Annotated in this window: 41 protein-coding genes (2 of these 41 only partly in view); 30 read left to right on the forward strand and 11 right to left on the reverse strand. The window is 51.7% G+C overall.

The features are described 5' to 3' along the window. A protein-coding gene (locus tag AC50Y3_RS07195; RefSeq protein WP_494818091.1) for an immune inhibitor A domain-containing protein crosses the window boundary here: on the forward strand, positions 1-983 show its 3' portion. 1,378 nt of this gene lie to the left of the window's left edge; the window shows 983 of its 2,361 coding nt (coding positions 1,379-2,361); its start codon lies beyond the left edge, outside the window; its stop codon occupies positions 981-983. Positions 984-1,050: 67 nt separating this feature from the next. Here AC50Y3_RS07195 and AC50Y3_RS07200 read toward each other — a convergent pair whose 3' ends face one another. From AC50Y3_RS07200 to AC50Y3_RS07215, 4 genes are all read right to left on the reverse strand, one after another. After that, positions 1,051-2,025 carry a stalk domain-containing protein gene (locus AC50Y3_RS07200; RefSeq protein WP_494818092.1) on the reverse strand — a complete coding sequence of 325 codons (975 nt, stop codon included), beginning with the start codon at positions 2,023-2,025 and terminating at the stop codon, positions 1,051-1,053. A gap of 90 nt (positions 2,026-2,115) precedes the next feature. After that, entirely contained in the window at positions 2,116-2,994 is an 879-nt protein-coding gene (gene rsiV, locus AC50Y3_RS07205) for an anti-sigma-V factor RsiV (RefSeq protein ID WP_494818093.1), read from the reverse strand. Continuing rightward, positions 2,987-3,502, reverse strand: a complete 516-nt coding sequence (sigV, locus tag AC50Y3_RS07210; protein WP_494818094.1) for an RNA polymerase sigma factor SigV — start codon at positions 3,500-3,502, stop codon at positions 2,987-2,989. Before sigV ends, rsiV begins: the two co-directional genes overlap by 8 nt. Before the next feature lie 143 nt (positions 3,503-3,645). After that, complete coding sequence (locus AC50Y3_RS07215; RefSeq protein WP_494818095.1) at positions 3,646-5,952, reverse strand: helix-turn-helix domain-containing protein; 2,307 nt, start codon at positions 5,950-5,952, stop codon at positions 3,646-3,648. Between the two features lie 114 nt (positions 5,953-6,066). Here AC50Y3_RS07215 and AC50Y3_RS07220 point away from each other — a divergent pair, with 114 nt between their 5' ends. The 8 genes from AC50Y3_RS07220 (at position 6,067) to AC50Y3_RS07255 (ending at position 15,801) form a co-directional block, all read left to right on the forward strand. Next, complete coding sequence (locus tag AC50Y3_RS07220; RefSeq protein ID WP_494818096.1) at positions 6,067-7,581, forward strand: type 2 periplasmic-binding domain-containing protein; 1,515 nt, start codon at positions 6,067-6,069, stop codon at positions 7,579-7,581. A gap of 192 nt (positions 7,582-7,773) precedes the next feature. After that, entirely contained in the window at positions 7,774-9,351 is a 1,578-nt protein-coding gene (locus AC50Y3_RS07225) for an extracellular solute-binding protein (protein WP_494818097.1), read from the forward strand. Positions 9,352-9,448: 97 nt separating this feature from the next. Further along, positions 9,449-10,402 (forward strand): ABC transporter permease, encoded by a 954-nt coding sequence (locus AC50Y3_RS07230; RefSeq protein ID WP_494818098.1) that lies wholly within the window; start codon positions 9,449-9,451, stop codon positions 10,400-10,402. A gap of 21 nt (positions 10,403-10,423) precedes the next feature. Beyond that, on the forward strand, positions 10,424-11,299 hold the full coding sequence (locus AC50Y3_RS07235; RefSeq protein ID WP_494818099.1) for a carbohydrate ABC transporter permease: 876 nt from the start codon (positions 10,424-10,426) through the stop codon (positions 11,297-11,299). Between the two features lie 42 nt (positions 11,300-11,341). After that, the gene (locus AC50Y3_RS07240) at positions 11,342-12,448 is read left to right on the forward strand and encodes a glycoside hydrolase family 88/105 protein (protein WP_494818100.1); all 1,107 of its coding nucleotides are present in this window, start codon (positions 11,342-11,344) and stop codon (positions 12,446-12,448) included. A gap of 17 nt (positions 12,449-12,465) precedes the next feature. Continuing rightward, entirely contained in the window at positions 12,466-13,932 is a 1,467-nt protein-coding gene (locus AC50Y3_RS07245) for a glycoside hydrolase family 28 protein (protein ID WP_494818101.1), read from the forward strand. 174 nt (positions 13,933-14,106) lie between these two features. Further along, on the forward strand, positions 14,107-15,258 hold the full coding sequence (locus tag AC50Y3_RS07250) for a cation:proton antiporter (RefSeq protein WP_494818102.1): 1,152 nt from the start codon (positions 14,107-14,109) through the stop codon (positions 15,256-15,258). Positions 15,259-15,297: 39 nt separating this feature from the next. Then, complete coding sequence (locus AC50Y3_RS07255) at positions 15,298-15,801, forward strand: DUF421 domain-containing protein (RefSeq protein ID WP_494818103.1); 504 nt, start codon at positions 15,298-15,300, stop codon at positions 15,799-15,801. A gap of 105 nt (positions 15,802-15,906) precedes the next feature. Here the strand turns inward: AC50Y3_RS07255 and AC50Y3_RS07260 are convergent, their stop codons facing one another. Together AC50Y3_RS07260 and AC50Y3_RS07265 are read right to left on the reverse strand one after the other, a co-directional pair. Then, a complete protein-coding gene (locus tag AC50Y3_RS07260) occupies positions 15,907-17,268 on the reverse strand; it encodes a spore germination protein (RefSeq protein ID WP_494818104.1) in 1,362 nt (453 codons plus the stop codon). Positions 17,269-17,411: 143 nt separating this feature from the next. After that, the gene (locus AC50Y3_RS07265; protein WP_494818105.1) at positions 17,412-18,551 is read right to left on the reverse strand and encodes an NAD(P)-binding domain-containing protein; all 1,140 of its coding nucleotides are present in this window, start codon (positions 18,549-18,551) and stop codon (positions 17,412-17,414) included. A gap of 186 nt (positions 18,552-18,737) precedes the next feature. Here AC50Y3_RS07265 and nfsA point away from each other — a divergent pair, with 186 nt between their 5' ends. Next, a complete protein-coding gene (nfsA, locus tag AC50Y3_RS07270) occupies positions 18,738-19,487 on the forward strand; it encodes an oxygen-insensitive NADPH nitroreductase (protein ID WP_494818106.1) in 750 nt (249 codons plus the stop codon). Positions 19,488-19,546: 59 nt separating this feature from the next. Here the strand turns inward: nfsA and AC50Y3_RS07275 are convergent, their stop codons facing one another. Beyond that, positions 19,547-20,761, reverse strand: a complete 1,215-nt coding sequence (locus tag AC50Y3_RS07275) for an LLM class flavin-dependent oxidoreductase (protein ID WP_494818107.1) — start codon at positions 20,759-20,761, stop codon at positions 19,547-19,549. A gap of 37 nt (positions 20,762-20,798) precedes the next feature. Next, positions 20,799-22,154, reverse strand: coding sequence for an LLM class flavin-dependent oxidoreductase (locus AC50Y3_RS07280; protein WP_494818108.1), 1,356 nt, complete (start codon positions 22,152-22,154; stop codon positions 20,799-20,801). A gap of 390 nt (positions 22,155-22,544) precedes the next feature. On the opposite strand from AC50Y3_RS07280, the gene AC50Y3_RS07285 reads away from it, so the two are divergent. From AC50Y3_RS07285 to AC50Y3_RS07340, 12 genes are all read left to right on the forward strand, one after another. Beyond that, the gene (locus tag AC50Y3_RS07285) at positions 22,545-23,654 is read left to right on the forward strand and encodes an ABC transporter ATP-binding protein (protein WP_494818109.1); all 1,110 of its coding nucleotides are present in this window, start codon (positions 22,545-22,547) and stop codon (positions 23,652-23,654) included. Between the two features lie 24 nt (positions 23,655-23,678). Next, on the forward strand, positions 23,679-26,651 hold the full coding sequence (locus AC50Y3_RS07290) for an extracellular solute-binding protein (RefSeq protein WP_494818110.1): 2,973 nt from the start codon (positions 23,679-23,681) through the stop codon (positions 26,649-26,651). A gap of 115 nt (positions 26,652-26,766) precedes the next feature. Next, the gene (locus AC50Y3_RS07295) at positions 26,767-27,609 is read left to right on the forward strand and encodes a carbohydrate ABC transporter permease (RefSeq protein ID WP_494818605.1); all 843 of its coding nucleotides are present in this window, start codon (positions 26,767-26,769) and stop codon (positions 27,607-27,609) included. A gap of 2 nt (positions 27,610-27,611) precedes the next feature. Then, entirely contained in the window at positions 27,612-28,460 is an 849-nt protein-coding gene (locus AC50Y3_RS07300) for a carbohydrate ABC transporter permease (protein ID WP_494818111.1), read from the forward strand. A 17-nt stretch (positions 28,461-28,477) separates the two neighbouring features. Further along, entirely contained in the window at positions 28,478-30,652 is a 2,175-nt protein-coding gene (locus AC50Y3_RS07305) for a YIP1 family protein (protein ID WP_494818112.1), read from the forward strand. Next, a complete protein-coding gene (locus AC50Y3_RS07310; RefSeq protein WP_494818113.1) occupies positions 30,649-32,925 on the forward strand; it encodes a DUF5696 domain-containing protein in 2,277 nt (758 codons plus the stop codon). Before AC50Y3_RS07305 ends, AC50Y3_RS07310 begins: the two co-directional genes overlap by 4 nt. Continuing rightward, entirely contained in the window at positions 32,925-33,797 is an 873-nt protein-coding gene (locus AC50Y3_RS07315) for a carbohydrate ABC transporter permease (protein WP_494818606.1), read from the forward strand. Before AC50Y3_RS07310 ends, AC50Y3_RS07315 begins: the two co-directional genes overlap by 1 nt. A gap of 18 nt (positions 33,798-33,815) precedes the next feature. Beyond that, a complete protein-coding gene (locus tag AC50Y3_RS07320; RefSeq protein ID WP_494818114.1) occupies positions 33,816-34,781 on the forward strand; it encodes a carbohydrate ABC transporter permease in 966 nt (321 codons plus the stop codon). A gap of 152 nt (positions 34,782-34,933) precedes the next feature. Then, the gene (locus AC50Y3_RS07325; protein ID WP_494818115.1) at positions 34,934-36,346 is read left to right on the forward strand and encodes an ABC transporter substrate-binding protein; all 1,413 of its coding nucleotides are present in this window, start codon (positions 34,934-34,936) and stop codon (positions 36,344-36,346) included. An 81-nt stretch (positions 36,347-36,427) separates the two neighbouring features. Then, a complete protein-coding gene (locus tag AC50Y3_RS07330) occupies positions 36,428-38,185 on the forward strand; it encodes an ABC transporter ATP-binding protein (RefSeq protein ID WP_494818116.1) in 1,758 nt (585 codons plus the stop codon). After that, the gene (locus AC50Y3_RS07335) at positions 38,166-39,986 is read left to right on the forward strand and encodes an ABC transporter ATP-binding protein (protein WP_494818117.1); all 1,821 of its coding nucleotides are present in this window, start codon (positions 38,166-38,168) and stop codon (positions 39,984-39,986) included. The genes AC50Y3_RS07330 and AC50Y3_RS07335 overlap by 20 nt, the downstream gene beginning before the upstream one ends. Next, positions 39,983-41,065: an isocitrate/isopropylmalate dehydrogenase family protein gene (locus tag AC50Y3_RS07340; protein ID WP_494818118.1), complete on the forward strand. Its 1,083-nt coding sequence runs from the start codon at positions 39,983-39,985 to the stop codon at positions 41,063-41,065. Before AC50Y3_RS07335 ends, AC50Y3_RS07340 begins: the two co-directional genes overlap by 4 nt. Here AC50Y3_RS07340 and cysK read toward each other — a convergent pair. Together cysK and AC50Y3_RS07350 are read right to left on the reverse strand one after the other, a co-directional pair. Continuing rightward, entirely contained in the window at positions 41,062-42,003 is a 942-nt protein-coding gene (gene cysK, locus AC50Y3_RS07345; RefSeq protein WP_494818119.1) for a cysteine synthase A, read from the reverse strand. The two genes, AC50Y3_RS07340 and cysK, sit on opposite strands and share 4 nt — an antisense overlap. Positions 42,004-42,028: 25 nt before the next feature. After that, positions 42,029-43,369 carry an LLM class flavin-dependent oxidoreductase gene (locus AC50Y3_RS07350; protein WP_494818120.1) on the reverse strand — a complete coding sequence of 447 codons (1,341 nt, stop codon included), beginning with the start codon at positions 43,367-43,369 and terminating at the stop codon, positions 42,029-42,031. Between the two features lie 375 nt (positions 43,370-43,744). Between AC50Y3_RS07350 and AC50Y3_RS07355 the strand changes: the two genes are divergently transcribed. Then, positions 43,745-44,770, forward strand: a complete 1,026-nt coding sequence (locus tag AC50Y3_RS07355; RefSeq protein ID WP_494818121.1) for an aldo/keto reductase — start codon at positions 43,745-43,747, stop codon at positions 44,768-44,770. 30 nt (positions 44,771-44,800) lie between these two features. After that, entirely contained in the window at positions 44,801-44,992 is a 192-nt protein-coding gene (locus tag AC50Y3_RS07360) for a YezD family protein (protein ID WP_494818122.1), read from the forward strand. Between the two features lie 477 nt (positions 44,993-45,469). Here the strand turns inward: AC50Y3_RS07360 and AC50Y3_RS07365 are convergent, their stop codons facing one another. Continuing rightward, a complete protein-coding gene (locus AC50Y3_RS07365) occupies positions 45,470-46,024 on the reverse strand; it encodes a TetR/AcrR family transcriptional regulator (RefSeq protein WP_494818123.1) in 555 nt (184 codons plus the stop codon). A gap of 105 nt (positions 46,025-46,129) precedes the next feature. Here AC50Y3_RS07365 and AC50Y3_RS07370 point away from each other — a divergent pair, with 105 nt between their 5' ends. From AC50Y3_RS07370 to AC50Y3_RS07395, 6 genes are all read left to right on the forward strand, one after another. Continuing rightward, on the forward strand, positions 46,130-47,119 hold the full coding sequence (locus tag AC50Y3_RS07370; protein WP_494818124.1) for an SDR family NAD(P)-dependent oxidoreductase: 990 nt from the start codon (positions 46,130-46,132) through the stop codon (positions 47,117-47,119). A gap of 267 nt (positions 47,120-47,386) precedes the next feature. Then, positions 47,387-49,069 carry an RICIN domain-containing protein gene (locus tag AC50Y3_RS07375; RefSeq protein ID WP_494818125.1) on the forward strand — a complete coding sequence of 561 codons (1,683 nt, stop codon included), beginning with the start codon at positions 47,387-47,389 and terminating at the stop codon, positions 49,067-49,069. A gap of 256 nt (positions 49,070-49,325) precedes the next feature. Beyond that, entirely contained in the window at positions 49,326-54,401 is a 5,076-nt protein-coding gene (locus tag AC50Y3_RS07380; RefSeq protein ID WP_494818126.1) for an S-layer homology domain-containing protein, read from the forward strand. A 91-nt stretch (positions 54,402-54,492) separates the two neighbouring features. Beyond that, positions 54,493-55,593, forward strand: a complete 1,101-nt coding sequence (locus tag AC50Y3_RS07385; RefSeq protein WP_494818127.1) for a peptidylprolyl isomerase — start codon at positions 54,493-54,495, stop codon at positions 55,591-55,593. Positions 55,594-55,713: 120 nt separating this feature from the next. Continuing rightward, a complete protein-coding gene (locus tag AC50Y3_RS07390) occupies positions 55,714-57,495 on the forward strand; it encodes a sensor histidine kinase (protein ID WP_494818128.1) in 1,782 nt (593 codons plus the stop codon). Between the two features lies 1 nt (position 57,496). Continuing rightward, a protein-coding gene (locus AC50Y3_RS07395) for a response regulator transcription factor (RefSeq protein ID WP_494818129.1) crosses the window boundary here: on the forward strand, positions 57,497-57,671 show its 5' end (the start). Its footprint extends 1,451 nt past the window's final position; only the first 175 of its 1,626 coding nucleotides appear in the window; its start codon is at positions 57,497-57,499; its stop codon lies off the right edge, out of view.

A 57,671-nucleotide genomic window follows, 5' to 3' on the forward strand; every position in this document is an offset into this window, starting at 1 on the left:
AAAATCACGTGAACGTTCCATCAAGCGGAACCTATGAATATTATAGTGGTTCAGGAAATGATATGGAACATTCGATGACGGCGACGGTTAACCTGGCAAACGCAGCGCATCCGGCTTTAACGTTCCAAGCTTGGTACGACATTGAAGAAGACTGGGATTATGCATCTGTTCAAGTGAAAGAAGAAGGGTCTAACGTTTGGACTTCTGTTCCGGGGAACATTACGAAGGACAGTAACCCGAACAACCAAAATCCTGGTCATGGGATTACGGGTACGTCAAACGGATGGATACCGGCTGCATTTGATTTAAGTGCTTATGCAGGAAAACAAGTGAGCATTAAGTTTAACTATTGGACAGACCCTTATGTCGCTCAACGCGGATTCTACGTGGACGATATCCAACTCACTTCTGACGGCCAAACGATTCTGTCGGATAATGCAGAAGGAAATGCAGCGTTTACGTTCCAAGGATTCGCTAAAGACAAAGGTACTTACTTCTCTACAAATTACTATCTATTAGAATGGAGATCCCATAACGGGGTGGATGCGGCTTTGGGACACATCCGTCGCGGCGCAAGTCTTATGAGTTATGACCCGGGTCTAGTGGTTTGGTATGTGGATGAAACCTTTGACAATAACTGGACGGGAGCACACCCCGGTGACGGTTTCCTAGGTGTTGTCGATGCGGATCAGCGTGCAATGAACTGGAGCGATAAAGCAGTTGCTTCTTCTCGCTACCAAGTCCATGACGCTGCATTTGGATTAAATAAAACAAATGCCATGTTCTTAGATTACAAGAACCTTTTAGGCATTACGATGAAAGACAATTATACTGCTCGCAACCCAATGTTTGATGACCATGCGGACTTCTCAAACCCTGGTCTGATCGATGCGGGACGTAACATTCCAACGTACGGATTAAAGTTCCGCGTGGTGGGTGAAAGTGCGGATGGCACAGTCGGTAAAGTCTTGATTTTCAAATAATGTAGACACAGCAATAAAGAAGGGTGCCGATCCAGTTAGGATAGGCACCCTTCTTGTCATTTGCGCTCTATTTGTTTCGAGTAAACGTTTGACCTGCCATCTCAAGCGTATCGCCGTTTACGGTGAACTCGGCCGTACTTACGGACCTGTCCGAAACGATACGGATATGGGACGAGTCAAGGATCAAGTAGTTGCCTACCGGTTGGCCAGCACGATAGAAGACGCCGTCCGCGGTCAGTTCCATCACGGTTCCTTTGCGTGATTCGGTCCAGGAGCCGACTAGCTTTGAAACGATTTCCGCACTTGCGGATGCTGCAGGAGAGAGGACCAAATCATATCCTCTTGCTGTCAGATGTTCGGCGATTTCCTTGTAGCTGGCGTAATCTGCAGTGCCTGCTCCGAACGGATTCTCCTTTGCGCCTCGCAGGACATATACGTATTCGCCTTTGGTTCCCAATACCGAGTCTTTTCCATCATGGCTATTCGCTGCATTCCATTTTGCTTGATCAACAACCTCTACGGTAGCGATAACCCGTGCTTCAGGGGATGCTGCATCTTGCGGCAAGTAAAGCAAGTCGATCGCGCTTAGAGCATTCGCCGACAATGCTCCGGACTTGATTCCGTCCGCGATCGATTCCGCCGGCCAAACGGTCGGGCGGAGCTTGCCGCCAAACGAGGATGGAATTTGCAAAGAGTAGCCGTATTTGTCCAAAATCAATTGCTCATCCATACGGTACTCGAGAAACTCGCTGTTGTGGGTGAAATATGCCGTCTGTGACGACCCTTCCCAATATACGTCGTAACCGAGCTGTCCGGCTACGCTTCGAACGGGCAAATACGTGCGGTTGTTATAAACAAGCGGCGTCAATGCCGAGCCGTCCTCGTCTTTTAATTCGACCTGGCTGCCGCCGACATTGATGTTTACGGACGGATTTAAGAATGCCTTCACTTGGGTCAATTGCCCGGATGCGTATACGCCAGCCGCGAGCCCTAACGTCATGGTTGCGGTTAACCCTGCAGCGATAACGGTTTTTTTCTTCATGATAATGACCTCCGTAAGCTTATTGTGATCTGCACATAGCTATGACGGGTAACCTCACGAAAAAGTTTGGAACCATTCCCCGATACGGTATTATTTTACGTATTCTTGATTGATCAGAACGTCGGTTAATAGCTCAGTTGGAATGACGAACTCTACGATGCCCATCGATCCGGGGGCGACAGCGTACTTATCGAAGGAAATGACCAGTTTGTTGTCCGCGTTAATATAAAAGTTTTGATCCTTGCCGATGGATCTGAAATTCAAGTCCGACTCTTGCTGGCCATTTCCGGTAACCCAGAAAAACGAGTTTTTGTCTTGTTTCATTCTCGCCAGCATTTGTTCCTTAATGTTTTTGCTGATGAGAGCGATGTACCGCTCGTCTTTAAAGAGACTCGGCAGCGTGATGAGCACATGGTTCACTTTGTCTACGGTATCGTATTTGAACGTGGTGGAAGAAGAACCTACGGTATTTGCGACATAGCGTCCAACGGACAACAGGCGATCCGTATCGGTTTTGACAACATAACCGCTTTCCACGCCAGCTTCACCACCGCCGCTTTGTTTCAAATCCTCCATTTCCGTCATGAATTCATCGTACAGCCGTTTGCTCTCGGCAGCATATTTGTTGTTTAACTGTTGTTCTAATTTCGCGTCACCAAGATCGGCAATGACCGGCACTTGAATATGGGCTTTATAAGTCGGTTCTTCTATCTTGTATTCTCGGATGGTTAGTACTTTAGCAAGGGGGCCGATGACCGGCCATTTCGAAGATGCGTGTGCAAACGATGGACTCGTGTTTAAAGCCGAAATAAACAGTGCCGCAATTGCAGCCGCAGCTGCGATCCATCGAATACGTATCGTCTTCTTACGGACATGCCTGCGAATCACATCATCTACAAGAACATCCAGACCCTCGGGGATAGGAATTTCGCGATATTGTCGCTTCAGTTCGTTCAACTTGTTATCCATTTCCATCCACCTTACTAAAGTTTTCATCGTTCATGAACAAGCGCAGTTTTTTTAGCGCTTCGTACAATCGCGTCTTGATCGTATTGACGTTTTCGTTTAAGACACCGGCGATTTCTTCTATTTTCATGTCTTCGAAATAACGGAGCACGACTACGCTTCGATAAAGGGGAGGGAGCAAACTCAACGCATTTTCCAAATCGAAATCCCGATAGGTATCTTGTGTACTTAATCCGTAGGTTTCGAGCGTCTCCTCGTCGAGCGTGACAGCGTTTTTCTTTTTCCTCAAGAAGTCCAGCGCGGCGTTGATAACAATCCGGTAAAACCAACTTTTCGCCAGGGACGCATCCTTGAGCGACTTAGAGGCGGCTAACGCTTTCTGGATGGCATCTTGAATAATGTCCAGCGCATCATCGGGATTTCTGACGTATGTATAGGCCAATCGATAGGCATTGTCTTTGTGTTGTAAGATGCATTGCAGCACTTCCTTCGAAGAAGGGGAAGCAAACATGACGAATAAACTCTCCTTTGTGCTAAGGGACGTAAGTCTATGACGTTTCAGGCCTGCAAAAAGTTTGCTGCAGAATTATTTACCACTGAATGAAACAATAAGGAGCAGTATGCCGCGGCAACTGCTCCTTATTTAATCAGCTATTATGAAGCGGTATGGCGATCTCGGTATTGGCCGGGCGTAATGCCTTCTAACTTGCGGAATGAACGGATAAAGTTCTGCGGATTGTTGTACCGCAGCTTGGTTGCTATGTCTTTCACGGGTATATCGCTCTCTCTCAGCCACTTTTTGGCCATGCTGAACCGGTAGGTCGCCAAATACTCGCTAAAGGAGCTGTTCGTTTCCTTGCGGAAAACGCTGCTTAAATAATTGGAATTGTAATTAAGCTTCGCAGCGCATTCCTCCAGCGATAGATCGGTGTCGTAATGACGATGAATCAGATCAATGATCTTCTCCGAAATGTTGGAGTATTGAGCGTCCTGCCGGTCTCTGAAAATACGCACCATGGGGAAGATGATGCGCGTCAAGAACCAATCCTCGATTTCCGGCACTGTATTCAATTCGAATAACTCCTCAAATAACGAACTCCGACCGGAGCCAATCTGATTCATGCTAATTCCTGATTCTTGCTTAACGACCAGTAAACTATTCAAGAGGCGTACCAACGGGAAATGATATTCCTGCGGTGACATCTTCACGGAGAAGACGGGAGATAGGAACGCTTGAAGGACTTCCTTCGCTTTCTCTTTCTCGGCTAACTTGATGGCATCGATGAGGTCGTTCTCCAATTGGTTCGGGTAGCTCCTGATAAAGTAATGCTTTCCTGCATTTACGTGCTCATATTGGATAACGATGCCTGCACCCAGTTTTAGCCGGTATTTCAGTGCATCCAAGCCTTCTTGATAGGCGGCAGGAAGGAGCCCGATGTCATGGAATGGAAGACTGATGCCGATGCTGACCGTCAGATGTAGGAAACTTTGAATCTGCTGCTGCAATTGCTCGGTCAACATAAATAGGGCGGTTTTAAAGTCCTCGATTTCTGCAGCCGCGCTGCCGAACAGCGTGACAACCGTGTGATCAATCGTTAACGAAACAAGTCGGTTCTCGGGCGGTATGAGTTCTTCGATCATATTCTGGACGGCAAAGAGCAGCAGCTCGATGTCTTGTTTGCCGTATCTGGTTTCGTCCAGCGAATCGATTTGGAGAGTAACGACAGCCATCGAATGCCATTCTTCAAGCTGTGCACTGAATCCGAACCGCTCCAATTGCTCGGTGAGATCGCCTCGCTTCACATTCCCCTGGAAAGCTTTAGCCAAGAAGAACGTGCGTACCTGCTTGAGATGCTGGTGAAGCTCCCTCTCGAGCTTTGTTTTGGATTGAGCCAATTGCCGAATTTGTTCGCCGATCGCCTGGAATTCGTTCGTCCGATTCTGACGGATATCGAGTTTGCGCACGTCTATTTGCTTAAGAAGCCTTTCGATAGGCGAATACATGCGCCGCGATCCTAGCCATGCAAGCAGCATCGTAATGAGTAACATAATCACGCAAACCGCAACGGTGTACAAACCGATCTTCTTGGATTCTTTCGTCAGGCTCGCGATGGAAGTGATAGACATGTAGATCCAGCCGTTAGTCGGCGATTTGTAATACGTAACGGAAAACGATTGATGATTCATATCCGATAAGAACTGACCGACCTGCTCGTTAAGCTTGCTTTCTTGATCGAATCCGATGGCCGACAAGGGCTTTCCGATTAAATCGCGGTCAGGGTGAACAAGGATGCGGTACTGATCGTCGATAATCAACGTCATATCCGACTGATCCGGAGCATGCTCAAGCAGCGACTGCAAACTGCAGGTTGGAATGTTTGCCATGATAAGTCCATAAGGATTAGGCTCGGTTACAGGCAGCTTCTTAATCAGGCTAACGCTGTACGTGCACATCGCGCTACCGGCGCTTTCCTCGCTGTAAAAGAAGTGGGACGGATTCATGACCCAAGCCGTATCGGATTTGGCTTCGATCAGCCCATCGAGCTGATCATGGAAGGCATATTGATCGAATCGATATAAGCCGGAATTTTTAATCATCCAATTATGGCGCTTGTTAATGAGGACGACATCCTCTAGTTTGGTATCGAAAGACTGCATGTGCAATAGCTCATCCCGCAGATTGCCATAAAGATTGAAATCGCTTACAGTTAAGGAGCTGTTCATTGCATTTTTGAGCACGGCAGAGTTTATGACCTGGTTAAGCGTATGGTTGACAGTCGTAAGAATTTGCTCTACATTGGCATTAATTTGCTCAAGCAGCTGGATTTTTCCTTTGTTGACATCCTTTTGTATTTCATTGGACGAAGTTACATACGAGAAGATGCCGATGAACAAAACAGGCAACGTGCTGAGCAAAAAACAGAAAAAGGTTAATTTGGTCAGAAAACTGAATGAGCGCATCAAGAGCCATCACCTTATCAATGTTATACCACCATTGTAGGCTACTCCTCAGCACTCGGACAATAATCATTAAAGCCTAAAGTAATCATTATTGCAGATTCGGGGGGAATTGATTTGTCGCGTTGTCATTTATCCGGCCTTACTAGCAGAACCATCAAAACGATTATTCTTCTGATAACAGCGCTTACGCTTGCTTCATGCTCCAATCCATTTCATTCGGATTCGATCGAAGCAGCCGATTCCAGACCTGTCATTACCATTATGGTGCCCCTTCATTTTCCGCAGGGACCCGAGGCGTCACTTGTTCAGAAAATAGAAGATATGACCGGAACGAAGCTAGTTATCGATTGGGTTCGCGACGAGATTTATTCCGATAAGATGAATGCTGCCCTAACGATGAATTCGCTGAAGAAAGCGACGTTCGTCAAGTATACCGATTATTACCTGTTAAAAAGCGCGATTCGCTCCGACATGTTTTGGGAAATCGGCCCTTATTTGGATGCGTTTCCGAACTTAAGACGGCTGAATGGCGATATTCTTGATCAGACCGCCGTTGACGGTAAAATATTCGGTTTGTACACGGAGCGCCCGTCCTCACGGCAAGGCGTCATTGTCCGGGAGGATTGGCTCGAAAATGTAAAGCTTGCACCGCCTCGTACGCTTGACCAGCTCTATAACGTATTGAAGCAGTTTACGTATGGGGATCCCGACCGCAACGGCATGAACGATACGATCGGATTAACCGACCGAAACGATCTCGTTTTCGGTGCATTCAAGACGCTCAGCTCTTATTTCGGAACACCAAACAATTGGGTTGCATCCGATCACCGTATGGTGCCCGAATTCGAGACGGCGCCTTATATGGACACGATGAACTTCATGAAGAAGCTGTACGACGAGAAGCTCATGAATCAGGACTTTGCGGTTACGAGCAAAGATATTCAGCGGAATTTGCTTATACATGGAACGGCCGGCGTCTATATCGGGAGCATGACGGATGTACAGCGGCTGTCCAATGAAGCGAAGCAGTTCAACAAAGACGCAAGGTTTACGGTCATCAACCGGATCGAAGGCCCGCAAGGGTACAAGGTGTGGTCCATCCCGAATTTCAACGGGCTGTTCCTGTTCTCGAAGAGCGCGATCAAATCGGAGGATGAACTCAAGCAGGTGCTCACATTCTTCGACCGATCCATGGAAGCCGACGTTGCGAATCTTATGAAGTTCGGCGTTGAGGGCAGGCATTACAAGCTGCAGGGCAAGAAGGTCCAGCTGCCTTCCGCGAGCGAGCAGCTGCGTATCGATGAAGTCGGGCCGATGTATGTGCTCATGACCGCCGATTTGAGCAATCCGAACCTTCTGCAAGTCACACAGGAAGACCCGCTGCTGGCGCTTGCCGAGAAACTCAGCAGCGATAACGAGAAGTTTATCGTCAAGGATCCGACCGTGAATTTGGAATCCGCGACGTTCGATGAGCGGAGCGAGGAGCTGAACCGAATCATCACGGATGCGACGTACCACTATATTTTAGGGCAAATCGATCAAGCGGGATTTGATCAGGAAATCGACAGATGGAAGCGAAGCGGCGGCAACGCAATGATGGAGGAGTTCACGAAGTCTTATTTTGAATAGAAGAGGTATAGAAATCCGCCCCGTGATTGTGAGGCGGATTTTTTGTTGTCATGGAAAGACGCGATAATCATTTCTTCAGAAGATGGCTCAAAGCATCGAAATGTGGTGACGTGATTGTATTCGTAATGAACCGACCGCATGTATGTTTGACGTGCAGCTCCTAATAACAAAGCGATGCGGAGGTCAAGCAAGATGAAGAGAAGGACTTTTGTTCAGATTGGCACGGTTTTGGTACTCAGCGCGATGCTATCGGCATGCGGTGGTAATAACGGTGGGAACGCCGTGAATGAAGCGACTAGCGGCACCGATACGAAAGTAAATGAAGCAGCAGGCACCAACGAACCTGCGACAAGCGAAACAACGGAGCCTGAGAGCGAGGAGCCGACGGAGATTACGATCATGCTTCCGCTAAACGTTGCGCAAACGCCGCCTGACACCATTAAGAACGAAATCGAGAAGCTGACGAGCACGAAGCTGACGTATCAATTTTTTCCGGCTGACACCTATGAAGATAAGCTGAACGCAACCATGGCTACCGGTGCGCTTCCTCAAGTCACGTATTTGAAAAATCAAGCTACCTTTATGCAGATGAAAGGGGCGATTCGCGACGGTCAGTTTTGGGAGATCGGACCCTTGCTTAACGAATTCCCGAATTTGAGCAAGCTGAAGCCTTTGATTCTGAACAATACGAAGGTCGACGGCAAGCTGTTCTCGCTTTATATCGGCAGACCGCTTGCCCGCCAAGGCCTTATTTACCGCAAGGATTGGGCGGATAAGCTTCAATTGAAAACGCCCGAGACCGTCGACGACGTCATTGCGATGGCTAAAGCGTTCACCGAGAAAGACCCGGACGGTGACGGGAAACCGAACACGATCGGACTCGCGGATCGGAACGATCTGATCTACGGCGCTTTCAAGACGGTCGCCTCTTGGTTCGCTACGCCGAATAATTGGGGCGAGAAGGACGGGAAGCTGCAGCCTGAATTCATGTTTCCGCAATATGCGGCGGCCATGGATTTCATGAAAACCATCCGCGATGCCGGTGCCATGAACAAGGACTTCGCGGCAACCAGCAAGACGGACCAAGTCAGCCTATTCACGAGCGGCAAGGCAGGGATGTACATCGGCGCGATGTCGGACGTTGACACGCTGAACAAAGATTTAATCAAGAACGCTCCATCGGCTGTCATCGATACGCTGGCACTGATCAAAGGGCCGAACGGCGAGCTCGCCACATGGGCAATTCCGGGATATAACAACGTGGTCCTGTTCCCGAAATCCGCTATTAAAGACGAGGAAGAATTGAAGAAAGTGCTGGCCTTCTACGACAAATTGATGACGCCTGAAGTCGCCAACATGCTGTTCTGGGGAATCGAAGGCAAGCACTATACCGTCGAAGACGGCAAAGCGAAGGTGACGGAGGATTCGGATCTGATCGAGCGGGAAGTGAAGGGCTTCAAGGACAGTCTCATCGGCGAGTCGGAAACAAACGGCACATACGAGGGCTTTTACGCGCTCCCGGGCAGAATCCATGCGGAACAATTCACGAAGGAAAACGAGAAAATCGCCATCTTGGATCCGGCTGCAGCGCTTGACTCCCAAACCTATACCGAGCAAGGCGTGGAGCTCCAGACCCTGATTACGGATGCGACTTACCAGTATATTTACGGAAAAATCGATAAGGGCGGCTTCGACAAAGCGATCGAGGAATGGAAGAAACGCGGCGGAGACCAAATTATCGAGGAATATAACGCAGTCTATCAAAAATAAGCCGGGATCAGCCGGAAAAGTAGTCAGCTAGCTGAAGAGGCTGTCGGATCGCTAATGACAGCCTCTTCGATCCATGCAGGTGGAAGGGAGAAGCACGATGCGGGAATTGACCGTTCGTCCGGTGCCAGTGCGGACGCCAAATGCCGGAAGCGAGCTCGGAAGGCGGCTGCGTCGCAATATATGGCTGTATGTCATGATAGTGCCGGGGTTGTTCTATTTCTTGATTTTCAAGTATGCGCCGATGTTCGGTCTTATCATTGCGTTTCAGAACTTTAAACCGTTTAAAGGGATAGCGGGAAGCGAATGGGTCGGATTCGAGCATTTCAACCGTTTATTCACCGAACCAGACTTTCTGAACATTTTGACCAACACGCTTATTTTGTTCGGACTCAATCTCTTGTTCTACTTTCCGGTCCCGATCCTGCTGGCTTTAATGCTCAATGAAGTACGGAGCAGCGGCTTTAAGAGGCTGTTCCAATCGCTCATCTATCTGCCGCACTTTATGTCATGGGTCATTATTGTATCCATCAGCTATGTCATGCTGACAATGGACGGCGGCATCGTGAATGCAGTCTTTGGCGCGCTCGGGTTGGAGAAGGTGAATTTCCTGCTAAGCTCCGAATGGTTTCGTCCGACTTACATCATTCAGGTGATCTGGCGCGAGGCGGGCTGGGGAACGATCATTTATTTGGCTGCCATAGCGGCGATCGACCCGCAGCAGTACGAAGCCGCAAGAATGGACGGTGCCGGCCGGATTCGCCAAATCTGGCATATTACGCTCCCGGCTGTCCGCAGCGTCATCATTGTCTTATTCATCCTGAAGGTGGGGGACGTGCTGGAGCTTGGATTTGAACATGTGTATTTGCTGCTCAATTCCATGAATCGCGAAGTGGCGGAAATCATTGATACCTATGTATATACGGCAGGATTGAAGCAAGGGAAATTCAGTTATAGCACAGCGGTCGGACTGTTTAAATCGATCGTCGGGCTGATCATGGTCATCGGCGCGAACAAGCTTTCCAAGCGCTTCGGTGAAGATGGCATCTACTAAGAACAACCGGGAGGAATCCGCATGATCCAGGATCGAACGTTCGGAAGCCGGCTGTTCGGCAGCGTCAATTTCATCCTGCTTATGATAATATCGCTCGCCACCGTTCTTCCGTTCCTCCATGTCGTGGCGGGCTCGTTAACGACCAGTGCGGAGATGGCGGCCAAAAAATTCATCATTTTCCCAAGCGACATCAGCTTCGAAGCCTATCGCTTCGTCTTCTCGACGGGCACGATTTTCCGGTCGATCATGGTTTCCATGTTGGTCACGCTGTTCGGCACTGCTTTTAGCATGTTCGTTACTTCCTTAATGGCGTATGGCTTGTCTCGCAAGGATTTGGACGGCCGCAGGGCGATCATGTTTCTGGTCGTCTTCACCATGCTGTTTCAAGGCGGGCTGATCCCGACATTTCTTGTTGTAAAGGAGCTGCATTTGATCGATACGTATGCCGCTCTCGTCCTGCCGCTGACCGTCAGCGCGTTTAATATGATCATCCTCCGCAATTTCTTCCAGAACATCCCGGAGGGATTAGAGGAATCGGCCAAAATGGACGGCTGTAGCGATTTCGGCATTTTGTTCAGGATCGTGCTTCCGCTGTCGATGCCAGCCATCGCGACCATTTCGCTTTTTTATGCAGTGACCTACTGGAATACCTACCTCAATGCGATTCTGTATTTGAATGACAGCAGCATGTGGCCTATCCAAGTTCTGCTTCGCCAGATTGTCGTATTGGCGAGCGGCCTGGATTTCAGCTCGAGTCTTGACGGTGCCGTTCCTCCCCCGGACCAGGCTGTCAAAATGGCCGTTATCGTGGTGGCTACGCTGCCGATTCTGGCCGTATATCCGTTCCTGCAGAAGCACTTTGCCAAAGGTGCGCTTCTCGGTTCTATGAAGGGCTGAGTGCAGAGAAGGATCACACTACAAGCAAACGGAGGAGCTGCGATGAAAATGGAGGTAAGCACAAGGACGCCGATCGAATGGGCGCGCTACGCCTGCGATTCGATTATGGACTTCTATACGCCAGAGGAGCTGCCACCCGCACGCAGGTGGCACTATCATCAAGGGGTGTTCCTATGCGGGATGGAGATGCTCGCGGAACGAGTGAACGAGCCGGCATACGAGGCGTATATCCAAGGCTACGTTGACGGATTGGTAGACGATTACGGGAATTTGTACGCTGCGCGTGACGAATTGGATGCCATTCAGGCTGGCTTGCTGCTGTTTCGGCTGCACGAACGGACAGGCAAGCCTAAGTATCGGATGGCGGCTGACCGGTTAAGAGGCTTGTTTGATACGTTCAACAAGACGAAGGAGGGCGGCTTCTGGCATAAGGATAAATATCCTTATCAGATGTGGCTCGACGGATTGTATATGGGAGGCGTATTTGCGTTGAAGTACGCCGGCACGTACCGAGATGACAGGCTGAAAGAGATGTCGCTGCTGCAGGAGCGGCTCATGCGCAGAGCGATGAAAGACGAACGCACCGGGCTTCTCTACCATGCTTGGGATGAAAGCCGAGAGATGCCGTGGGCGGATAAGCAGACTGGCTGTTCGCCTGAGTTTTGGGGAAGATCGCTCGGCTGGTATGGACTGGCCTTGGCTGAATTTATATCCAACCTGCAGAAAGATGAGGAAGCGCACGAACAGCTGGCGGAAGTTCAGCGGGATTTCCTTCACTCAATAATCGCTTGTCAGGATAAGTCGAGCGGCTTGTGGTATCAGGTGGTGGATAAAGGCCATAACGACGATAATTGGCTTGAAACCTCATGTACGAGCTTATTCGTGTACGCCATTGCAAAGGCCATTAAGCATGGCGTCATAGGTGACGAGTACTTGGATGCAGCGATGAGTGGGTATCATGGGCTAATCGGCCGCATGGAGCAGGACGAACAAGGCAGGCTTGTCATGCCCGATATCTGCATCGGGACATCTGCCGGCGATTACGAGAACTATGTGACTCGCCCTACAAGCAGAAATGACCTGCACGGAGTCGGTGCTTTCGTTATGGCATGTACCGCGATGAGCGATTTATTGGACAGCAACCGATGAAGGAGCGGATGTAGATCATGTCGATCTTCGATATAACCCGGTTTGGCGCGATCGGTGACGGAATCTATGATAATAGCGAAGCCATTTCCGCAGCGGTTGAGGCTTGCTCGGATCTAGGAGGAACGGTTTATATACCCGCGGGCCGATATTTGACCGGAAGAATCGTGCTGAAGAGCCGGATGACGTTGGAGCTCGCGGCAGGCGCTTTGCTGTTATTTCGGCCGGAGTTCGACTGCTATCCGCCTGTTCCGACGAGGTGGTCGGGTTATGAGTGCTTCGCGTTTTCGCCGCTGCTGTACGGAAGAGGCTTGAAGCAGATCACGATCAAGGGACAGGGAGTCATCGACGGACAAGGGGATTCTTGGTGGCAGGCGAATCGCGTACTGCGGCAGGGCGGGCAAATCACGAGCGTCGTCACGCAGAAGCTGGCGGTACTTAATGAGTCGCTGCTCCGTTCGTACACGAGTAATATCGTCGAGTGGGAGTCCCAGTTTCTCCGTCCGCCTCTGCTGCAATTCATAGATTGCGAGGATGTCCGAATTGAAGGGGTTACGCTGCAGAACTCTCCTTTTTGGAACGTACATGTGGTCTATTGCAGCAACGTATCGGTGCATGGGGTTACGATCCGCAATCCGCATGACGCCCCAAACGGCGATGGCTTGGATATCGATTCCTGTTCCTATGTACGGATTTCAGATTGTCATTTCGACGTCGGGGATGACTGCCTATGCATCAAATCGGGGATTGATGAAGACGGGAGAAGGGTCGCCAGGCCATCGGAAAATATTACGGTGGCCAATTGCACGATGAAACGAGGTCATGGCGGCATTGTGATGGGCAGCGAAATGGCAGGCGGCATTCGTAACGTGGTCATAACCGGCTGTATATTTATCGGCACGGACCGCGGAATCCGAATGAAGACGAACCGCGCCAGGGGCGGATATATTAGAAACATATTGGTCAGCAACCTCTATATGGAGGATGTTCTGTGTCCGTTAACGATCAATGCCTTCTACCGCCACGGTGTCGACAAGTCCGACCTGTTGATCGGCAGTGCCGAGGCCAGGCCTGTAACGGAAGCCACGCCTGTCATCGAACATATCCGGATAAGCGGCGTAACGGCCAAGCGCTGCCGTGCTTCGGCCGGTTTCCTGCATGGCCTGCCGGAAATGCCAATCCGCGATGTGCAGCTCAATCAGGTACATATCGAAATGACTGCGGATCTCAGTGAAGTCGGGGATGAGCCCGATATGGTATTCAATGCATTCGTCGCGGCAGGCGAAGGGATGCTGTGCAAGCATGTCAGGGAGCTGGAACTGAATGGCGTGCGGATCGAAACAAGACAAGGTCCAGCGCTGAGAATAGAAGACAGCTGCGATATTGAAGTGAAGGATTTTAAGATGAAACGGGTACATCCGGACACGCCTGATATCGTGGTTGTACGTTCGGCTAATGTAACCCGAACGCCGGAAATCTGCCACTAACAGCGAATAATGGAACTGCAAGATCCTGATTGGATGTTACAGTTCCTTTTTTCGTTGTGATGGTCGAACTACTATCGTGTCGGTTACATTATTCAACATCATCCCGAAGGTTTATTAGCGTGGGTCCTAGGAGATGATGGTATCAAACGAACGTAAGGATAGGTGTGATTCAACATGGAAGTTCTGTTATATTTGGTGCTGATTATATTGTCAACGAAAGTCGCTGGCGATTTGTCGGTTCGGATCGGACAACCTGCCGTGCTTGGCAAGCTGATTGCGGGTATTGTTTTGGGACCCGCTATCCTCGGATGGATCCATCCCGATGCGTTTATTTCGCATTTTTCGGAAATCGGCGTTCTGTTACTCATGTTTATCGCGGGATTAGAAACGGATTTGGACAAATTGCGGGAAAATTGGAAGGCGTCGTTCGCTGTGGCGGTTGGCGGGATCATACTTCCTTTTATCGGTGGATATGCCTTATCTATTGCTCTCGGACTTTCGAATACGCAGTCGCTATTCATTGGATTACTGCTCTGTGCTACCTCGGTTAGCATATCGGTCCAAACGTTAAAAGAGATGAACCGATTAGACTCCAGAGAGGGCACTACTATTCTGGGAGCTGCCGTTGTGGATGATGTCATTGTAGTCGTTCTGCTTGCTGTCATGATGAGCGTTCTTGGCCCGGCAGGGGATGTATCCATCGCCGTTCTCATCCTTAAGAAGGTATTATTTTTAATCGCGATCATCGTTGCAGGATGGTTTCTAGTTCCCTTTGTCATGAAAATCCTCGCCCCTCTTCACATTAGTGAAGCTGTCATGAGCGCGGCTCTCATTATTTGTTTTGCATTTTCTTATTTTGCAGAAACGATGGGCGTTGCGGGGATTATTGGCGCATTCGCAGGTGGAATCGCCGTTTCGCAGACCGCATACAAGCACGATGTCGAAACCAAAGTCGAGCCGATCGCTTATACACTCTTTGTCCCCGTTTTTTTTGTCAGCATTGGGTTAAACATTACCTTCACAGGCTTAGGTAATCACATTTGGTTTATCCTGCTCATGACGGTTATTGCGGTTGCTACGAAAATGCTGGGCGGAGGGATTGGAGCGAGACTAACCGGCTTTGATCAAACTTCATCGCTAGCCATCGGTTCCGGTATGGTCTCTAGAGGCGAGGTGGCTTTAATTATAGGGGTGGCTGGTTTAGAATCAGGGCTATTGTTAGAGAAGTATTTTACTTCGATCGTTATGGTGATCATCTTGACCACGTTGATAACGCCGCCAATGTTGAAGCTCTTCTTTTCGAAAATCAACGATCGACTTACCTAACAAGTCCTGGAATATGATTACCGAGAAAGGTGGGATGCCATGTCTTACGACTGGATTTGGAAAGCCATACTCATTATTGTCATGGGCTCGCTTCTTCTTCGATTTACAGGTCGAACGTCAATAGGGAAACTAACGGTAGTCGACGTGCTGCTAATGCTGATTCTTGGTCCGTTATTTATTCGACCAGTTGAGAACGAGAATATATGGAGGACCTTGGGCACTGCGGTCATTCTTATCTTGACTGTACGAATGAGTAGAGCTTTGATCACACGGTATGCTCCTTTTCGCACTTTATGGCTCGGCAAATCAATGCCAATTATTGTGAACGGGAAGTTAGATCAAGGCGCAATGGAATCGCTCAGACTTACTAACGAAGGGCTTGATGCGCAGCTGCGTACCTCTGGGGTCTACGATCGCGAGGATGTTGATTATGCCACGATGGAGGCCGGAGGTCAGCTGACCGTGAAGCTAAAGCCGCATAAAGCTCCAGCGACGAAGCAGGATATTGAACAGCTGAAGCAGCTCATTGAGTCTCGGCTTTAGCGCTTTAGCAATGAGACAGGATTCAAAAAGCCGAAGTCCTAAATGAGGGCTTCGGCTTTTCAGTTTTGCGGAGAACCTGTTTCAAAAATTTCTTTCAGCTAACTTCTATCGCTTTCTTTTTAATGTATAGGAGTGTTTGCTATTGATCAGTTTCTTCAAATTAGACCGGAAAAACACATCGCGCAGTTCTTTCGGTCTCAGCGGAATTAAAGGACTAAAATACGGCACGGTTATGCTCTTCAGCATCACAATATGGATGAACATGACCGTGGTAATCACAATGACACCTCGTAACCCGGTCAGATAGGCAGTAAATAAATAAATGTAATTTAAGGTGAGTATGGTTGGGGCTAAGCCGCGAGTTGTAAAGAAGATGATTATGACATAGGAGAAAGCAAGAACACACAAGCAAAAAGGGCTGAAAAGCTTGATTTTCACCATGTTTTCACTTAATAACACGGTAGATATGAAGGCAAAGAAAGTAATCAGATTCGTATTCACTTTATACATGCCATCAATCAGAATTTTAATAATAACTAATAGAAAGAGCGCTCCAGCAAACGTCGGCATTAACATGTCAACGGGATAAAGCAGCTTGTGTACTTTTTTTGACAGCAAGTCGCTGCGTTCTAACAATAGCATGAACGCAGTCGCATGAGTCGCTACAAAGAACGTAATGAACTTAATGATTCTGTTAAAATACCGCCCGTATTTACCGTAGTACTCCTCTGGCGATTGGAAGAAATTCAGAAATAATGTAGGGCATATAATCGCATGCGGGGTATTATCTACAAACACAACGACTTTACCTTCTAAAATGGAACTTGCAGCGATGTCCGGTGCTTCGGTGACCGACGTCAAAGGGAATATGGTCCAATTATTCTTCGCAAGGACTTCCTCCACAATGGCAGACTGCAAGATATACTTCACATCTAATTCGTTCAACCGCTTTCTTACTTCATGAAGAATACCGGCATCCACAATATTTCTCATATACACGATCGAGATCGATGTTGGCGTTAAGGTGCCTTTTTGCATGGTTTCAACCGTTAAGTTTGGTGTCTTCATAAGGCCGCGCAGGATGCTTATATTTGAATTTGCCTTCTCTGTAAAGCCTACCATTAATCCTAAAGGATTGCGTTCCGTTAAGGCTTCGCCAACGGGACGTTCTTTCCACAATGTCACATCTACACTAAGCATCGTGCCGGTTTGTTGATAAAGAATAACAGCTTTGCCTTGTACGATCGCTTGGGCGGCTTGTTCCGGACTGCTGATCTCCATTAAATCAGCTGTATTAAGTTGTGCATCAATATGGTGTACAAGCGGTGTAATTACATGTTTCTCCAGTCTGTCTGCATAAACCAGTCCATCTATATAGAAAACGGTTACCTGTACTTCACCGCTTTCTTCAATATTACGGATTCGAAAATCGGAACTATGGCCCAATGCTTTAGTGATTGCCGTCATATTGCTATGCACCAGAAATACCCCACTTCAAACTGAATCGGTTACATTTCCATATTTTGAGCATAGTTATCCCGTTATATGCAAGAAGCCTCCAATCCTCTAGCATCTTGACATGACGACCGGGCAAAGGTTGCGGCAGCCGGCTATAGGGGGCTACCGTTTTTCATGCCGACGACATGCGGGATAATGGAACGGCATGTCTGGCCAAGGCCGGCAATGAAGCCGAAGGCAGGGCCGTGGGTATGGCTGGCCAGCGGTCCGGCAAAATAGAGTCCGGGTATGCTGCTTTCAAAGTGCTCGCTTAAGAGGGGGAAACCATCGAAAGGCTTAGGTTCCCGGAGGATGTCTCCGGAAAGCTCGGGCGCCAGGAAAGGCACGCTATCCAAATGGATACGGTAGCCGGTTGCGCTGATCACATGGTATACCACGCGGGTCTCGCCATTCGAGAGCGCGAGCTGTACTTTGCCGTCGTCCCGGGCATCCGCGCGGACGATTTCAACGCCGCCCGTCGCTTTCACTTTGCCTTCCACGTAAGGCTTCAGAAATAGGGCGACGCTGCCGCGCCTCGGCGTATTCCAGCGCTCCTGCTTCTCTTCTGGAGGCTGGCGGTAAAACTGCTCGGCTGATTCGATCAGACGAAGTCCGGAAGCGGCATTGTCCTCCCCGGAGAAGCGAACCTCTTCTCCGCGAAACAGCAGCTCCGCGTCGGAGCCGGCCAAATGAAGCAGCGCCGCCGCTTCCCAGGCGCTCTGGCCGCTTCCGACGACGGCAACCGAGAGGCCGCGGAAACGATCGAATGAGGTTTGGCCGAATGTATGCGTCAGCAGCGACGGAGGCAGCGAACGCAGCACTTTCGGGACGTAGCTGAAATGCTGCAGCCCGGTGGCGACGACGATGCGAGCGGCTGATAGGTGAGAGCCCGTCCGGGTGACGATGTCAAAAGCATGCGGAGAACGCTTGATTTCGGCTGCCAGGTCAGACGTAAATGAAATGCCGGTTTGACGGGCGAACCAGAAGGCGTAGTCGACGAATGCGGGGCGCGGAAACGGCGAAATAAGAGGCGTGCCGGTTTCTTCGCAGAATCGCTCAATCGTCCAGCTGTCATTGCTATCCGAGAGGCTGATGTAAAGCGGATTGGTGCGGATGAACATCGTTTGCGGCATCTGCTCCTTCCAGAAATGCATCGGCTGTCCGAGCAGCGCATAGGAGAGCCCGGCGGCCTTGGCATGCGCAGCCAGCGATATACCGTAAGGGCCAGCTCCGATAATGGCGAGATCGACCATGGGAAACCCCTCCTTCAGATTAATAAAATACGTTGTGAGAGCGGCGCTGCGTGTTGACAGCCTAGAGGTTTGATGCTAAATTCAATATTACCAGTAGGAATAGTAGGAATATGTATATCCACCGGAAAACCGGAGAATGCGCTATGTGCATCTCTGGTTTTTTTTATTTCAAGAGGAGGGAATAGGTTGAACGACATTATCAAGCATTTGCAGGCGCATCGCTCGATTCGCAAATTTAAGCCGGATCCGGTGACGGAGGAGCAGTTGGCCTCGATACTGGCTTCCGCGCAAGCGGCATCCACGTCATCCAATATCCAAGCGTACAGCGTTGTCGGCGTGCGCAATAAGGAGACGAAACGGCAATTCGCCGAGCTTGCGGGCGGCCAGAAACATATCGAGGAGGCGCCGCTGTTCCTTGTATGGTGCGCGGACTTGAACCGGCTGCAAACAGCGGTCCGACTGCACGAAGACGATGAAGACAAAGAGCTGACGCAGAACGTGGAAACGTTTCTGCTCGCGACGATCGACGCCACGCTTGCGGCGCAAAACGCGACGATTGCGGCGGAATCGGTCGGACTTGGCATGGTCTACATCGGCGGCATTCGCAACGACCCGAAACGGGCGGCGGAGCTGTTGAAGCTTCCTCATCTCGTTTATCCCGTATTCGGCATGTGCCTTGGCGTGCCGGACCAGGAACCCGATATTCGTCCTAGGCTCCCGGTGGCCGCGATTTACCATGAAGAAATTTACGACGATGAGGTGTTCGCAACCAGCATCAAAGACTATGACGAGACAACGAAGTCTTATTATGCCTCCCGTGCCGGCGGGAGCAAGGATACGTATTGGTCCAAAGAGATGGCATCGCGCTTCCGCAAAGACCGGCTGCGCCATCATTTGCAGGGTTTTATAGAAGGTCAAGGCTACCGCTTCAAGTAAGCGAAGCTTTTGCCGCTAAGACAAGGACAGCGCCCATACGCAATGGGCGCTGTTTGTCGTCAGCTTGCGGTTTCGCTCAGATCCGCCTGAAGCCGCTCGGCAAGTTTGCGGTGGAATACAGGAAGCAGCTTCGTCCCGGAAATCGTCGCTTCTTCAAGGTTCGGATAGCCCGAGAAGATGAAGGAAGTGATGCCGATATCCACGTATTCGAGCAGCCTGTCGGTGACTTGCTCGGGCGTGCCGACAAATGCCATGGCGCCGCCCCCCCGAATGGCGGACAAGCCCGCCCAGAAGTTCGGCCCAATGACATAATCGTTGGCTTTAGCGAGTGCGCGGACTTGGTTCTGACGCTGCTGGCCTTCCGATTGCGAGCCGCCAAACTGAATTTCGTTCGCGTCGAGGGTCGCGTTGTCGACCTTGCTGATGATCAGCTTCGCCGCTGCCCATGCCTCCTCTTCGGTATCACGGATGACGACCTGTGCCCGAAGGCCGTACCGGATCGTACGGTTGATCCCTTCGCGCTCAATCAGCTGCTCGCGATGATGCTCTACTTCCGCTATCTGTTCTCTGATCCAGTCGAGAGGTTCCGCCCACATGAGATAGACGTCTGCGATTTCGGCAGCTGTCTTCTTCGCTGCCGGCGAGCTTCCGCCGAAGTAGAAGGGCGGGTGCGGACGCTGCACCGGCGGCGGATAGCTCTTGCCGCCCTCGATGGAGAAGTGTTTGCCATTGAAATCAAACGTTGATGCGGCGCCTTCCGGATTACCTGCCGCAAGGCTGCCGCTGGCAAGGAACTGGCGTCCCTCCGCGCCGTGCGAGCGAACCCACAGCTCGCGAACGATCTTGACATATTCCAGCGTCCGTTCATAACGCGCTTCCTTGTCGTCTGCCAGCGGGTCGCCCATTGCCCTCATGTCCTCCGGCGAACTGCCGGTTACAATGTTGATGAGCGCACGGCCGCCGCTCACCTCATCAAGCGTCGCGCCGATGCGTGCAGCCAGCGCCGGTGCGATTAATCCGGGGCGCATCGCAACAAGCGGTTTGAAGACGCGCGTATGGGCCGCGAGTGTCGCGCCCATAATCCAGGCGTCGCTGCAGGTGCCGCCGGTCGGGATGAGGGCGAACGTATAGCCGGCGTTTTCTACCGCCTGAGCGACGCGAATCATATATGGCGTATCGACGACGCGTTCCGATTTGACGCCAATGTAAGGGCCGTCGCCCCTTGTCGGCATATACCAGCCGAATTCAACTTCAGGTGCATGGTTGACTGCCATCCGCTGAAACCTCCGTTCTTATTTGAGTTTGAATAGGTTACTTCGCTGCCTTGCTCAGCGCTGCCCAAATCTGCTTATGCGCGTTATCAGGACGGGCAAGGCCGAGATTTTCGCGAAGCGTGGCGCCTTCGTACGCGGTGCGGAACAACCCGCGGTTCTGCAGCTCCGGCACTACCTTGTCGACGAACGTTTCGAAGCCGGAAGGGAAGAGGGGAGGCAGGATGTTGAAGCCGTCGGCCCCGCCTTCCGCTAGCCATTTCTCGATAAAATCGGCGACCTGGATGACCGAACCGGTGAACGAAACATGGCCATGCCCGGCATAACTGCGGCTCAGGAACTGCCTTATGGTCATATTGTCGCGGCGAGCGGCGTCAATGACAACTTCGTGGCGGCTCGTAATACCGTTGTTCGAGAAACCATATGGCTTCGATTTATCGACCGGAACCGGTGCGTCAAGCGGATACTCGGACAGGTCGACTGTGAAATAATTAGACAACCGCTTCAGTGATTTGGCGGAGTCGACCAAGTTGAACAGCTCGTCTTCAAGGTCTCGGGCCTCGGCTTCCGTATCGGCTACGATTGGGCTGAGCCCCGGCATAATGAGCAGCTGGTCCGGCGTTCTCCCGTACTTGGCCAGCCGGGATTTGACGTCCGTATAGAACTCCTGCGCGGCTCCAAGCGTCTGTTGGGCTGTGAAAATGACTTCCCCCGTACGGGCGGCCAGCTCCTTGCCGCTTTCGGACGATCCGGCCTGGACAAGAACGGGATAGCCCTGCGGCGGACGGGGAATGTTCAGAGGTCCTTTGACGTTGAAATATTTGCCTTTGAAATTAATATCATGCACTTTATCTTGGTGAAGCGTCACATCGCTTGCCCGGTCGTAGACGAGCGCGTCCTCTTCCCAGCTGTCCCACAGCTGCTTCGTCACTTCGACGAATTCCGTGCCGATATCGTAGCGCGTCTCCGGCTCGGGATGACCGGGCTTGCCGAAATTATCGGCATCCGACTGCGAATGGCCGGTAACGATATTCCATGCCGCGCGTCCCTTGCTGATATGGTCAAGCGAAGCGAATTTGCGGGCGACATGATAGGGATCGTTATAGGTCGTGCTGACAGTGGCGATAAATCCGACATGCTTGGTCAGCGCCGCAAGCGCCGACAACAGAGTGAACGGCTCCAGTCTTCTGCCGAGGCCGGAGTAGTTGTCCGCCGTGAATAAGGAATCGAATAGTCCGCGCTCGGCAATATTCGCCAGACCGGCATAATAATCCAAACCCAGATCTGCATTAGGATCGCTGGATGGATGCTTCCAAGCTCCGGCATGATGGCCGGCTCCACGAATAAATACGTTAAAATGCGCTTGCTTCTTTGACTTTTCCTTGTTTGCTCCCATACCTCTCACCTCGGTTAGTAGGGCCCATCGCATCGAAACGGACAAAAAAAACCGGACCCACGCAGAATAGCCATGGATCCGGTTGACCGGTCTCTAACGCTGGGTAATCCCATCGTTTTACTCGAAATATTATAGGATCATTTGCCAATCGTCAATGTCTATTTTTCAAAAAAAGTTCAGCCGATGAGGTTGACAATATCTAGGAGGCGTTGTTATAGTAAGACCCAAGTTGAACCAAAGCATACAAATTTCATCGGATTTATTGGTTATAGCGATTTGGACCAAATAATCGACCGTACACTCGGAGATGTCTGATCAGGTTTCTTTATGAAACCGACCGGATATCTCCTTTTTTCATTTGGATACGGGCAAGAGGATAGGGGGATATCAATGGCGGGCTTGCAGATCAATCATCTTTACAAACGTTACGGTAAAGATAAACATCCGGTCGTAAAGGACTTCCACATGACGATCCGGGATAAGGAATTTATCGTATTCGTCGGTCCGTCCGGCTGCGGGAAGTCAACGACGCTGCGCATGATTGCCGGTCTGGAAGACATTTCGGAGGGCGAGATCATCATCGACGGTCAGGTGGTCAACCACCTGCCGCCGAAAGATCGCGACATCTCGATGGTGTTCCAGAATTACGCGCTGTATCCAAACTTAAGCGTATTTGAAAATATCGCGTTCGGCCTTCGGATGCGAAAGCTGCCCAAGCACGAAATCGATCTCGCGGTGAAGAAGGCTTCCCGCATTCTGGAGATCGAGCCGTATCTGAACCGCAAACCGCGGCAGCTGTCAGGGGGACAGCGCCAGCGCGTCGCCCTCGGCCGGGCGATTGTCCGCAACCCCAAGTTATTTCTTATGGATGAGCCTCTATCCAATCTGGATGCCAAGCTGCGGGTTTCCATGAGGATGGAAATCATTAAGCTCCATAAGGAGCTGGGCAGTACGTTCATCTACGTGACCCATGACCAGGTGGAGGCAATGACGATGGCCGACAGGGTCGTCGTCATGCGCGACGGCATCATCCACCAGATCGACACGCCCGAGCACATTTATTCGTATCCGGCCAATACGTTCGTCGCCGGATTCATCGGATCGCCCCAAATCAATTTCATTCGGGGCAAAATCGAAGAGAATGCGCTTGGTGTGCTCGAATTCCATACCTCGCGGTTCAAGCTCCCGATTCACGGCGACAACGCGGCCGCGCTCCGGAAGCATAAGCAAATCGACAAGCAAGTCATTCTCGGCATTAGGCCCGAAAACATCAGCCTCGAAGCGCTGTTCTCGGAGGCCGTTATCACGGGCTCCTATCAATTCGCCGAGCTGATGGGCGCTGACCGCTATCTCTACCTTGATATCGGCCAAGACAATTTGCTCATCGCGCGCGTCAGTCCGTCAGTACATTTCGAATCGAACGAAACGGTTAGATTAGGGCTCGATACGTTGAAGATGCTGTTCTTTCACCAGGAAACCGGCGAGCGGTTTTCGTCCTAAACCACGCCGGAAGGAGAGAGCGTTTTGAAAATACGTTTATGGAGGAAGGCGAGTGGAGCCGTGCTGGCGGCCGGCTTGCTGGTATTCTCCGCGCAGGCTGCGCTGCAGCATTACAGCAGTCCGAACGGCCAGCATACGGCTGCGGCGGCAGCTAATGCGGACGATGTCTTGAATACGCCGCCGCCTGCCGGCCCCGGAGAGGGAGAGCTCAGCTATGCCCAGGCTTTGAGCTTGTGGAACAGCAAAGGAATCCAAAGCGCAAAGACCGTCGTCACGGTTGACGCGGGGAGTCCGCAGGCGGTTTCGAATGCCGGAAAACTCTCGACCGGCGAATACGGCGGCAAGGCCGGGGTACTGCGCTGGGATTCTCCGGACAAAGAATGGGCTGAATTCAAGGCGGTCGTCCCGGAGGCGGGGCTGTACGAGATCCGCCTTTCCTACAAGCCGATTACCGGTGACGGCAGAACGGCTCCGATCCTGTGGGAAGTGAATATCGACGGCAAACGGCCGTTCGCGGAAGCGTCATCCGTTGCGCTATACCGCACCTGGCAGGATGTCCGGCCGATCTTGAAAAACGGAGACGGCGATCAAATCCGTCCGAGATCGAAGGACATTTCCGATTGGAGCACCAAGCCTCTGGTCGATTCGGCAGGCGCTTTCGCCGGACCGCTGCAATGGTATTTTCCGAAGGGAACCCATACGATCCGGTTCTCGGGCTACGAGCCGCTTGCGCTGGAACGCATCGAGCTGGCGCCAAGCGAAACGCCGCGCAGTTATGCGGAAATTTCCGCCGGCTATCCAGGGGGCGACGCTAAAGGCGCGGGGCCGATTACGATTCAAGCCGAGGATTTTGACTATAAGAACGATACGGCCATCAAACTATTCTCGGACCGCAATCCGCGCACCGTCCCCAGGGCCAAAGGCCGGATCACATACAATACGGTCGGCGGGGCAAGGTGGGTCGACCAGAACCAGGAAATCACGTGGGATTTCGAGGTGGCCGAGAGCGGACGGTACAAATTCGCGTTCCGCACGCTGCAGAACGTCGTCTCGCAGAAAACGTCGTTTCGGACCGTTCGCATCGACGGCAAAGTTCCGTTCCGGGAGTTCCAAGCCTTCGCCTTTCCCTATTCGCCGAGCTGGCAGGGACAAGTGCTCGAAAACGCTGCAGGCAGCCCCTATGAAGTTTTCCTTGATAAAGGGAAGCATACGATTTCGCTGGCCGTCACTCATGCCCCCGTCGAACCGATCATTGCCGAAGTCAAATCGGTGACGCAAGAGCTCGATGAGGTCGATTGGGAATTGCGGGCATTGACGGGAGCGGTCGTGGACCGCAATCGGACCTGGATCATGGAACGGGATTATCCGGAAATGCCGGATAATCTTCAGCAAATCGCGAATCGGTTGGAGCTGCTGTCGCAAACGAGCGTTCGAATCAACGGAAACAAAGATTCCGTAAGCCAGGGGATGGCCACGGCGGCCAAGGATATCCGTTCGCTGCTCAAGAAGCCGGAGGAGATTCCGTATAACGTCGAGGAAATCGCGTCGATCCGGGAGAAGCTGAACCTGTTCATCGAGACGCTGCTGAAGCAGACGCTCCAGCTCGACGAAATCTACGTAGCCCCGATCGGGGCCGACTTTCCCGATATGAAGGCGTCTCTATGGAGCAGGGTGTGGGGCGGCATCCAAAATTTCAGCTACTCATTCGACAGCAGGGACAGCATTACGAAGCTCGACGAGAAGAAGCTGAATATCTGGGTCCAGCGCGGGCGCGACTACGTCGACCAGCTGCAGCAGCTTGCCGACGAATCGTTCACGCCGGAGACCGGCATCGAGGTGAAGGTCAATTTGCTCGCGAATCCGGAGCTGCTGCTTATGTCCAATGCCGCCGACGTTCAGCCCGATCTCGCGCTCGGATTAACCCAGGATTTGCCTGTCGATCTCGCCATTCGGGGAAGTCTTGCGAACCTATCCGAATTCACGGGGTTCGACAAGCTTTACGAGCAGTTCAGTCCCGGTTCCTGGCTTCCTCTTAACTATAACGGCGGGCATTACGGCACGCCGGAAACGCAATCGTTCCAAGTGTTGTTCTACCGGGAGGATATTCTGAAGAAGCTGGGCATCGCGGTTCCGCAGACGTGGGAGGACGTCTACGATATTCTGCCGACGCTGCAGCAGAATTATATGAACTTTTATATCAATCCAACGCAATTCTCGCAATATTTCTACCAGAACGGCATCGATTTCTACGAAACGGACGGATTGAAGACCGCACTGGACAATCCGGACGCGTTCAAGGCGTTCAAGCAATGGACGGATCTGTTCAATACGTATGCGATCGAGAAGGAAGTGCCGAGCTTCTATCAGCATTTCCGCGACGGCACGATGCCGATCGGCATATCGGATTACAACATGTACGTGCAGCTGGCCGCGGCCGCGCCTGAGCTGAACGACCGCTGGAAAATAGCCGAAATACCCGGCGTTCAACAACCGGACGGCACGATCTCCCGCTGGGCGGGGGGCGGGCAGCGCACCGACGTTATTTTCAAACGGTCAACGAAGAAGGAGCAGTCATGGAAGTTTCTGCAGTGGTGGTTGTCCGCCGACGTTCAGCAGCAATACGGAGCCGACCTTGAAGCCATTAACGGCGTCGCGTTCCGTTGGAATACGTCAAACGTGCAGGCGTTCAGCCGCTTGCCTTGGAAACGGGAGGACGCCGAAGTGATCCTCGAGCAATGGCGATGGTACAAGGATATTCCGAACGTCCCCGGAGGCTACTACCTGGAGCGGGAAGCGAACAACGCCTGGAACCGGTCGGTTATCGGCAAGATGAACTATCGGGCTTCGCTGGAGCAAGCCGTACGCGACATTAACCGGGAGCTCCGCAGGAAGCAGGAGGAATTCGGCTTCATCGATGCCGACGGCAAACGGCTTAAGCCGTTCAAGCTGCCGAATGTCGACAAACCATGGGAAGGGATCGACCGCTATGTTAAGTAGATTATTATCCTATCGGACGGCGTACCGGGTAACGGCAAGCCGTGAGAGGGAGACGAACGTCATCCTGAGCAAGCTATGGTCCTACCGGACGTCGTATCTGTTCATCGCCCCATTCATGCTGATATTCGGCACCTTCATCGTCGTGCCGGTTGTCATTGCGATCGGATTGAGCTTTACCTATTACAACGCGGTCGAGCCGCCTCGTTTTATCGGATGGAGCAATTTTCAATATCTAATCTCGCAGGATCTGCTGTTTTTGAAATACGCGCTTCCGAATACGTTCAAATTCGCGATCATCGTGGGACCGGGCGGTTATATCGCGGGCTTTATCGTGGCTTGGCTCATCTCGCTCTTGGGCAAAAGCGTCCGAAAGTGGATCGCCTTGGCGGTTTACACGCCTTCGCTCACGATCGGCGTCGCGATGACGGTCATTTGGCTGCCGCTGCTTTCCGGTGACCGGATCGGCTACCTAAACAGCTTTCTGCTCGGACAGGGTTTGATCGACGTGCCGAAGCTTTGGGTGACGGACCCCGCGCTGCTCATGAATTCGATGATCGCGGTGTCGTTATGGTCGAGCATGGGCGTCGGTTTTCTGGCGATGCTGGCCGGTATTTTGAACATTGACCCCATTCTGTACGAGGCGGGGCGGATCGACGGCATCCGAAGCAGGCTGCAGGAAATCTGGTATATTACGATTCCTTCGATGAAGCCCCAGATGCTGTTCGGCGCCGTCATGGCGATCGTCACGACCTTTAAGACGGGAGCGATCGGCGTGGAATTATCGGGTAAAAACCCGACGCCGGAATACGCCGGGCATCTGATCGTCAACCATATTCAGGATTTCGGCTTTATCCGTTTCGAGATGGGCTATGCGGCGGCGATTTCGGTCTTTCTCCTGCTGCTGATGTACACATCGAATAAGCTAGCTTGGGGTTTGTTCGGAAGCAAGGAGGAGTAATCATGCTGAAATCATTCTCCATATCGAGAATCGCTCTTCATCTGGCCATGGCCGCCTTCGCGGCGTTCATGCTGATTCCAATCATTTATATCTTCAACCATGCGTTAAAGCCGTATCACGAGCTGTTCGTTTATCCGCCGAATTTCTTCGTCAAGGAGCCGACGGTTCAGAACTTCATCGAGCTGATGTGGGTCACGTCGAATTCGATCATTCCGTTATCCCGCTACTTGTTCAACAGCTTTCTAATTACGGCCGTGACCATCGTGGCGGTGACGGTCGTCAGCTCCTTATGCGCCTATGCGCTCGCCAAACACGAATTTCCGGGCAAAAGATTGGTATTTTCGTCCATCGTGCTCATGCTCATGTTCGCGCCTGAGGTCGTCCAAATTCCGCGCTACTTGGTGGTCAGCCAGCTGGGACTGATGAATACGTATCTCGGGCACGTGCTGCCGATGGTGGCGCTGCCGGTCGCCGTCTTCCTGCTCAAACAGTTTATGGACCAGATTCCGTCGGCGCTTCTGGAAGCCGCGCGAATCGACGGGTCGACGGAGTTCGGCTTGTTCCTGAAAATCGTCATCCCGGTCTGCATGCCGGCCGTCGCTACGGTCGCCATTCTGTCGTTTCAGAATTCATGGAGCAACCTGGAGACCTCGACGTTCTATATGCAGGACGACGATATGAAGACGTTCCCGTTCTTCCTGTCCACGCTGACGAACAATCTGGCGAACAATGTCGCCCGGCAGGGAGCGGCGGCAGTCGCGGCATTAATTATTCTGGTGCCGAACTTGGTGTTCTTCGTCATCCTGCAGCGGAAGGTCATCGATACGATGGCGCATTCGGGAATCAAATGAGGAGGGAGGGCGCATCATTGAGTAGGCGATGGCGGTTTCGTATAACAAAGACAACGTTGATCATGCTTGTCGCATTTCTGGCGGTGTCGCTGTTCCCGTCCGTGACAAGCGCATATTCCCCGTACCAAACGTTCTATAAGGACGGGTACGGGCAGCTCGTGCAAATTCAAAACGCCTACCAGCCGGAGGGGATGCTTGGACCGGATATCGGCGGAGATAAGGCGGATTCCCGGAAAGCGACCGTCCAAACGGCGGCGGCCGGCGAAGCGCCGATCGGCACGCTCAATCAGCCGCAGGATCTGTTCGTTGACGGCAGGGATCATATCTATATCGCCGATACGGGAAACAACCGGATCGTGCATCTGGATGAACAGGGGCGATTGGTCCGTTTCATCGAGGCCAAAGAAAGTCCACTCAGCAGCCCGAACGGTCTGTTCGTGGATCAGAAGGGCGATATTTACGTGGCGGATACCGGTAATCAGCGGGTCGTCAGGCTGGATGAGACAGGGAAGCTGCTGCGCGAGTACAAACGGCCGGATTCGCCTTACTTGCCGGATTCGTTCAAGTACGAGCCGACGAAGCTGGTCGTCGACAAACGCGGCTTCCTCTATATTACGACGCTAGGCGCGTTCCAGGGTTTGCTGCAGCTTGATCCGGAAGGCCGCTATCAGAGCTTCTTCGGCTCCAACAAAGTGAAGTTCTCGCTGTTCGATTCGTTTAAACGGGCTTTCTACACGCGGGAAATGTACCGGAGGGAGCTAAGCAAGCTGCCTGGAGCTATCGTGAACGCGGCGATCGATCCAAACGGTTTCATCTATACGGTGACCAAGGAAATCGATAACGAGCAAGTGAAGAAATTCAATATCGCCGGATTGGACCAGCTGGAAGGGGGCGGCGAATTTACGCCTGCCTTAGGCACGAAGTCGTTCGGCGAGAATGCCTGGTGGGCGCCCCGGAAAGCCCAGCCGCAGCTGCAGGATATCAGCGTCGATGCGGACGGAAACTTTACGGTCATCGATTCGCTCTATAACGCCGTCAGCCAGTATGACGCCGACGGCAACCTGCTCTTCTTCTGGGGCAGCGACAATATCGAGGGAGCGACGAAGCTCGGGCTCGTCAAGACGCCGGCATCGATCGCGACGACTTCGACAGGGGATTTACTGGTGCTGGACAGCGTCAACAGTCTCATTCAGCGGCTGCGGCTGACCGAGTACGGCTCTCTCGTCCATCAAGCGAACAGGCTTACCCAGGACGGGCGCTACGAGGAAAGCGAGCCGCTGTGGGCGGAGGTTTACCGTCAGAATGCCTACTATACCCCCGCGTTGATCGGGCTCGCGAAGGCGGCATATAAGAAAGAGCAATTCGTGCTTGCGGAAGACCTGTTCCTGAAAGCAGGCGTGAACAAAGGCTACTCGGATTCCTTCTGGCAGAACCGCCTCTTCTGGTTCCAGGAGCATTTCGGGTTTCTGATGAATGTCGTTGCAGCGGTGGGGATTCTTAGCTTCGCAGCCGTAAGGCTGTCGCGAAAATATGGCTGGGCCGCAGCGAGCTCCGGGATGCTTCGCCCGCAGAGCAGGTTGTATGCACAGCTTCGGCATGTGCGGACACTTGTCAGGCATCCGATCGAAGGGTACCATGCGATCCGATACCAGAACGGCGCAGGGATTGTGAGTAGCTTATTCATGCTTGCGCTCTCAATCATCGCTGCCGGCGTCATCAGTTCGCAAACGAGCTTCATCTTTAATCCGGATATTTACCTAGGCGTTAAGCTGGGGCCGATCTTGGTGCAGTTTGCCGCGATTTGGGTCGGGTGGGTGGTAGCGAATTACTTGGTCAGCTCGCTGATGCGCGGGGAAGGGCGGCTGCGAGATGTGTTCTATGGGAGTTCCTATGCGTTATTTCCGATTATTTCGATCGGTATACCCTTAACAATAATCTCTCATGGATTCACGCTAAGCGAGGCGTCGATCTTCGGGTTTCTCGAGCTGGCGATGTATGCGTGGACCTGCTTGCAATTTTTCTGGATGGTGCAAGGAATTCACAACTATAGCGTCGGGGAAGCCATCCTGAACATCGTGTTTACCTTGCTGGCGCTGGCCATCATCGCGACGCTGATCTTTATCTTCTTCAGCTTGAGCGGGGAATTGATCAACTTTATTTATTCCATCTATCAGGAGGTGATCATCCGATGACCGGCAGCAGGCTAAGGCTTTCCTTTCTTATAACGGGCATCGCGATCGTTGCCATCCTGGCAGTGCTTGCCCTTCAATTCCACACGCGGGAAGACGCCGCTTCTGAAGGAAAGGCAGCAGCAGCCGAGAGCGGCGATACCGCTGCAGCAGTCTCCTTTAAGCCGAAGGCGGGCATCGCACCGTTTAAGCCGGAGCTTCCGGCAGATGGCAGGTTTCAGCAGATTGCCGAGAACGTCAACCTAACGCTGTCGGCCGACAAGGAAACGGGGCACTTCCGGGTCGTGAGCAAACAAACCGGCAAGGTTTGGTACTCTTATCCCGATCCAGCCCAGTGGTCGAACGAAACGATCGGCGGGGCATGGAAGAACAATTTGCTTTCGCCTGTCATCGTGGAATACATGGATTTGTCCAACTACAAATCGGCGTCCAGAACGGTCGGTTTAGTCGACGAAGGCGGTTACGTTGAGGATTTCAGGACGACGGAAAGCGGCTTTGCCGTCACGTTCGTACTGTCTAAAAGCACGATTAAAATTCCGGTCGTGGTGACGCTGAAGGAGGATAGCGTCGAGACAACCATCCTCGATGAGCAAATCGTGGAAGCCGGTAAGTTCAGCCTCCTGAACGCTAAGCTTTACCCGTTGTTCGGAGGGGCATTTTCCCAAGGACAGGACGGCTATATTTTCGTGCCGGACGGCTCCGGCGCGCTGATCAAGTTCAAGACCGACCGCGTTCTCCCGCAGCTCACGTTCAATCAACCGGTTTACGGATACGACGGTTCCTTCTATTTCGATCAGCCCAACCGCCAGCGGCTGTCGATCCCGGTATTCGGCCTGAAGTCCGGCGACCAAGCATTCGCGGCCGTCATAACCGAAGGTGCCGAATATGCCAACGTGTTCGCGGCTCCTTCCGGCTCGATTGGTCTGTCGAACTGGGTGACGGCAGAATGGCAGTACCGCAAGCGATTCTTCCAAAGCGTCAGCAAGAGCACGGACGCGGGGTTCTTCACGTACAGCGAGCAGCGGTTCGACGCGCCTCGGCGGACCGTACGCTATTACTTGCTGCCGCCGGAGCAAAGCGATTACGTGGGCATGGCGGCCAAATATCGCGATTACTTGACGGCGGGCGGCGCGCTTCATCCGGTGGAGCCGAAGAAGGATATCCCGCTCTATGTCGACATCGTCGGCGGCGATATCGAGCAGGGTCTGCTCTTCGATTCTTATTTGACCGCGACGACGACGGATGAAGCAAAGGAGCTGGTTGCAAGCATTTATGACCGGGGCATTCATGATTTGGTCGTGCAATATAACGGCTGGCAGCAGGACGGCTACAGCACCCATGGCGGTTACTTTCCCGTGGAGTCTAAGCTCGGCGGGAACAAAGGCATGAAAGCTTTTATCGATTATGCCCATACGCTGGACATCCCCGTTTATTTAACGGCCAATTATACGATCAACAATAACGGGGACGACGGCTTCTGGTATAGAAGGGATGGACAGCGCGACCTCTCGGGCAACACGTTGTCCGCAAGAGAAGATACCTGGCTCGTGAGTCCGCGGTTTTACAGCAAGGTCATCGCCTCGGACCTAAGCGAGTACAAGAAGCTTGGCGCAGACGGAATCGTGTTCGACGGCAGCGGGATCGGGTATCAGTTGAATACCGATTTCAACAGCCGCTATGCGGCAAGCCGCGCAGGCGGGATTGGCATTCAGCGCGACATTTTCAAGCAGGCGCAGGAAATGCTCGGTTCCGTCACGGCCGTTAATGCCAACGCCTACGTATGGGAGGGGCTGAAGCACATCCCCCGGCTCGCGGATAGTTACTCCTTCGACGTGTTTGTCGATGAGGTGGTTCCCTTTACGCAGATCGTACTCCACGGTGCTGTAACGTACACGTCCGAGTGGGGGAACGTGAGACAGGAATCGCGGACGGAGTTTCTGCGAAGCATCGAATACGGGGCATATCCGACGTACGTCTTCGCTGCGGCTCCATCCGACAAGCTGCGGCATGCTTATTCGATCTGGTATTACAGCTTGAATTACCGGGATTGGCTGGACAGTCTGTCGGAGGAATACGAGAAGGCGAACGAAGCGCTGCGCGATGTGCAGGATAAGCGAATCATCGGTCATCGTTCCATCTCGGAGGCCGTGAAGGAAACGACTTATGAAGGCGGGCAGCGCGTGATTGTCAATTATGGTACGAGCGCGTACGCGCAAGGCGACCTTCGCGTGCCCGCGCAGGATTTCACCGTAATCAAGGGAGGGGCGGACCAATGATGATTCGAAAGGCCAGACTGCACGCATCGACGATCCGTAAAATCGAAGGCTCGATTTTCATCGCCCCCTGGATATTCGGATTTCTTGCATTCGTCGCGTTTCCGCTCGGTTACTCCTTGTACATGAGCTTCCACCAGGTTCGGATTACCGTCGACTCGGTCGTCTACACCTTTCTCGGCTTCCAGAACTATAAAGAAATTCTGGTTTCGAACGGGAGTCTGCTTTACGAGGATCTCATCCCGTTCCTGCGCGAGTCGATCATGATGATTCCGATCATTCTCGTCTTCTCGCTGCTGATCGCGATTCTGCTCAACTTGAAATTTCCGGGCCGCACGCTGTTTCGCGTTATTTTCTTTCTTCCCGTTATATTCTCATCCGGACAAATCGTCCAAGAATTTATCAATCAAGGGGAGGGCTCGCTGAGTGTCCTGCAGTCCCTGCATATCGAAGAGTACCTGAGAGAATACGTTCCCGCGTCATGGGCGGATCCGATCCAGACTGTCATGAGCTCATTCGTGCTGGTGCTCTGGTACTCGGGCGTCCAGATCCTGATCTTCCTTGCGGGGCGCCAGACGCTGCCGCCGTCGATGTACGAGGCTTCCCGAATTGACGGCTCCGGGCCATGGAATACGTTCTGGAAAATCACGCTGCCGGGACTCGTTCCCTACATCTTCCTGAATCTAATGTACACGGTCGTCGATTTGTTCACTTTCCCGTCCAACCCGATCATCAGCAAAGTGAATACGGCCAACTATGGCAGCTCCAGCGCGCTGGCCTGGATTTATTTCACCATTATATTGTTGTTCGTCGGCTTGACGCTGCTGCTCTACAGCAGGGTGGATAAAGCGCTCTCGGGCAGCACGCGTCAATAAAAAGGAGGCGATTCGCCAATGGCCAAAATCATGATCGAACGAGCAAGGCGCGCGCCATCCGCGGCGATTGACCGGATCGCGGCATTCGTGCGGTTTCGGCTGATTGGAGGCGAGATCGATAAAGGGCTTCTATTCAAGACCGTCATGTACGTCATCTTGATCAACGTTGCCTTCATCTATATCAAGCCGATTCTGTACATGGTCACGACCATGGTGAAGGATGCCCGGAACATTCTCGACCCGACGGTCATCTGGGTGCCGAAGAGCATCTTCCTCGGCCATATTCGGGAAGCGATGCGACTGCTCGACTATTCAAAAAGCCTGGCGATCAGCGTGTCGCTGGCAGGCGCGGTTTCGGTGCTGCAGGTCTTCTCCTGCGCGGTGGCCGGCTATGCCTTTGCCCGGCTGGACTTTCCGTTCAAGCGCTTCTGGATGGCGATGCTGCTGTTCACGTTCATCATGCCGCCGCAAGTGGTCATTCTGCCGACGATCATGATGTTCAAGAGCTTCGGCTGGCTGGATACCGTGCTGCCCATGGTCATCCCCGCCATTTTCGGGCATGGCTTGAAGGGAGCGCTGTTCGTCATTATTTATCGTTCCTTCTATTCCACGCTGCCGAAGGAGCTGGACGAAGCGGCAAGGATGGACGGGGCCAGCGCGTTCAGGCTGTTCTTCCGCGTCATGTTCCCGCTTTCTAAGTCCGCGATTGTCGTTGTCGTCTTGTTCTCCTTCGTCTGGAATTGGAATGATTTCTATTTGCCGTCGATCTTCATGTTCACGGCCGAGAACGTACCGCTATCCATTACGCTGGCCAGAATGGCCGCGGAGATGGCGCGGGCTGCGGGAGCGGGAGAGATGTCGGTGTACGAGGAGTCGATCAAAATGGCGGCTTCGTTCCTGATTGTTTTTCCGCTGCTGATCGTCTACTTCTTCGCGCAGCGCTGGTTTATCGAAGGCGTGGAACGAACGGGTCTGGTGGAATAAGTGGCTCCGGGGATTGAGATCGAGCAAGCTTGCAAGGAGGTGATCGGCATGTGTCGTCAACAACGCTGTTATAGAAGACCCATTAGGTCGGCAGTATCAGTGCGATGAAAGGCTAATCTAGCAACTACTAAACGTATAGGCGGTGTCATGAGATGAAGAAAAAGCTTACGATGGTCAATTTACTGCTGGCGGCTACCCTGTTGGCCGCATGCAGCAGCGGTGGAGGCAAGAACGATGCTTCGTCTGCCGGTGCGAATGAACCGGCAGGTAACGCAGCCTCGACCGAGGGCAGCACAGAGGGCGGAAACCAGAAAGACGAATCCGCGGATTATAAGAAGCTTGGCGACGAACCGCTGACGCTCACGTTCTACAACACCAGCGGCACGTTCCCCGACGTCGAATTCAATACGCTGATCGCCGAACCGATCAAGAAGAAATACCCGAACGTGACGATCGAGCGGATCACGCCGGCTGCGGAAACGACCAACGAGGAAGTATTATCGACGTATACCCCGGACATCATCTATTCGTCTTCCTCTTCCCATCAACAAATCATTCGCACAGGCGCGTATGAAGACCTTCGGGATCTCATCAAGCGGCATCATTTTGATACCTCGCGCATTAAGCCGATCCTGTGGAACTATATCACGGAAATTACGGCCGGCAAAGGAGATCAGATCTACGCGATTCCGTTTAACGCCAATCAGCACGTCTTGTACTACAACAAGGATATCTTCGATAAATTCGGCGTTCCTTATCCGACCGAAAAGCAGCTGACGTGGGATGAAGTGCTGGAGCTGGGCAAGAAGCTGACGCGTACGGAAGGCGGCAAGCGGTATGTCGGCCTGTCCGTCGATAACCTGACCGGTCTGGCGAAGAGCCTCGGCCTGCCGTATTTGAATAAGGAAACGGGCCAGGCGGCGCTCGATACGCCGGAATGGCGCCGGGTTTTCGAACTGCAGAAGAAAATCTTCGAGATTCCCGGCTACGTCGGGGCCGATAAAACATGGAATTACGGGCGCGACCAGTTTATGAAGGACCAGAACGTAGCGATCCGCGTCACTTGGCTCGCCAACATGGTAGGGCCGCTTGAAGAGCTGCGACAGCAAGGGGTCGAGTTCAACTGGGACATCGCGCCTGCGCCGAACTTTGCGGACCAGCTCGGCAAGACGAGGGAAGCCCAAATTCACTCGCTGTCGGTAAACAGCAAGAGCGAGCATAAGGACGAAGCGTTCCAAGTCATCGAGGAGATTTTGTCGGATGAAGGGCAGCGGATCCTCGCGCGCAACGGCCGAGTACCTGCCATTATCAATGATGACCTGAACAAGGAGTACGGACTTGATATTCCGGTGCTGCAGGGCAAGTCGGTACAGAACGTGTTTATCGGCGAACCGCTGCAAGAGCACTACGTTCACCCTTTCGAGCTGGATATCGGCAAGCGCCTGACCGAGGCGGCCGAAGATTTGGCGATCGGCGGCCTGGATGTCAACTCCACGATCCGAAAAACCGAGGAAGCCATCAATAAGGATGTCGAGACGCTCAAGACGACGGTCGGCACGCCATAAGAGACGACGGGAGTCCGGGGCCGATAAAGCCCCGGCTTTTGTAATGCTGTTCCAAAGTACGAAACGGGAAGTGAATGCTTGTTGAAAAAGCCGAAACTATTAAGCGATTATATGAAGTCCAAATGGGTTCTCTATGTCATTGCCGTCTGCGCCATCGGTACGGCTAACGTGATTTTGGCGCGATTGCCGCGCACGATCGGCAGCTTCACGGATGAGCTCCACAAGGGCACGCTGGCCCAGGCCGATATTGCGCCATACAGCTTGCTGGTTGTGGCGATCGCCCTCGGATACGGCGTTCTTGGCGGAAGCGGACAGTTTCTGATCATGTATCTGGGGCGGTTGTTCGAGCGGCTGACCAGGGGCAAGCTGTTCATTCAATTCACGCGGCTTAGCTTGAACAATTATTCGAAGTACGGGGTTGGAAAACTGTTGAACTATATGATCAACGACGTAACCGCGGTCAGGGAATCGATATCGATGGGGATCAATCATATTACGAACTCCTCGATTCTGCTCATTTCCGTTATCGCGTCCATGATGCTCAGCTCGATTCCAGCCTATGCGATTCTGGCCAGCTTGATCCCGCTGCTCTTTATCCCGTGGTTCGTCGCCTGGCTGGGCCCGATTATCCGCAAGCGCTCCGTTCAAGTGCAGGAATCGCTCGGTAAAATGACGGAGACCGCAGCCGAGCAATTCAGCGGAATTCGGGTCACGAAGAAATTCGCGGCGGAAGCGATCATGACGGACCGCTTCGACGCGACGGTCGCCCAAATCCGCGACAACCAGCTTCGACTGGTGCGCGTTTCATCGCTCTTGCAGGCAGTCATTCCGTTTCTCGGCGCCTTGTCGATGATCGCCTCGATCGCCCTCGCCGGGTATTTGACGGCCAACCGGACGATCTCGCTCGGCGATTTTGTTACCTTGGTGCTGTACATCGGCATGTTGATCAATCCGCTTCAGCGGGTCGGCGACGTCATTAATGCGATGCAGCGCGCACGGGCTTCCCTTGAACGTTTGAACGATCTTCTCGGCGTCGAACCGGACGTTCCCGATACCGGGACGTTTAAGCTGGGAGACCCGCAGCATGCGGCCATCGACATCCGCAAGCTGACGTTCGTGTATCCGGACGGATCCTCGCCGGTCTTGTCGGAGATCGATCTTACGGTACTGCCGGGCGCAACGGTAGGCATCATCGGCAAGACGGGAAGCGGCAAAACAACGTTAATGAAGCTGCTTCTCCGCATCTACGATCCACCGGCCGGCACGATTTTCGCGGATGGTCTGGATATTCGGAGCGTTACCTTGGAAAGCCTCAGAAGCAGCATTGGCTACGTCCCGCAGGACGGCTTCCTGTTCAGCACATCGATCCGCGAAAATATTGGCTTCAGTAATCGCGGTGCGGCGCTGGATGAGATTGAGCAGGCGGCATTGCAGGCGCATATCCATCAAGAGGTTCATGAGCTTCCCGATGGGTTTGAGACGAGGCTCGGAGAACGGGGATTGTCGTTGTCCGGCGGCCAACGGCAGCGGGCGAGCCTTGCTCGCGGCTTGTTCAAGCAGGCGCCGATCATGATCTTGGATGACAGCGTAAGCGCGATCGATTCGCTGACCGAGAAAGCGATCATCGACTCGCTGCGCGCCGAGCGGCAGGGTAAGACGACAATCATCGTTTCCCATCGGATCAGCGCGCTCAAGCATGCGGACCTGATTATCGTCATGGACGAAGGAAAGATTATCGAGCGGGGGACGCATGAGCAGCTCGTCGCGGCGGAAGGCCTCTATGCAAGTCTTTACGACATTCAGGAGGAGGGGGATGCGGATGTCGAAAGCCATCGTTAACAATTGGCAGCAGGATCAGCGTACGGGCATCCAACAGGATACCGATGCCGCGCTCGATTACGGCTCGGCCGTCAAAGCGCTGTATACGTACGCCAAGCCGCACCGGTGGTCATTTGTCGTGCTCTTGCTCTTTATTCTGTTGTCGATCTCGGCCGATTTGCTGCAGCCTTATCTGATCAAGATTGCCATCGATGACGTGCTGACCGCGGACCATGCGAATTACCGGTCGCTGCTGCTTCTATGCGGCATCTACTTTCTGCTGGCAATTGCCGGCTTCGTGTTTACCTACCTGCAGAACAATCTGCTGCAGCGGATCGGGCAGAGCATCGTGGCCGGCATCCGCAGCGGGCTGTTCAAGCACTTGGTAAAGCTGTCCGTATCCTACTTCGACCGCGTATCGACGGGCAGTCTCATTGCGCACGTATCAAGCGATACGGAAGGGTTGAACCGGTTCTTCAGTCAAGTATTGGCCAGCCTGCTGCGGGACGGCTTGACCCTGATCTTTATCGTTGTGCTGATGTTCAGGCTGGATGTTCGGTTGACGCTGTTTAGCTTGCTAATCATTCCCGTGATCACGCTGATCGCGTACAGCTTTCGCGCCTACATGCGAGCGACGTACCAGCTCGTTCGGACCGCCTTGTCGCGGATGATCGCTTTCGCCGCGGAGAACTTGTCCGGGATGAATCTCATTCAGGTCTTCCATCAGGAGAAGGAGCAGCAGCGCCAGTTTACGGAACGCAATGATGCCTTCTACCGCACTAATTTGCGCGAAATTCGAACGATGGTGGTGTTCAACCGGATTTTCGACATCCTCGGCAACTTGTCCGTGGCGTTTGTCGTATGGCTTGGAGGACGCGCGGTGTTAGGCGGCCAGATCGAGTTCGGCGTGCTCTTCGCGTTCATCACGTATATCCGGCAGTTTTTCCAGCCGATCAACTCCATTACGCAGCAGTGGAATACGGTCCAATCGACTATCGTGTCGGTGAATCGGATTTGGAGCGTGTTCAAGGCGGCGCCCGATGTCCGCGATCCGGAGGAAGCCACGAAGGTCAAGAGGGCGGCGATTGCGGGCAAAGTGGAATTCGATGGCGTTACATTCGGCTATAAGGAAGGCAGGCAGGTGCTGCATAAAGTGGATCTGAACATCCAACCGGGCGAAATGCTGGGCATCGTAGGCGCAACCGGAGCAGGCAAAAGTTCCTTGATCAGCTTATTGTGCCGTTTCTACGACGTGAAGGAAGGCAGCATCCGAATCGACGGCTTCGATATCCGCAAGCTGAAGCAGAAGAAGCTGCAGCGGATTGTCGGGCTTGTGCAGCAAGAGCCTTTTCTCTACTCGGGAAGCGTGCTCGACAATATCCGGCTGTTCGACGAATCGATCCCAGAGGAGACGGTGATCCGCGCATGCGAGCGAGTCGGCGTCGACCAGCTGGTGCAGCGGATGAAGGATGGTTACGCAACCCGGCTGTCCGAGAACGGTACCGGGCTCTCATCCGGGGAGAAGCAGCTGATTTCGTTTGCCCGCATCATTGTTTTTCAGCCGAACATCTTGATTCTTGACGAGGCAACCGCCAACCTGGACTCGCACACGGAGCAGCTGCTTCAGTCCGCGCTTCGGGTCGTGTCGGAGGGTAGGACTACGCTGGTCATTGCGCACCGGCTGTCCACGATCCGCCGATCCGACCGGATCATCGTTCTGGATCAAGGCCAAATCGTGGAGGAAGGCAATCATGAGCGGTTATTGGAACAGAACGGCTATTACTCCAGGCTGTATTTGAACGCGCGAGGTGTATTGGTATGAGGAGCGTTTATCGGATCGGCGTGATGGAGGGGGATGGAATCGGACCGGAAATCGTGGCGGCTGCGCTGAAGGTCATTGCGGCGGCGGAGCGGAAAAGCGGGATTGCGGTAGTGGAAATGCTGCCGCTGCCGATGGGCCTGCAGGCGATTCGGGAGTATGGCGACCCGTTGCCACAACTGACGAAGGAGGCGTTGCTGGACTGCTGCGGCTGGATCATGGGGCCGCATGATTCCGTCTCGTATCCGGCAGAGCATCGTTCTGGGCGGAATCCTAGCGGCGAGCTGCGTCACGCCTTTGACCTGTTCGCCAATATCCGTCCGAACCGGACGATGCCTGGCATCGCCGGCGTGGCAAAGAGCGCAGACCTTGTCATTTACCGCGAGAATACCGAAGGCTTCTATGCCGACCGGAATATGGCTTCCGGAACGGGGGAGTGGCAGGTGACGCCGGATGTGGTTATCACGTCCGGTGTGTTTACGCGGCGGGCGGCCGAACGAATTGCCCACGCAGCCTTCCGGGCTGCAGGGCTTCGCAGGAAGCGGGTTTCTATCATTCATAAGGCGAATGTAATCAAGCTTGGTTATGGCTTGTTTCTCGGTGTGTGCCGGGAAGTCGCCCTACAGTATCCGGACGTGGAGGTGGACGATTACCATATCGATGCCGCCTGCGCCCGTCTGGTCCGTCGCGCCGCTGATTTCGACGTCATTCTGACGACGAACATGTTCGGCGACATCTTATCCGACCTTGCGGCCGAGCTAGTCGGCAGTCTTGGCATCGCGGGAGCTTTGAATGCGGGAGACAACTACGCGATGGCTCAAGCGGCGCATGGCTCTGCTCCGGATATTGCCGGACGGGATATCGCCAATCCGATCGGGATGATGTTATCCTCGGCAATGCTGCTGGATTGGCTGGCCGCTCGCCACGATGATAACCGGCTGGGTAGGGTCGCGGAAAGCATTGTGCGCGGCGTTGAAGCGGCGGTACAGGCAGGCGTTCGTACGGCCGATTTAAACGGAACAGCTTCCACAAGGGGATTCGCGGAAGCTGTCATCGCTTTTATCGGAGAGCAGGAGCACTAGAGGATTTCCACAGGGAACAGCTCGGTGGACAAGTAACGTTCGCCGGTATCGGGTAGCAGCACGACGATGGTTTTACCGGCATTCTCCGGTCGGTTCGCGATCTGACTTGCCGCGAAGACGGCAGCGCCGGACGAGATGCCGACGACCAGTCCTTCGCTCCTGGCCAGCGAACGCGCGGTTTCGAGCGCATCTTCATTCGTGACGGTCACGATTTCGTCCGCGATGTGCCTGTGGAAATTGTCCGGAACGAAACCCGGCCCGATCCCTTGGATTTTATGGGTGCCTTTCTCCCCGCCGGAGAGAACGGGAGAGCCGGCGGGTTCGACCGCAATAATTTGGACCGACGGTTTGCGTTGTTTAAGAACGTCGCCGACGCCGGATATCGTGCCGCCGGTTCCCACGCCGCCAACGAATATATCGACCGCGCCGTCCGTATCCCGCCAAATTTCTTCGGCCGTCGTTGTACGGTGAATGGCGGGATTAGCCGGATTGCGGAACTGCTGCGGAATAAACGAGTTTGGTAGGGCTGCCGCGAGTTCCTCGGCTCTCTTGATCGCACCGGCCATGCCCGCGGCGCCCGGCGTTAACACAAGCTCGGCCCCGAGGGCAAGCAGCATTTTTCTTCGCTCGATGCTGAACGTCTCCGGAAGCGTAATGATCAATTTGTACCCGAGCGCTGCCGCGGCGAACGCAAGCGCAATGCCGGTGTTGCCGCTTGTCGGTTCAATGATGACGGAGTCTTTATTGATGACGCCGCGTTCTTCCGCATCCTTGATCATCGCGTACCCGATCCGGTCCTTGACGCTTCCGGCGGGATTGAAATATTCCAGCTTGGCGATCAGAACGGCGCCGAGTTTGCGGCTGGCATTGAAATTTCTCAGCTCCAGCAGGGGCGTGTTGCCGATGAGTTGGGTGAGGTTGGTGGCGATCTTGGTCATATGAGGACACTCCTTTTATATCGGATTAGGAAGGAAGCGAAGCTGCGGCGCCGGAGCGGATCCGATTCGCCGGACGTGAAAGGCCGTAGTGCTCCCGCAGCGTCGTGCCCTCGTATGCGGTCCGGAAGATGCCGCGGTTTTGCAGCTCGGGCACGACCTTGTCGACGAAGATGTCGAGTCCGTGCGGGTAAATGGGGGGCATCAAGTTAAAGCCGTCGGCCGCATCCTGTTCGATCCACTGCTGAATAACGTCCGCAATCTCGATTGGCGTACCGGTGTATAGGAGGTGGCCGCGTGCGCCTGCCAGCCGGTTCACGACCTGGCGGAGCGTTAGGCTGGCGTCGCTGTGCAGCATATCCAGGATGAGTTGATGCCGACTCTTGCTGCCGTTGACGGAATCGATCCCTTTGGGGGCGATCAGCTGAGGGACCGGCTCGTCAAGCGGAAGTCCGGTCAAGTCGATGCCGAATCGTTCGGATAGCCGGGCTACCGCTTCATGGATATCGTGAAAAGCGTTCAGTTCATCCTCGAGCTCCTGTGCCTCGGCTTTCGTATCGCCGACTATCGGGCTGAAGCCCGGCAGGATGATCAGCTCGCTATTCGATCTTCCGTACTTTGCAAGCCGGCCTTTGACGTCGGCATAGAAAGCCTTTCCTTCGCCAAGCGTAGGCTGCGCCGTAAAGATCACCTCCGCGGTGCGCGCGGCCAATTCGCGTCCTGCCTCGGAGGATCCGGCCTGCACGAGCACGGGATAGCCTTGGGGCGGCCTTGGAATATTGAGCGGTCCCTTAACCTGATAGACGCTGCCCGAGTAATTGATTTCATGCAGCTTCTGCTCGTCGAACTGGATACCGGTTTCCTTATCGAAGACGAGCGCGTCTTCTTCCCAGCTGTCCCAGAGCTGTTTCGTCACCTCGACGAATTCTTCGGCCCATTTGTACCTTTCCGAATGCGCCAGATGTGACTCTTTGCCGAAGTTGTAAGCCGTCGCATCCGTATGGCCCGTCACGATGTTCCAGCCTGAACGCCCGCCGCTGATATGGTCGAGAGAAGCAAATTTGCGCGCAACGTGGTACGGCTCATTGTATGTCGTGCCTACCGTGCCGATTAATCCAAGGCGTTCAGTGACGACGGAGAGGGCGGAGAGGAGCGTGAAGGGTTCCAGCCGCCTTCCGGTTCCGACATAGCCGTCCGCCATAAAGACCGAATCAAGCAACCCGCGTTCCGCGGTCTGCGCCAGGCCTTTGTAATAGGCGAAATCGAAGGTGAGCTCCGGCGTCGTTTTGGGGTGGCGCCAGGCGGCGGCATGATGACCGGCCTGCCGAAGAAAAACGTTCAGGTGCACTTGTTTGTTGGATTTGCCCATCGTTATCCTCCTTATAACTGCATGTTTTGTTTCAGAAAAACAAAAGGAGACACAAAGCGAACCTTGTGTCTCCAGGGGGCTGGTCAACTATATACACTAATCCTAGCGGAATAATCAGCTATATCGTATCACCAACATTGAATCGCGTCAACGCCGCGAAAAAATGTTCTTCCACAAGTTGACATGCGTGGAAGTCGGTGCTATATTTTTAAGCACAGTATATTAATAGGATTACTAGTAATTAATCGACCGGACAACCGGAGAGACGCCAGACTATGCGACTCTCCGGTTTTTTGTCGTAAATGGACGGTTCGGTCGATGCAGCTGCAATGATTGGATATTTATCCAAAATCTAATTTTAAGGAGTGTGTAGGTATGAGCATTGCATTGAAGAAGTTCGGAAGAACGGGTTTAAAAGTATCGGAGGTTGCGCTCGGTACGATGGCTTTCGGGCGTTGGATCGACGAGTCGAAGTCGGCGGAGGTGCTGGACACGGCGCTGGATGCCGGAATCAACTTTATCGATACGGCCGATGTCTACGGTAAGGGCACCGATCTGAGCAACCCGCAGGAGAGCGGTCAATCGGAGGCGATCCTCGGTAACTTGCTAGGTTCCCGCCGGAACCGGATTATTCTGGCGACCAAGGTACATGGCCGCGTCGGCAGCGAGCCGAACGACCAAGGGCAGAGCAGGTATCATATCATTCGTGCGGTTGAAAACAGCTTGCGCCGCCTGAAGACCGATTATATCGATCTGTATCAAGTACATCGCTTCGACCGCGAAACGCCGCTCGAGGAGACGCTGCGGGCGCTTGATGACCTTGTCCGTCAAGGCAAGGTTCGTTACATCGGTGCTTCCAACTATGCAGCATGGCAGTTGGCGAAAGCACATGGCATCTCGGGACAGCTGGGTTTGCACCGCTATGAGAGCATTCAGCCGGAGTACAGCCTTATTGCACGGGGAATCGAGCAGGAATTGCTGCCGTTCGCAGCCTCCGAACAAGTAGGGGTAGTCGTGTACAGCCCGCTGGGCCGCGGGTTGTTGACCGGCAAGTACGAGTTCAACCAAGCGCCGCCGGCCGGATCGCGCGGGGCTGCGGGCGAGGCGAGAATTAAGCCGCTGCTCGAAAACGAACGAAACTTCCATATCGTTGAAGCCTTGAAGCCGATTGCGGCTAGGAAAGGGTGGACGCTGGCTCAGCTTGCGCTGACTTGGGTCGTCAGCCAGCCGCATGTCACGTCCGCCATTCTCGGGGCATCCAATCCGCAAAACATTACCGAATCGATCGCAAAGGCAGCGGAGAAGCTGACTGCCGATGAGCTTGCGGAAATCGACGCCATCACACAGGGAGATTTCAACGTTTATAATGCGCTCCGTGAAACGGCTGCAGCCAAAGCTTAACAGCAATATTGAACATGAGGAGGGATTGCGATGACTAAACTGGTAGCGGACGAGATCTGGCTAAACCGGATTCTGGAGCAGGTAAACGGATTGGAATACGGTTCGGTTCAAATCACTGTGCATAACGGAACGATCGTCCAGATCGAACGGACTGACCGTCAACGGTTCGAGAACAGTTCCTCCGGCAGTAAGAAGCAAGCTTCATCTAACCGGGCAGGATAAAATAACGTTCAAAAAACAGGTCAACCGGAATATACCGGTTGGCCTATTTATAATCGAGGGCATACTTCCCCACCAGGTGGGGGGGGTTTCGTCTCCACGGTATGGCGGACTTTCATTTTACGTCACCCGATAATTTTAACGAATCGTACGAGTCTTATTTGATCAAAAAGTAGCGGTTTGAAATTCTAACGAACCCTACAGGCGCTATTCGGCTAAAAGCTCGTGCATTTCTGCCTATTTCTATTGAATAAGGTCTCTGTGGTTCGTTAGAATAATTGAGGAGCCTTTTTTTCTCAAATAAGGCCTTCACGGTTCGTTAGAGTAGTACGCAGACTGATAAATGTAAACTAATAAAAGGTTCTCCTTTGGGTGACGAACAGCGACAGTCACATAATAGTTGCCTATAGCTTGTGAATGAAAGCAAAAAAAATCCGCATTTATGCGGATTTTTTTTCTTATGTTCTAAAGAAGAGTTGCTTACTCGAATTGTAAAACGATTCGAAGCAAGTCCTGAATCATTTGGCGAAGCTCATCCGAGCTCTTGGCAACCGTTTTAAAGCCGCGTAATGCGCTTATTACCAGATGCGCCAATCTTACTGGAGGAGTAATACCGCTTGCGGTGGCAGCGCTCTTCTCCAGCAAGTCGGCAAGTATTGTTTCTAATTTCCCATAGCTTGTATCAAGCGCCTGCCGGGCGAACTGGAAAGAGCTATCCGTTATTTCTTTATGTTCCGGCGAGTGCAGCGAATCGTCGAAGTTGCGGACCATCCATACATCAACGGCAAAGATAATTTTTTCTTCCGTCGTTTTATAGGTAGACAAACCTTCCTTAATCTCCTCTATGAGGAGGTCTCCGTGGTAAACAATCGCAGCGTTGAACATTTCCTCCTTGTTTTTGAAGTATAGATAGAGACCTGCGCGTGAAATGCCCGCTGCCTCCGCAATTTCGTTCATCGATACCCGCTTATAACCGTACTTAAAGAACACCTCTAACGCCGTCGCAACAATATGCAGCTTCTTTTTATCGTCCATATTTCCATTTTATACACTTTACACGGATTGTCCAATTGTATAGTATAGACACATAGACATTTTATGATTTTTGTCTAAAACTATTTCAAAAGGAGCCATTCACATATGATGACTGAACAAAAACCGTTGCATTCGGGATTCGGACCTGAAACGACCGCACAAGAGGTGCTGGCTGGACATGACCTCAGTGGAAAGGTCGCAATCGTTACAGGCGGACATGGTGGCATCGGTCTTGAAACAACGCGTGCGCTTGCCGAAGCAGGCGCTACCGTCATTGTCGGTGCCCGTGATGTGAATAAAGCGCATGAAGTTCTTGCTCCGCTTAAGAATGTCGAGGTCATCAAGCTCGATCTTGCGAATCCCACTTCAATAGACGAGTTTACTGCGGTATTCAATAGTTCAAATCGTGCGCTCGATCTTCTGATTCTGAACGCGGGTGTTTGTTTCCCTGCAATGACTCATGACGACCGCGGTTTCGATACCCATTTCGCAACGAATTCGCTTGGACATTTTCAACTAACTACTGGATTATGGGATGCGCTGAAGCAGTCCGGGAACGCCCGGGTTGTCTCCTATTCGTCCATTGGCCATATGACTGGACCCCTCGATTTCGACGATTTGCATTTCACCAAGAGGCCGTACAACAAGTTCGTCTCCTATGGCGAATCGAAGATCGCGTGCTCGTTGTTTGCTATAGAGCTGGATAAACGGGGCCGTGAGCACGGAGTGCGTGCATTTGCGGTTCATCCCGGCGCCATCTTATCGGGTTTATCCCGAAATATGAGCAATGAGGAGTTGGCAGCTTGGGGTGTAAGACGGAACGAAGACGGCAGCTATACGTCCTCCGGAGGCTTCAAAACCGCCGAGCAAGGCGCCGCTACAGCCGTTTGGTGCGCAATCAGTCCAATGTTGAATGACAAGGGCGGCGTCTATTGCGAAGATGGCGATATCGCGGAAGTTGTACCGGAAGACAGCCAGCTCCATCGTGGCGTCCGTCCGTGGGCCATTGATCCGGTGTCGGCCGAGAAGCTTTGGACAATCAGCGAAGAACTCCTGCATATTCAACATGGAAAGATTCCTAGGAATCTTAATTGATTCGTATAAGCGATACCCCAAATAATTTCTTAAGCCAGTACATTATGTACTGGTTTTTTTTGCCGTAGTTATGTCGCTTAGTAATAATAACGTTAATGGCGTCACAGTTTTTCGTATCGTAGTCCAAAACCGTCATCTATAATACAAACTATCGAGCGAGTGGAGGAGGTTGTGCGAAAACAGCGGATAGAGCAATCCCATGTAACTTTTTTTCCATGGATTGAAAGCGGTTGCAACCAGAATAATGATGGGGAGAGGGTAATTAACATGTTCAAGGTCAATAAGGGTAAAAAGTCTGCTTTTGTTATTACAATGGTCATCATAGCTTTGATGGTTATGGGGATTCCGGCACAAGCAGATCCGGCTGTATCCGGACAGGTTTACAAATTAGTAAACCCGAACAGCGGCAAGGTACTGGACGTCGCTAATTCAGGCACGGCAGACGGGACTAATGTTCAAATTAATACGTATAACGGACAGGCTGGGCAGCACTGGCAGCTGATTACGAACAGTGATGGAACCTTTAAACTTATCGCTGCCAACAGCGGGAAAGCACTCGATGTAGCCGGAGCGGGTACGGCAGACGGAACAAACGTTGACATCTATACGGATAACGGGACAGGCGCTCAGAAATGGACGATTAGCCCGAATTCGGACGGTACAGTGAAGATCATTAACCCGAACAGCGGCAAAGTATTGGATGTCAACGGCGGGGGAGAAGCAGATGGAACGAATGTGCAAATTTGGTCCGACTGGGGAACGGTTGGGCAGAAGTGGCAGCTCGTCAATATTGCCTCATCAGCATCTGGCAACCTAGCCCTAGGTAAAACAGCAACGGCCAGCTCTACCGAAGCATCGACCTATGGTGCTTCAAACGCAGTGGATGGGAATTTGAGCTCCAGATGGTCGAGCAGCTTTAACGATAATCAATGGATCTATGTGGATTTGGGTACCTCACAAACGGTGAGCAGCGTTGTGCTCAAGTGGGAAGCCGCATACGCAACGAGCTATAAAATACAAGTATCAAGCAACGCGACGGCATGGACCGATGTTTATTCGACAACGCTTGGCTCAGGCGGTACGGAGGAAATCAGCTTCCCTGCCGTAAACGCTAGATATGTCCGCATGTATGGCGTTCAGCGTGCCACGGTGTACGGATTCTCTTTATTTGAAATGGAAGTTTACCCTTACACAGGGCCTGATCTAACCGGTTACAGCCTGTACAAGGACTATTCGTTTGGCACGAAACGCAACGTGAACAGCCTTACTTCGCTTTCCAATTCATTCAAACCTTACGGCGTGGCCGGGACAACGGTTATTAATAATGAGTGGCAGCGTTATCAGCCGATTAATGATACGAATCATCATTTGACGTCAAATTACCTAGAGCTTACAGCGGTTCCGAACTTGGGTGGCATTTCAAACGGCGGCATTAGCAGCGGTCAAATTGTAACCAAAGATACGTTCTATCCTCGAGATGGGAAAACGTATATCTTCCAGCTGCGGGCGAAGATTCCGACAGGTGCAGGCACATGGCCTGCTTTCTGGATGTATTCGCCGGGTGGAGCGGGATCGACGACTTCGGAGATTGATATCTTTGAATATTTTAACTCCCCGACTCAAAATACGTACGATTGGACCGGATTCGATCATGGCGACGGAGTGGGCACGGATTATTACAGCATCATGACGAATCAATGGGTTTGGCATCCGGGCTTCGACTTCTCGACTACCTTCCATACGTACACGCTGATTTGGAAGGAAGGCAACATTCAGAAGTGGGTCGATAATACATTGGTGAAGGGAACGAACTTTACCTGGTATGGTCCGGATCCGGAAGTGCTGATTAACTTGGCTGTAGGTGGATCCCCGAACTCGGCGCCATCGGCAGGCGCAACACCGTTTCCATCGAAATTTACGCTCGATTATTTCCGTGTTTATGTAAAATAACATTCCCAAAGCCGTTGTTTTGCTGCCTTGAGCAGCGGGGCAGCGGCTTTTATTGTTTCCTGTGCATCGTTTACGAAAGTAGCGATAAAAACAGTAATCATGTCATGGCAATTCGTATATTGCGGCTATTCCCTTCCTTTATGATTAGAAAATCCGAGGGAGTGACTCTAGGGCGAGCTCTCTTGCAAAGGAGAGGAGGAGAGCCCGAGGTTACGTCTACTGTACGGGAAATAGGATCAAAAGGAGAGAACATGGAATGATAGGGTTAAAAAAGGCAATCGCGTTATTTTGTATATTTACTATGGCAGTGTCCCTAATAAGTATAAGTCCAAAGGCAACCAGTGCAGCGTCGCTCGACTCTTACTATGTGGATTCGGTAAACGGAAACGATAGTAATAGCGGAAGGAGTCCAGGCGAGGCGTGGAAAACGCTCAATAAGGTGAACGCCACGGATTTCGTGCCGGGAGATCGGATTCTGTTCAAAGCGGGAGGCATTTGGAACGGCCAGCTTACGATCGATGATTCCGGTTACGGTGAGAACCGCATTACATACGACAAATACGGCGAAGGTCCGAAGCCTATTATTGCAGGCGGAGGCGTTCCGAAAGCCATCTTCTTGAACAACGTTGAATATATCACGATCAAAAACCTGGAGATTACGAACGATGCGCCAGAAAACGATCATCGTTACGGCATTTTCGTGTCTAATGATACAGGTAGGACACTAAGAAGCTTGCATTTCGAGAGTTTGGATATTCATAACGTGAAAGGCCATTATGAGGGCAGCTTGCGTTTCTGGTCGGCCGCCATCGGATTCAACGCTTATAAAAGCAATTCCTCTTACGACGACTTTCTTATCGCAGATAACCGGATCTACGACAATGAGAGCCATGGCATTCAAAGCGATGGGGACGAAGCCGTAAAAGACGTTACTTTTTTTACGAACGTCGTGATTCGAAACAATTATTTCGAGAGAAACGGAAACGGAGACATCGTCGTCGGTCTTTGCGACTCTCCATTGATTGAATACAATACGTCCTACGATCAAGGCGGCGGTTTTGAAGGCTTTGGCTATACCGTTGCCATGTGGGAATGGTTAAGCAAGAATGCGGTCTTCCAAAATAATGAGGTCGCCTACACGAATCATGACCCGTTGCAAGATAATGACGACGGGGATTCGCAGGCTTTCGACGCCGACATCGCGACGGTTGACAGAGTTACTTTCCAGTACAACTACAGCCATGACAACGCGGGCGGTTTTCTGCTGGTAATGGGCAATGCCCAGGAGAAATATAAAGGCGCGACCGTGAGATACAACGTGAGTTTCAACGACCATAAAATCAATGTCAACGAGAATACGACTTTATCGATTAATCACCCGGGTTCAGAGGGGTCGTACGTTTACAATAACGTGTTTTACAACAACATCGCAGATGAAGGCATCCATATCAAGTCGCTCGCGACCGAAACGGGTAAGATTTATTACCAGAATAATATTTTCTATGCGAATGCGGCCTCTACCTATCCTTCCAATTCAGATTCCAATAACGTGTTTGACTATAACGGCTACTATGGGACCGGAAATGCCGCGCCGGCAGAAGACGCGCATGCCGTTACTACGGATCCGAAATTCGCGGGACCTATACCGACGGTTCCTACGGACGGCATGGGAGGTGCCGATGTATTCAAGTTGAGCCCCGACTCCCCGTATATTAACGCAGGAACAGTCATTGCGGATAATGGCGGCAGAGATTTCTGGGGCCATGCGCTTTACAATAACGCACCCGATATCGGAGCGCATGAGTATGGAAGCCCTAAAGCTACAACGGCTCCTCCAACTCCAAAACCGTTAGAGATTCCGGATGCGGTAGATCCGGATATTCACGCCGGCAGATGGTCCGTGAAAGCCGTTTCCACGGACACGGCTTCCAATCAAGAAATGACGCAGACGATTTCAGGCGTCGAACCGAATAAAGATTACGAGGCTAAAGTTTGGGTGAAAGGCACGGGAGGCTATACGTTAGCGGTCGGAGACGGAAATACCGTTTTCAATCAGACCTCTATTAATGCTTCCAACGAGTGGACTCCAATCCAGTTGCCCGTGAATAGCGGAAATGCCACTTCGCTGGTTTATAAGCTAACCGAGACGGGCGGAACACCTGGGACGGCTTACTTCGACGATGCTTATCTGGGAGTCGCAAACGGCGGGAATTTGCTCGATAACGGCAGCTTTGAATATGGAGCTCGGCCGTGGACATTAGGCAATGTATATTCGCTTTATCGTACAATTCCGCCTACAGATCCTGATGATCCGACACCGGAACCGGAGCCTGAGCTGCCGACATCGGCGGAACAAGTGAATGATGATTTCGACAGCAACGATTTGAACGCAAGATGGAAGTGGATTTCAGAAGATCCGTTAAAATGGAGTCTGTCCTCGAATCCGGGAAAAATGAATATCACGAGCAGCGGCGGAGATGTCGATTCTACTAAAAACGTATTGCTGCAATGGGCGCCTAAAGGCGATTTTACGATCGAAACCAAAGTATCCGCCATCCCGACGCAGGATTGGGAACAGACAGGTTTATTGGTCTATATGGATGGAGCTAACCACATCAAGCTTAACCGGGTACATGACGGCGAACTGAAATTTCAGTTCGGGTATAAGCAAGACGGCGTATGGAACAGCAGTACGTACACGAATATAAACGATGCGGAGGATGAGAATCCCGACTATTACCTGAAGCTGGAGAAAAGCGGCGCTACCTATACAGGGTACTACTCGCAAGACGGTACTGATTATACCGAAATAGGCAGCTATACCGTTTATTTCCCCGGCGATAAACGGATCGGGCTGTATAACTGCAATGGAACGAACGTCATTGCCGATTTCGATTATTTCCATATGACAAGCTTGAATACCGATGCAGACGAACCGACAGAGCCGCCGACAACGACACCGCCGGTACCTAACGAAGCACACAGCGGCGATTACGCGATCAAAGTCGACAATAGCTCGGCCGACAGTGCCTGGAAGTCTATGGGGTACAGCGATATCGCGGTTACTCCGAATACCGATGTGGAATTCAAGGCATGGGTGAAAGGAAGCGGAACCGTAAAAGCCGTCATCGCCAATGCGGATTGGTCTACGTTCAGCGAAACGGACTTAACCGCAACTGACGAATGGAACGAAGTGGGTACCGGCGTGTTCAATACGGGGACGAATAACGTTCTGCATGTCATGCTCAAAACGACTGATGCCGCCAGTAAGATGTTTATCGACGATGTGTTCTTAGGAACATCCGGCGGGGCAAACGGCATCTCGAATGCTGACTTTGAAGACGGCTCGGATCCATGGTGGAACGTAAATGCTCCTTTCTCCTTGGTGCAGAAAACGGAAGAACCAACGCCGCCTCCGTCCGTATCTGTGCACAGTGGAACCAAGGCGATCAAAGTCGACAATAACTCGGCAGACAGTGCCTGGAAGTCAATGGGCTACAGCGATATCGCGGTTACGCCGAATACCGATGTGGAATTCAAGGCATGGGTTAAAGGAAGCGGAACCGTAAAAGCCGTCATCGCCAATGCGGATTGGTCTACGTTCAGCGAATCGGACTTAACCGCCTCCGGCCAATGGACCGAAGCGGGTACCGGCACGTTCAATACGGGGACGAATAACGTGTTGCATGTCATGCTCAAAACGACGGACGCCTTCAGTACGATGTTTATCGACGATGTGTTCTTAGGAACATCCGGCGGGGCAAACGGCATCTCGAATGCTGACTTTGAAGACGGCTCGGTCCCTTGGTGGAATGTGAACGCTCCGTTCACCCTTGTAGAATTTATCGACCCGAATGTAAATTTGCTTCCCGTATTTTTTAAGATGAGGGATAAAACGATTAACGAAGGCAACCCACTCGTGTTTACGATTCATGCAACAGATAAGAATGGAAATCAATTGACCTACAGTGCGGATAATCTGCCTGCAGGTGCGCAATTTAACGCTTCATCCCGTATATTCAGCTGGACGCCATCGAATTCGCAAGGCGGCATATACCATGTTACGTTTAACGTCAACGATGGAACCAGCATGGTTTCTGAGGATGTCCAAATCAATGTAATCGATGTATTGACTGCACCAACAGCAGCGCCGACAGCAGCACCAACAGCGCCGAACCCGCAACCCGGAACCGTGAAAATTGAAGCGATTCCTGACGTTAACGGAAAAGCGGTTATCGACGTGAAGACGAATGAACTTCAAGCAGCCATGCTTAATGCGAAAGACTCTACAGTAGAAATTATCATACTGGGAACGGAATCAGCCAAAGAGGTAACCGTTAATCTTGCCGGCAGTTCGATTAAAACCGCACGCGACAATAACATCGAGCGGTTCAATCTTAAGACTGGACTTGCCGAGATCTCGATTCCAACGGATCTATTGAAAAATGGAAACGAGTCTACCGGAAATGTTCAGCTTTCCGTAAAGAACGTCGATTCCTCGACGTTATCGGATGAAGTGAAAGCGGCCATTGGAAGCCATCCGATTTACGACTTGAACCTCAGCGTTGACGGGAAGAGAATCAGCCGGTTCGGGGATGAAACCGTGACGGTTAAATTGAACTACAAGTTGAAACCCGAAGAAGACCCGGATCAAATCATCATTTATTACATGAATGATGATGGCAAGCTGGAAATCGTGAAAAACGGCAAATACGATAATGCAACCGGTCAAATCACATTCAGCACTGCGCATTTCAGCAAATATGCGGTTGCCTATAAAGGAGTAAGCTTTAACGATATTGCGAACGTATCGTGGGCACAAGACAGCATAGAAGCATTGGCAGCAAGAGGCATTGTCAAAGGAGTAGGGGGAGACAGCTTCAAGCCCGATAACCGGTTGACAAGAGCAGCGTTTATTACGATGCTGATGAACGCCTTTGATTTAGTGAACAGTGACGCCAAGACTTCGCTGAGCGATGTGAAGAGCGGCGCATGGTATTACAGTGCGATCGCATCGGCACAACAGCTCGGTATCGTTAAGGGCAATTTGGACGGCACTTTTGGCATCCAAGACCAGATTTCGAGGCAGGACATGGCGGTTATGATCTATAACACCGGGTTAGTGGTGAAGGCTAACTTAAATGGAAACGGAGAAGTTGCTTCATTTAAAGATCAATCCGAAATTGCGGCTTACGCAGTCAACGCGGTAGCGGCCATTCAACAAGCCGGTATCATCGACGGTGTAGGGAATGGAAAGTTTGCGCCTCAAGGCGTGGCAACAAGAGCGCAAGCGGCCGTTATCATTTGGAAATTGCGTACTGCCGCTAAGTAACATCGCGACAGTATCCACAAAGTATTTCATTCAAGAGATGACCCTTTACCCAAAGGGTCATCTCTTGATCTCATGAAAGGAAGTATGAGGTATGGATAAGAAAAGGAATGAAAAGCGATTTCGTTTCACATTGAAACATGTGGGGTTATTGATCGCAGCAATTACGGCTATTTGTACGGTTCTTATCCTAGTAGGCACTAGCAATGATACAAACGGGGAGTCTACTGTTGTAGCAACGGTAGACGACGAACCTATAACTGTACAAGAGTTAATGCCAAAGCTCATCAAGCACCGCTCGGAAGTATTCGACTATTTCAAGAAGACACACAATGTCGAACCTGGAAAAGGATTCTGGACGAGCAGTTTTGATGGTGAAATACCTGCGGACTATCTAAAAAAGCTTGCCTTGGAAGAGACAATACAAATTAAAGTTCAACAAATCCAGGGAAAAGAAAAGGAACTGATTCAAGATATCAGCTATTCTCAATTTCTAATCGATCTTAAGAATGAAAATGCTAGACGGAAAACGGCTATCGCAAACAAGAAAGTCATTTATGGTCCCGAACAGTATACCGAAGATGTTTATTTCTCGATCTTGTTCACGGATATGATTCAAAAGTTAAAGAAAAAAATAGATGAACAGCTAGTCGTTTCCGAGGAAGAGATCAAGCAATATTACGATACCGCCATAAAGGAAAACAAGTACAAGAAAATAGAGACGGTAAAGGTAGAGAAAGTTTCTTTTGCTTTTACAGCTAAAGATGATAAGAGCAAGAACGCCGCAAAGGAAATGGCCGAAGAAGTACGGGGGAAAATCGCTAAAGGAGATCATATGAAAGATTTAGCCGATACGTATAGCGTGAACTCGGTTATTAAAGTCGATTTCGGTGAACAGATTTTTGATTCTACTACAAGCCGTGAAGATTATATGCCCGCAACGCATGAATTTACCGAAAATGCCGTCAGCTTATCCGTAGGGCAAGTGAGTAAGGTTTTCGAATACAATAAAGCTTATTATGTGGTGAAATGCATCGAAAAGACTGAGGAAGGATTCAATGAGCGGGAAGAAGTTCATGAATCTATAACGCAGCTATTGAAAGAACAAAAGTATGCCTCTTATGTCGACGATTTAGTAAAGAAAGCAACGGTGCATATAGATCAGGAAGTCTATAGAAAGCTTAAAATGTTTTAGGCGACAGAACCAAGTATCGACATTTTCTTAGGAATCGGGTTACAATTTTCATTGCCATATTCATCACGACTTATTTGACCGGATTGAGGTCGATTGATAGACGCAGAGAGAGGTTAGCTGATGAACCAGAAGAAAACATTGCGTTTCAAATTCATCCTCGGTTTTTTTATCGTAACGGCCCCTTTGATCTTCTTTCTGTTCTATAATAACTTTTACGCCATGAATGTCGTCCGGACCGAGGTGTCCCAGTCTTACTACAATTTCCTCGAAACGCAGGTCTCCTCTCTCGATCAAACGTTGGAGGAAACGAACAATTATATTCTACGACTGGGAAGCAGTGATTTCTCTTATACCAATTTGATACCGCTTACTTTATATCCGAAGGAAAACGGCGATTATTTTATGGCTAAGCAGTGGTTATTGCGCAAGTTCGATGACGATCTCAGCGTCTATAAAGGGATCGAAACCTTCTTCGTCTATTCGAAAAAAAATAACGATATGATCAGCGTGAAAAAGAGCTATGAAGATTCCGAGAAATTCGACGGCGTCCTGTATTCCTTCTTTGATGAACACAGGGACGGCATGGATACCCAGAACTGGACGGTCACCACGTGGAAGAATAAATATTACTTGGTGCGTGTCATTCCGATTAGCCCGAATGAAATTAATCGGGAGCTTTATGTAGGTGCTTTAATCGATATTGATAAATTAATTCAACCGCTTAGACAATCCAATTTCGGGAACAGCGGGAAAGAACTGCTGCTGATGTCGAATACAGGCACCTCTCTTATTGAAACGACGCTATCTACCGATAACGTGAATGAAATCGTGAAGAAGCTGGAACACAACGAGATGAAGTACGTTTCCTTTACGAAGTCATCGAGCGGAAGCAAGTATATGCTTGTAGGCCTTCCTTTTCAATATGCACCGATTAGTCTCGCCGTCTTTATTCCGGAGAAGGTCGTGCTGCAGAAACTGTTATATTTTCAACGCTTGCTCTTCTTGCTTCCCATTGGCTTAATTATCATTCTTGTATTCTACTTGTTATTTGTAAAAAACGTACTGCTGCGGCCCATGAACATTCTGATTAAAGGGATGCAGAGCATCGGCCGGGGGAATTTGGATGTGAGGCTCGGTGACCATTCAACCAAGGAGTTTTCATTCCTGGTAGAGACGTTTAACAAAATGGCTTCGCAAATTCAGAGCTTGAAAATTAACGTTTACGAGGAAATGCTGCGAGCGCAGAAGGCAGAATTCAATCATTTGCAAGCGCAGATTAACCCGCATTTCTATTTGAACTCTTTAAATATAATATTTAGCCTCTCGGTGCTGGAGGAGAATCTGCTGGTTCAGAAGATGACGGAGCATTTAGGCGATTATTTCCGCTTCATTACCCGTTCCCATCGGGAGACGATCACGCTGGCTGAAGAGATTGGACATATCGAGAATTATTTGGAGATCCAGAAGCTTAGATTCCCGGAGAAATTAACGTTTCAGATTACGGTCCCTGACATGTATAAAGCGTACAGTATATCTCCCTTAATCATCCAACCCTTCGTTGAGAATGCGATTATACACGGCATGGATAAAGGCAAATCGGTCTTTCAAATTGCGATCACGGTAAGGCAATCCGAAGCGTCCATTGATTGCTACGAAGTGTGTATCAGCGACAGCGGTAAAGGGTTTGCGCCTGATAAATTACAGCTGTTTCAAGCCGGCCAATATGCAGAAGGCCAAGGTTCAGGTGACAAGCATCTGGGGATTTGGAATGTGCATCATCGCTTGCGGATGAAGTATGGCGAGGCATTCAACATTTTGTTCGAGAATGGTGCCCGGAAAGGGGCAGTCGTTCGCTTAATCATTCCAAAACAGTCACCATACGAAGAGCAGGGGGATCTCTAACATGTATAAGTTACTTATCGTAGATGATGAAGTCTATGCGATTAAAGCTTTGTTAAAAGGGATCGATTGGAACGGTTTAGGTTATAGCGAGGTTTATAGCGCATGCGATGTTGACGAAGCGATGGAAATTATCCGAACCGTGAGCATCGATGTTCTGCTGTGCGATATTGAAATGC

It is taken from the genome of Paenibacillus sp. J22R98, assembly GCF_059383835.1.

Coding starts and splice junctions, on each gene's coding strand:
- AC50Y3_RS07200 (WP_494818092.1), bottom strand. CDS start 2,025: ATGAAGAAAAAAACCGTTATCGCTGCAGGGTTAACCGCAACCATGACG.
- rsiV (WP_494818093.1), bottom strand. CDS start 2,994: ATGGATAACAAGTTGAACGAACTGAAGCGACAATATCGCGAAATTCCT.
- sigV (WP_494818094.1), bottom strand. CDS start 3,502: ATGTTTGCTTCCCCTTCTTCGAAGGAAGTGCTGCAATGCATCTTACAA.
- AC50Y3_RS07215 (WP_494818095.1), bottom strand. CDS start 5,952: ATGCGCTCATTCAGTTTTCTGACCAAATTAACCTTTTTCTGTTTTTTG.
- AC50Y3_RS07225 (WP_494818097.1), top strand. CDS start 7,774: ATGAAGAGAAGGACTTTTGTTCAGATTGGCACGGTTTTGGTACTCAGC.
- AC50Y3_RS07230 (WP_494818098.1), top strand. CDS start 9,449: ATGCGGGAATTGACCGTTCGTCCGGTGCCAGTGCGGACGCCAAATGCC.
- AC50Y3_RS07235 (WP_494818099.1), top strand. CDS start 10,424: ATGATCCAGGATCGAACGTTCGGAAGCCGGCTGTTCGGCAGCGTCAAT.
- AC50Y3_RS07240 (WP_494818100.1), top strand. CDS start 11,342: ATGAAAATGGAGGTAAGCACAAGGACGCCGATCGAATGGGCGCGCTAC.
- AC50Y3_RS07245 (WP_494818101.1), top strand. CDS start 12,466: ATGTCGATCTTCGATATAACCCGGTTTGGCGCGATCGGTGACGGAATC.
- AC50Y3_RS07250 (WP_494818102.1), top strand. CDS start 14,107: ATGGAAGTTCTGTTATATTTGGTGCTGATTATATTGTCAACGAAAGTC.
- AC50Y3_RS07255 (WP_494818103.1), top strand. CDS start 15,298: ATGTCTTACGACTGGATTTGGAAAGCCATACTCATTATTGTCATGGGC.
- AC50Y3_RS07260 (WP_494818104.1), bottom strand. CDS start 17,268: ATGACGGCAATCACTAAAGCATTGGGCCATAGTTCCGATTTTCGAATC.
- AC50Y3_RS07265 (WP_494818105.1), bottom strand. CDS start 18,551: ATGGTCGATCTCGCCATTATCGGAGCTGGCCCTTACGGTATATCGCTG.
- AC50Y3_RS07275 (WP_494818107.1), bottom strand. CDS start 20,761: ATGGCAGTCAACCATGCACCTGAAGTTGAATTCGGCTGGTATATGCCG.
- AC50Y3_RS07280 (WP_494818108.1), bottom strand. CDS start 22,154: ATGGGAGCAAACAAGGAAAAGTCAAAGAAGCAAGCGCATTTTAACGTA.
- AC50Y3_RS07285 (WP_494818109.1), top strand. CDS start 22,545: ATGGCGGGCTTGCAGATCAATCATCTTTACAAACGTTACGGTAAAGAT.
- AC50Y3_RS07295 (WP_494818605.1), top strand. CDS start 26,767: ATGCTGATATTCGGCACCTTCATCGTCGTGCCGGTTGTCATTGCGATC.
- AC50Y3_RS07300 (WP_494818111.1), top strand. CDS start 27,612: ATGCTGAAATCATTCTCCATATCGAGAATCGCTCTTCATCTGGCCATG.
- AC50Y3_RS07310 (WP_494818113.1), top strand. CDS start 30,649: ATGACCGGCAGCAGGCTAAGGCTTTCCTTTCTTATAACGGGCATCGCG.
- AC50Y3_RS07315 (WP_494818606.1), top strand. CDS start 32,925: ATGATTCGAAAGGCCAGACTGCACGCATCGACGATCCGTAAAATCGAA.
- AC50Y3_RS07320 (WP_494818114.1), top strand. CDS start 33,816: ATGGCCAAAATCATGATCGAACGAGCAAGGCGCGCGCCATCCGCGGCG.
- AC50Y3_RS07325 (WP_494818115.1), top strand. CDS start 34,934: ATGAAGAAAAAGCTTACGATGGTCAATTTACTGCTGGCGGCTACCCTG.
- AC50Y3_RS07335 (WP_494818117.1), top strand. CDS start 38,166: ATGTCGAAAGCCATCGTTAACAATTGGCAGCAGGATCAGCGTACGGGC.
- AC50Y3_RS07340 (WP_494818118.1), top strand. CDS start 39,983: ATGAGGAGCGTTTATCGGATCGGCGTGATGGAGGGGGATGGAATCGGA.
- cysK (WP_494818119.1), bottom strand. CDS start 42,003: ATGACCAAGATCGCCACCAACCTCACCCAACTCATCGGCAACACGCCC.
- AC50Y3_RS07350 (WP_494818120.1), bottom strand. CDS start 43,369: ATGGGCAAATCCAACAAACAAGTGCACCTGAACGTTTTTCTTCGGCAG.
- AC50Y3_RS07355 (WP_494818121.1), top strand. CDS start 43,745: ATGAGCATTGCATTGAAGAAGTTCGGAAGAACGGGTTTAAAAGTATCG.
- AC50Y3_RS07360 (WP_494818122.1), top strand. CDS start 44,801: ATGACTAAACTGGTAGCGGACGAGATCTGGCTAAACCGGATTCTGGAG.
- AC50Y3_RS07365 (WP_494818123.1), bottom strand. CDS start 46,024: ATGGACGATAAAAAGAAGCTGCATATTGTTGCGACGGCGTTAGAGGTG.
- AC50Y3_RS07370 (WP_494818124.1), top strand. CDS start 46,130: ATGATGACTGAACAAAAACCGTTGCATTCGGGATTCGGACCTGAAACG.
- AC50Y3_RS07375 (WP_494818125.1), top strand. CDS start 47,387: ATGTTCAAGGTCAATAAGGGTAAAAAGTCTGCTTTTGTTATTACAATG.
- AC50Y3_RS07380 (WP_494818126.1), top strand. CDS start 49,326: ATGATAGGGTTAAAAAAGGCAATCGCGTTATTTTGTATATTTACTATG.
- AC50Y3_RS07385 (WP_494818127.1), top strand. CDS start 54,493: ATGGATAAGAAAAGGAATGAAAAGCGATTTCGTTTCACATTGAAACAT.
- AC50Y3_RS07390 (WP_494818128.1), top strand. CDS start 55,714: ATGAACCAGAAGAAAACATTGCGTTTCAAATTCATCCTCGGTTTTTTT.